The following is a 57,671-nucleotide window of genomic DNA, read 5'->3' on the forward strand; positions in this document are numbered from 1 at the left end:
GAGCAGATCCTGCGCCTCGTCCGCGAGCACGCCGGACTCGGTCTCGACGCCGGCCGCGCGCAGGCGCTCGGCGCCGCCGGAGGCGGTCGGGGTGGGATCGCTCATCGCGTAGACGACCCGGGCGACTCCCGCCTCGATGAGCGCGAGGGCGCACGGGCCGGTGCGGCCGGTGTGATTGCACGGCTCGAGGGTGACGACGGCGGTCGCGCCGCGCACCGCATCCGGATCCGCCTGCGACAGCGCGTCGACCTCGGCGTGGGCCGTTCCGGCGCCGTGGTGCCAGCCCTCGGCGATCACGTCGCCGTCGGGGGAGAGGAGTACGGCGCCCACCTGCGGGTTCACTCCGACGGGGCCTCGCCGGGCAAGCTCCAGCGCTCGCGCCATGGCGCGTTCCTCGGTCTCGCTCACCGGCATGTCTCGGGCCTCCTGATCGGCGGGCTCCGGGTAGCCGTCGCGGCGCTCGCGGACACGCCGCTGAGCGCCCGTGCGCCTCCCATCCGGACTCGCGACCTGCGTCGCATCACCGTCGGTTCCGGAGTTCCACCGGATCGGCGATCCCCTCCTCGCGGAGGATCACGCTCGCGGACTGTCACCGCCGGTTCGGATTCTCACCGACCCCGGAGCACGTTCTGCACTGAGTGTAGTCAACGCCGGATGGTCCGTTTCATTCCCGGACATGCACCGACACGACTCTCACTTCAGCAGGCGCGACAGGCGTCGGTCTGCGAGGACCTTGCCGCCGGTCTGGCAGGTGGCGCAGTACTCGAGCGAGTTGTCGGCGAAGAACACAGATCGCACGACGTCGCCGCACACCGGGCACGCCTCGCCCTGCCGGCCGTGCACCCGCATCCCGCGCCGTTTGGCGTCTTTCAGCTCGGCCGGAGGCCTGCCGGATGCCGCCTCGACCGCGTCGCGCAGGGTGTCGATCGTCGCGGTGTACAGGGTGTCGATCTCGTCGGCGTCGAGCGTGGCTGCCAGCGCGTACGGCGAGAGTCGTGCGACGTGGAGGATCTCGTCGGAGTAGGCGTTGCCGATTCCGGCGACGATGGACTGATCCCGAAGGACCCCCTTGATCTGCGTGCGGCGTCCCGCGAGGAGCGTCGCCAGCGTGTCGCGCGTGAACCCGGGATCCAGCGGGTCGGGGCCGAGTCTGGCGATGCCGGGAACATCGGCCGGCTCACGCACGACAGACACCGCGAGCGACTTCTTCGTGCCCGCCTCGGTGAGATCGAACCCCGAACCGTCGGCGAACCCGACGCGCAGCGCGATGGCGGAGCGGCCCGGTTTGATCACCGTCGTGGGCAGGGTGTCGTACCAGCGCAACCAGCCCGCCTTCGCCAAGTGGAACACGAGGTGCGTGCCCGCATCCGTCGCGATGTCCACGAACTTGCCGCGGCGAGCGACGGTCTCGACGCGAGCCCCGACGAGAGACTCGATGGGCGGGTCGTAGGTCTTCAGTGCGGAGATCGCGGTGATCCGTGCCTGGGTGATCTCGAGGCCGTTCAGGCGCGCGCCGAGGAAGTCGACGAGTCCCTGGACCTCCGGCATCTCGGGCATGGCGCCATCCTGCCACGCATCGCCGACGGCGTCAGAGGGCTATCGGCCACTGCTGTGGCGTGCGATCATCCATCGCCAGCAGGCTCGCGATCCAGCCGTCGCTGCGCTCGCCGTGCCCGTTGCGCAGAGCCTGGCGCAGCGTCCCCTCGAACCGGAAGCCCAGCGCCTGCGCCGCGCGAGCGGACGCCGTGTTCCCGACGGCTGCGCGCCACTCCAGGCGCACGAGCTCGAGCACGTCGGTCGAGAAGCCCCAGTCGATGACGGCTTCCGACGCCTCCCGCACGATGCCGTGTCCGCGCGCCTCGGGCGTCGCCCAGAAGCCGAGCTCCGCTGATCCTGTCTCCTGCAGATGGTGCAGGCCGATCATGCCCGACAGTGTGCCGTCGAGGCGGATCGCCCAGGTCGCGTGCGAGAGGTCGCCCCAGCGCTCGGCCGTCTGCGCCACGAACTCGTCGGCATACGCGCGCAGGTATGGCGAGGGGACGGTCGTGAAGTGTCCGATGGCAGGATCCTGGCACGCGTCATAGATGGCCTGAGCATCGGATGCGGTCGGCTCCGACAGCTCGAGCCGTGCGGTGCGAAGGACGACGGGCAGCATCCGGTCACGCTACCGTGCGCGTCAGACGCGTATGTCGCTCGTAGCCCGCGGCGCGAGGCGCTGCAGCTGGGTCACGTGAGCAGGGGTCAGCTCGGCGAGCTCGCTCACCTGGAGCAGCTTCATGGTGCGCTCGACCTGCTCGGCGAGGATGGCGATCGCCCGGTCGACGCCGGCGCGGCCCCCGGCCATGAGGCCGTAGAGATACGCGCGGCCGATGAGGGTGAACGTCGCGCCCATCGCGATCGAGGCGACGATGTCGGCGCCGTCCATGATGCCGGTGTCGATCGCGATCTCGGTGTCGCGTCCGACCTCGCGCACCACCTCCGGCAGCAGATGGAACGGGATGGGGGCTCGGTCGAGCTGGCGTCCGCCGTGGTTCGACAGCACGAGACCGTCGACGCCGAGATCGACGAGCTTGCGCGCATCCGGAACGTTCTGCACCCCCTTGACGACGATCTTCCCGGGCCAGAGAGAGCGGATGATGTCGAGGTCTTCGAAGGAGATCGACGGGTCCATCGCGTTGTTGAGCAGTTCGCCGACGGTGCCGCCGGTCGTGGTGAGCGACGCGAACTCGAGCTTCGGCGTGGTGAGGAAATCGAACCACCACCAGGGGCGGGGGATGGCGTTGACGATGGTGCCGACGCTCAGCTGCGGCGGGATGGAGAACCCGTTGCGCTTGTCGCGCAGGCGCGCACCGGCGACGGGGGTGTCGACGGTGAAGAAGAGGGTGTCGAAGCCCGCCTTGGCGGCCCGTTCGACGAGGCCGTAGGAGATGTCGCGGTCGCGCATGACGTACAGCTGGAACCAGTTGCGGCCGGTCGGGTTGGTCGCCTTCACGTTCTCGATCGAGGTCGTCCCGAGCGTCGAGAGAGTGAAGGGGATGCCGGCGGCTCCGGCGGCAGCGGCGCCGGCGTACTCGCCCTCCGTCTGCATGAGGCGCGTGAAGCCGGTCGGTGCGATGCCGAAGGGGAGGGCGGAGGGGCCGCCGAAGACCGTCGTGCTGGTGTCGACCCGCGACACGTCGCGCAGGATCGAGGGATGGAACTCGATGTCGCGGAACGCCTGGCGGGCCCGCTGCAGCGAGATCTCCCCATCCGCCGCGCCGTCGGTGTAGTCGAAGGCGGCCTTCGGGGTGCGGCGCTTCGCGATGCGCCGGAGGTCGTCGATCGTGAGTGCCGCGGCGAGGCGGCGACGCTTGGCGTTCAGATCCGGCGTCTTGAACTGCATGAGTTCGAGCAGTTCGCGCGGATCGGGGAGCTGTCGGCTGAGGGGACTCATCATCGTCCTTCGAGGTGGGAGCGCGCGGCGCAGAGGGCGTATCGATTGGTCTGACCTCTGCGGTACAGTAGACCCCGGCCTCGGCGACGTCAACCCGCCGGTTGCGTTCGGCTCGAAGGCGAGAGGATACCCCGGTGACAGATCAGCGCACCCCGGAATGGGCACCCGTTCAGCGCAGCCGCGCGCACGAACTCGTGATCCAGGCGATCGAGGATCAGATCATGTCGGGCTCGCTGCAGGTCGACGACCCGCTCCCCTCGGAGCGCGATCTCGCCGCGCGACTGGGCGTGAGCCGCGCGGGCGTTCGGGAGGCCGTGCGTGTGCTCGAGGGGCAGGGCGTGCTGCGCGCCCAGGTCGGTGCGGGTGCAGACGCAGGCACGTTCGTGGCCGCGCTGCCGGATGCCGCGCTCACCCGCTTCCTGCGGCTGCACGCCGCCCTCGCGAACTACCCCTACCCCGACGTCATCGAGGCGCGCATCGTGCTCGAGCGCTCGAGCGCCGAACTCGCCGCGCGGAACGCAGATGCCGAGGCGATCGCCGCGATCCGCACCGCGCTCGACGCGGGCGCCGTCGCCGGGCTCGGTCCCGCGGAGTACAACGACACCGACACGGCCTTCCACGTCGCGATCGCTCAGGCCGGGGGTAACCGGCTCGTCGCCTCGATGACCGTGGCCATTCGGGAGTCGCTGAGCAGCCGCATCCTCGAGGCCCTCCGCGACTACGGGGACTGGGAGGGGCTGGCCGCGATCCTGCACACGCAACACGTCGAGCTGCTCGAGGCGATCGAGCGGCACGACGGTACGGCCGCCGCCGACCTCGCGGAGCGCCACATCCGCTTCGCCGTCGACGCCCTCGCCGGCGGCTGATCCGGCGGGCATGCGGGCACGGCCCTGGCCAGGCGGGGCCATCCTGTGCATGTCCGGGGGTACGGACCGGGCGGCTCACATCCCCCTGATCGCGACCCGAACTCCTGCACATCCGGCGTCGGCTGAGGGCCGGGGCCATGGCGGCGTCGTTCTGCAGGAGTTCGGGCCGGTTCAGCTCCCGTCGGCGCGCGTTCGGTGCCGCCGTCCGCTCTGCTCCACGGCACCGACCGAACTCCTGCACATCCGGCGTCGGCCGCTCCCGCTGACCCCGAGCGGCGGGCTCTGCAGGAGTTCGAGCCCGCGGCGCTGCCACCGAGACCGCTCCGCGCTCGGAGAGTCCTCCACCGGCCGCGCCTCACGGCGAGTTACTCGCACGAAGGGCTCTCGTCGACGCCCGGTCGGCGCGTACCCTGAGGCTGTCGACATGCTGCTGTCGTCGCCCTCGTACCTGCGCACGACCGAGCTGCGACTGCGCGGTTACACCCGTGCGACCATTCGGCACGCGGTCGACTGTGGCGACCTCATCCGGGTGCGACGAGGCCGTTACGTCTGGGGCGGCATCGATGAGCGACACCTGGTCGCTGCCCGGTCGGGCGGACGACTCGACTGCGTGTCGCTGCTCGGTGCGCTCGGCGTCTTCGTCCTGTCGGACGGCGAAATCCACCTGCAGTTCGATCGCGCGGACTCGCGCTTGCCGCGTCGTCACCGCGGCATCAGGGCGCACTGGCGTCACTCCGCGTGCCCTCGCGCGGATCTCCAGGCCGATCTGGTGGAGGCGCTCGCCCAGGCATGTCGCTGTCAGCCGCCGAGAGTCGCCGTCGCGAGCCTCGACAGCGCCTTGCGCCTGAGCCTGATCGATGCCGACGATCTCGACGCGGTCTTCGACCGACTTCCCCGCCGCTACAGGCCGCTGCGCAAGCTCATCGATGCGCGAGCCGAAGCGGGCTCGGAGACGCTCGTCCGGTTGATGCTGCGGAGTCTGGGGTACCGCCCGGCGCTGCAGGTCCGTCTTCGCGGAGTGGGGAGGGTGGATCTTCTCGTCGACGGCTGGCTCATCGTGGAGTGCGACAGTCGCGCGTTCCACGGCGACGTCTCACATCAGATCCGCGACCGGCGCCGAGACCTCGCCGCGGCCGAGTTGGGCTACGTGACGATCCGGATCCTTGCAGAGGACGTCTTTCACCGCCCGGATGCGGTGCGCGCCGCTCTCCGCGCGGTGCTCGCTCGACAACGGCGCGGGGGCCGCAGCAGATCGAGCGGCTGAACGCCGTCACTCGTGATGCGGGTGGCCGCGGGTGACGTGTGTCGTCGCACGCATCCGCCGCGCGAGGGCGTGAGGCGCCCGAACTCCTGCAATCCGTCGCGCTGCATGGTGGGGCCGGGCCCAACCAGCGGGTGTGCAGGAGTTCGGGCCGGATCCGGCCGGCACTGCGCTGCGCAACCGAGTACCGAGCCGCTCGCCGTTCCGGTTGCTCGGGCCGTGCCGCCGCCGGGCCGAACTCCTGCAATCCCTCACTCTCGCCGGTCCCGCCGAGACCGCGGAGCGGTTTTGCAGGAGTTCGGGTCGTCAGGCAGGCCCGCATACCGCCGCCGCGGCAGAACAGGCGGCGCCGGTGTCAGCTGCGGCGGAGGAGGCCGATGCGGTCGTAGACGTCACCGAGGGTCTGCTCAGCCACGGCCGAGGCCTTCTGCGCGTTGACGGCCAGGGCGCGGTCGAGTTCGGCGGGGTCGTCGAGCATGGCGAGGGCGCGCTCGCGTACCGGGCCGAACTCCGACACCACGACTTCGGCCAGCGCCTTCTTGAAGTCGCCGTAACCGCGGCCCGCGAACTCGTCCTCGATCGAGGGGATCTGCCGGCCCGTGAGAGCCGCGAAGATCACGAGCAGGTTCGACACGCCGGGCTTGGTCTCGCGGTCGTAACGCACGACGCCCTCGGAGTCGGTCACCGCGCGCATGATCTTCTTCGCGCTGACCGCAGGGTCATCCAGCAGCCACAGCACGCCCGCGTCGGACTCTGCGGACTTCGACATCTTCGACGTCGGGTTCTGCAGGTCGTAGATGCGGGCCGTGTCCTGCTGGATGACGGGCGTCGGCACCGTGAAGGTCTTGCCGTAACGCGCGTTGAAGCGCTCGGCCAGGTCGCGGGTCAGCTCGACGTGCTGCTTCTGGTCGTCGCCGACGGGCACCACGTTGGTCTGGTACAGCAGGATGTCTGCGGCCATCAGGACCGGATAGGTGAACAGACCCACGTTGGTCGCGTCGCTGCCGTAGCGCTGCGATTTGTCCTTGAACTGCGTCATGCGCCCCGCCTCACCGAAACCGGTGATCGTCGACAGGACCCACGCCAGCTCGGCGTGCGCGGGAACGTGCGACTGCACATACAGCGCCGACTTCGACGGCTCGATACCGGCCGCGATGTACTGGGCGGCCGTGCGCCGGGTCTTCGCGCGGAGCTCCGCCGGGTCGTTCGGCTGCGTGAGCGCGTGCAGGTCGACGACGGAGAAGAACGCGTCGTACGACTCCTGCAGGTCGCGCCACTGCAGCAGAGCCCCGATATAGTTGCCGATCTGGAGGGAGTCGGCCGAAGGCTGCATTCCGGAGTACAGGCGCGCTTTGCTCACCCGTCGATTCTACGGACCCGGATGCGGTGCGCTGTCGCCCCTCAGGCGCCCAGGCGGTAGTCGGCCACGACGGGGGCGTGATCGCTCCACCGTTCGGCGTACGACGCGGCCCGCGCGACCCGGTAGTCGGCCACACGCGTCGCGAGGGCGGGGGTGGCCATGTGGTAGTCGATGCGCCAGCCCGTGTCGTTGTCGAACGCCTGGCCGCGGTTGGACCACCACGTGTACGGGCCGTCGACCTCGCCGGCGAAGCGGCGCCCCACGTCGACCCACCCGAGCCCGATGCCCTCGACCCCGTCGACGCCGGTCACCAGGGAGCCGGCATCGCCGAAGAAACGGTCGAAGTACGAGCGCTCACGGGGGAGGAACCCGGCCTTCTTCTGGTTGCCGCGCCAGTTCTTGATGTCGAGCGGGCGGTGCCCCACATTGAGGTCGCCCGTGACGAGCGCGAGCGCCTCGTTCTGCGCCAGCTCCACGAGGCGAACGCTCATCGCGTCGAGGAATCCGTACTTCGCGTCCTGGCGGGGGGTTCCGTCTTCGCCGGAGTGCACGTAGGCGCTGACCACCGTCAGCTGCTCGCCGTCGACCTCGACGTCGGCCTCGATCCAGCGGCCGCGCGAGTCGACGCCCTCGTCGCCGAGCTCGATGCGCGATGCGGTGATCGGGATGCGGCTGGCCACCGCCACCCCGGAGCGCCCCTTGGTCAGTGACTCGTCATGAACGAGCTCCCAACCAGGCAGCGCGCTCTCGAGATGGGTGAGCTCGGCGCGCACCTCCTGCAGCGTGAGGATGTCGACCTCGGCACTATCGAGCCAGCCCGCCATGCCGTTTCTCACCGCGGCGCGGATTCCGTTGACGTTGACAGAGGCGATGCGGAGGGTTCGTGACACGCCTTTCAGCGTATCCGGCACCCCCGACACGAATGCTCAGTCGAGGAAGTGCCGAAATCGCGGCCGCGTGGTGAGCGCGGCGGCGGCGGCAGCGGCCGCATCCCGTTCCTCCGCCGCGCGCTGGACGCGGCGCCGGGCGGCAGGACGTTGCCACCACGCCGCGCGACGGGCCCGCTCTCGCGCCTCGCGAAGGCGCACCTGGGCGGCGACCGATAGTGCGTGCACTTCAAGTGCTTCCCGCTCGGCGTCGCTCAGCTCTACCAGCGGCAGGTCGCGGTCGGAGGTGGAGACCGCGATCCACGCCGCAGCCACGAGGATCACGATGCCGGTGATCCGGAACCACAGGAGGAAGCCGATGAAGATGGCGAAGGTCGCGATGAGGGGATTGCTCGGCGTGTAGCGAAGCAGGAGCCCTGCGCCCACCTGCAGGAGCGCGAGAGCCGCGCCGCCGAGGATCGACCCCGGCCAGATGCGCCGCCAGCGCAGCGACGTGCCGGTGAGGAAACGGAAGAGCAGGGCGAGTGCGACGGCGTTCACCAGGAACGCGACCACCAGGCTCAGTGCGCGCGCGAGGATCGTCGACCACGTGGAGTCCGGTTGCCACTGCAGGATGCTCGCCAGCAGATCCAATGCCCAGGTGGTGATCTGCACGAGTACCCAGCCGGCGAGCAGCGCGATGCCGAACAGCGCAGCCGCGAGGAGGTCCCGGGCCTTCAGCATGAGGTAGCTGCGGGAGTCGAAGGGCAGGCCGAACGTGTCGCGCACCGCGCGGCGGGTGTATGTGATGAACCCGATGGCCGTCCAGATGACGACCACGAGTGCGATGGCGCCGGTCGCCGGGAGAAGGCCGCCGCTGCTCTGCGAGGCGACGGCCTCGACCTGGCTCGGCTTGACCAGACCGCTTTCGCTGATGAGTGCGGGGATGTAGCTGTTGACGATGTCGATCAGCTGGTGCACGGCCGCGTCGTCGCCGCCCAACCAGAGCCCGACCGCGGCAGCGGCGAGATAGATGCCCGCGAAGATAGCGAACAACGACTGGTAGCTGACGCCTGCGGCCAGCAGGAAGCCGTTGTGCTGAAGGAAGTGCCGCCAGACCCGGATGGGGAACCAGGAGAGGGTGCGGCGGGTCAGCGCCGTGGCCTTCTCAATCGGCTCATCGAGCCGTTCGCGCAGGTTCGCCTGTGCCGAATCCCACCGATCCCGCAAGGAGCTCTCGTCTTCGGGCAGCACGAACCTCATGTCGGCGTCGTTCTCCCGGGCTCGCCTCACGCCCTCACCCTAGCGAGATCGGGCAGCGAGGCTCTGCATCGCTCAGCCGCGCAGGACCGCCTGCTTGACCTCGGCGATCGCCTTGGTCACCTGGATGCCGCGCGGGCACGCCTCCGTGCAGTTGAAGGTGGTGCGGCAGCGCCACACGCCTTCTTTGTCGTTGAGGATGTCCAGGCGCACGTCGCCGGCGTCGTCGCGCGAGTCGAAGATGAACCGGTGCGCGTTCACGATCGCGGCAGGGCCGAAGTACTGGCCATCGGTCCAGAACACGGGGCACGACGAGGTGCACGCGGCGCAGAGGATGCACTTCGTGGTGTCGTCGAAGCGCTCGCGGTCGACGATCGACTGCACGCGCTCCTTGCCCTTCTCGGGCGTGGAGTTCGCGATGAGGAACGGCTGCACTTCGCGGTAGGACGCGAAGAAGGGCTCCATGTCGACGATGAGGTCCTTCTCCAGCGGCAGGCCCTTGATCGCCTCGACGTAGATCGGCTTCGAGATGTCGAGGTCCTTGATCAGCGTCTTGCAGGCCAGGCGATTGCGGCCGTTGATGCGCATGGCATCCGAGCCGCAGATGCCGTGGGCGCACGACCGGCGGAAGGCGAGCGAACCGTCGACCTCCCACTTGATCTTGTGCAGCGCGTCGAGCACACGGTCGGTGGAGTACACCTCGACGTCGTAGTCGACCCAGCGCGGCTCCTCGTCCAGCTCCGGGTTGAACCGGCGCACGATGAAGGTGACCAGGAACGCCTGGATGCCGGAGTCGTTGGTCTCCTGCACCTCGGGGGCCTCGGTGGTGGTCTCGGCGATGGCGGTGGCGGCCATGCTCAGTACTTCCTCTCCAGCGGCGGGTAGCGCAGTTCCCCGGCCTCGTCCTTGGTGAAGACGACCGGCTTCCAGTCGAGACGGATGTGGTCCTCCGGGTGGGAGGAGTGCGCATCGCCCGACAGGTAGGACATCGTGTGCTTCATGTAGTTCTCGTCGTCACGCGTCGGGTAGTCGTCGCGCATGTGGCCGCCGCGGCTCTCCTTGCGGTTGCGCGCGGCGACGGCGACGACCTCGGCGATGTCGAGGAGGAATCCGAGCTCGACGGCCTCGAGCAGATCGGTGTTGTACCGCTTGCCCTTGTCGTCGACGTGGATGTTCTTGTAGCGCTCGCGCAGCTCGGCGATGACGAGCATGACCTCGCCGAGGGACTGGTCGGTGCGGAACACCTGGGCCTTGCGGTCCATCTCGTCCTGGAGCGTCTTGCGCAACACGGCGATGCGCTCGGTGCCGGGGTTGTTGCGCAGGCCCTCGATCATCTCGCGCACCTCGCGGGCCGGGTCCTCGGGCAGCGGCACGAACTCGGCGCCGCTCTGCACGTACTTCACCGCGTTGCGCCCGGCGCGCTTGCCGAACACGTTGATGTCGAGCAGAGAGTTGGTGCCGAGGCGGTTGGAGCCGTGCACCGAGACGCACGCGCACTCACCCGCGGCGTACAGACCGGGAACGACGGTGTCGTTGTCGCTGAGGACCTCGGCCTCGATGTTGGTGGGGATGCCGCCCATCGCGTAGTGCGCCGTCGGCATCACCGGCACGGGCTCGACCACAGGGTCGACACCGAGGTAGGTGCGGGCGAACTCGGTGATGTCGGGGAGCTTGGTCTCGAGCACCTCGGCGCCCAGGTGGGTGCAGTCCAGGAGCACATAGTCCTTGTGTGGGCCGGCGCCGCGACCCTCCTCGACCTCCTGCACCATGCAGCGGCTGACGATGTCGCGCGGCGCGAGGTCCTTGATGGTCGGTGCGTAGCGCTCCATGAAGCGCTCGCCCGAGGCGTTGCGCAGGATGGCGCCCTCACCTCGTGCCCCCTCGGTCAGCAGGATGCCGAGACCGGCGAGTCCGGTCGGATGGAACTGGAAGAACTCCATGTCCTCCAGCGGGAGCCCCTTGCGCCAGACGATGCCGACACCGTCACCGGTGAGCGTGTGGGCGTTGGAGGTGGTCTTGAAGATCTTGCCGAAGCCGCCGGTGGCGAACACGACGGCCTTCGACTGGAAGACGTGCAGATCGCCGGTGGCCAGTTCGTACGCGACGACGCCGGCGACCTTGGTGGTGCGGTTGTCCTCGACCGTGACGAGATCGAGCACGTAGAACTCATTGAAGAAGTTGATGCCGAGCTTGACGCAGTTCTGGAACAGCGTCTGCAGGATCATGTGGCCGGTACGGTCGGCGGCGTAACACGCGCGGCGGACGGGGCTCTTGCCGTGGTCGGCGGTGTGGCCGCCGAAGCGACGCTGGTCGATCTTGCCGTCGGGGGTGCGGTTGAAGGGCAGGCCCATGTTCTCGAGGTCGATGACCGCGTCGATGGCCTCCTTGGCGAGGATCTCCGCCGCATCCTGGTCGACGAGATAGTCGCCGCCCTTGATCGTGTCGAAGGTGTGCCACTCCCACGAGTCCTCTTCGACGTTGGCGAGGGCCGCGGCCATCCCGCCCTGCGCGGCGCCCGTGTGCGAGCGGGTCGGGTAGAGCTTGGAGATGACGGCGGTCTTCGCGCCGGGGCCGGCCTCGATCGCCGCACGCATCCCGGCGCCGCCGGCGCCGACGATCACGATGTCGAACTGGTGGTAGTAGACACCGTCCTTGACGACGGTGTCCGCGGTGGAGTGAGTGCTCACAGGTGGGATTCCTCTTGTCTGTTCTGATCCGTGGGACGCGGCGTGCCTACTGGCACGCCTCCCACATCACGCTGTCGCTGGTCACGCCGAGGCAGGGGTCGAAGGTGAAGACGACGAGGGTGCCGAGCAGGATCAGGAACGCCGACACGATCCAGATCGCCCAGACGAGGACGCGCCGCGTGGTGGCGTGCGTGACGTAGTCGTTGACGATCGTGCGCATGCCGTTGCCGCCGTGGATGAGGGCGAGCCAGAGCATCGCCACATCCCACCACTGCCAGAACGGCGAGGAGAGCTTGCCGGCGACGAACGCGAAGTCGATCTGGTGGATGCCGTCGCCCGTCAGGAGGTTGACGAAGAGGTGTCCGAAGATCAGCACCACCAGCACAACGCCCGAGGCGCGCATGTACACCCAGCCCCACTTCTCGAGGTTGGGGCCCTTGCGCCGCGGGGCCGAGAAGGGGCTGCGGGGATCGGCGATCGTCGCGCTCATCAGTGGCCGCCTCCCGTCGCGGCGAAGACATTCATGAGGTGGCGGGGGGCGAAGCCCAGCATCGTGACGGCCCACAGGCCCAAGACGATCCACCAGAGCTGCCGCTGGTAGCGCGCGCCCTTCGACCAGAAGTCGACGACGATGATGCGCAGACCGTTGTAGGCGTGATAGGCGATCGCGGCTACCAGAACGACCTCGCCGATGCCCATCACGGGGTTCTTGTACGTGCCGATGACCGCGTCGTACGCCTCGGGGGAGACGCGGATGAGAGCGGTGTCGAGCACGTGCACGAGCAGGAAGAAGAAGATCGACACACCCGTGATGCGGTGCAGCACCCACGACCACATGCCCTCGTTGCCGCGGTACAGCGTTCCGCGCGGCCTCTTGGACGTCGTCTGAGCGAGCGATGGTGTGACGCGTGCCGGTGCAGCCACGGTCGTCCTCCCTGATCGAACACGGTGGGGCAGGCGTTGCCCTTCGGGGTTTTTGCTGGTCCCCTGCGTCACGCGGGCGCTGCCGACAGTGTATTCGCCGCAGCACGACGGCGCCCTTTAGGCGAACCTAACAATCTCGACGTCGAGATAAATGGACCGGTGACGCCGGTCGCTCGAGCGTTCGGCCGCCGACATTCTCGTGACATATGCGACGGATAGGGTGTCCGGTATGGGGAACGAGATCGAGGGTTTCTACGCCGTCATTCCGGCCGGCGGCATCGGCAGCAGGCTCTGGCCGCTCTCGCGCGCCGATGCGCCGAAGTTCCTGCACGATTTGACCGGCTCCGGTCAGACGCTGCTGCGCGACACCTGGGACCGCTTGGAGCCGCTGGCCGGCCACGACCGGATCGCGGTCGTCACCGGGCGCGCGCACCGCGCCGCGGTCGAGAAGCAGCTGCCCGGCATCCCCGACAAGAACGTGTTTCTCGAGTCCGAGCCGCGCGACTCCACGGCCGCGATCGGTCTCGCCGCGGCGATCCTCGTGCGCCGCGAGCCCGACGTCGTGATCGGCTCGTTCGCCGCGGACCACGTGATCCAGGGCGCGCGGATCTTCGACTTCGCCGTGCGCCAGGCGGTCGCGGTGGCACGTGCCGGCTACATCTGCACGATCGGCATCCAGCCGTCCGAGCCGTCCACCGGCTTCGGATACATCAAGAAGGCCGACGAGCTGATCGTGGACGGTGCCCCGGAGGCGGCTCTCGTCGAGCGGTTCGTCGAGAAGCCCGACCTCGCCACGGCACGCGAATACTTCACCGATCGCGCCTACTCCTGGAACGCGGGCATGTTCATCTCGCGTGCCGATGTGCTCCTCGCCGAGATCGAGGCGAACGAGCCCGAGCTGCACGCGGGCCTGACCGAGCTTGCCGAGGCGTGGGACGACCGCGACCGCCGCGGACCCGCGGTGGATCGCATCTGGCCGAATCTCAAGAAGATCGCGATCGACTACGCGGTCGCCGAGCCCGCGGCCGCCAAGGGCAAGCTCGCCGTCATCCCCGGCCACTTCGACTGGGACGACGTGGGCGACTTCGCGAGCCTCACGAAGCTCGTCTCGAACGGTCGGAAGAACGATCTCGCCGTGCTCGGCGAGCACGCCCGCATCCTCTCCGACGCGTCCAGCGGCATCGTGGTGACGCAGACGCAGCGCGTGATCAGCCTCATCGGCGTGCAGGACATCGTCGTGGTCGACACCCCCGATGCCCTCCTCGTCACCACGACCGAGCACGCGCAGCGGGTCAAGCAGGTCGTCGACGCGTTGAAACTCACCGGCCGCGGCGACGTGCTCTGACACCGGATGCGGCCGCCCGCCGCGCCCGCGGAACACGCGCGTCGAGGGCCGTTTGTAACCATTGGGTTGCGGCCTGCCGATCGGCCCGTTGTGGGCGCGTCGCATTAGGTAACGTTGCCGCATCCGTCCCCGGAACAGCCGGGGCATTCCCACGTCTCTTGATGGAGGACTCGTGAAGAAGACGACGACCAAGGCGCTGCTCAGCGGCCTGGCGATCGTGGCCACCGCCGCGCTGCTGGCCGGCTGTGGCTCCGCCCCCACGACCGAAACGACGAGCGGCTCCGCATCCGACGTCGTCGACGGCTTCAAGCCGTGCCTGGTCTCTGACGCGGGCGGCTGGGACGACAAGTCGTTCAACGAGTCGGCCAAGAACGGCATGGACAAGGCCGCCAAGGAGCTCGGCGTCACCCCGCTCGAGTTCGAGTCGACCAACGACAACGACTACGCGCCGAACATGCAGACCGCCATCTCGGAGGGCTGCACCCTCGTGATCGCCGTCGGGTTCAAGCTCGCCGCCGCCACCGTCGAGGCCGCCAACGCGAACCCCGATCTCGACTTCGCGATCATCGACGACTACGCCGACACCGACTTCGACGGCAAGACCGACGCGCCGAACATCAAGCCGCTGGTCTTCAACACGGCTGAGGCCGCGTACCTCGGCGGTTACGCCGCCGCAGCGTGGTCCGCCAAGGACGGCGTCAACAAGGTCGGCACCTTCGGCGGCATGCAGATCCCGTCGGTCGCCGTCTTCATGGACGGTTACGCGATGGGCGTCGAGAAGTACAACGAGGACAAGGGCGCGAACGTCCAGCTCTTCGGCTGGAACGTCGACACGCAGGAGGGTTCGTTCACCGGCGGCTTCGACGCCAACGACACCGCCAAGCAGACTGCTCAGGGCGTGCTCGACCAGGGCGTCGACGTGATCCTGCCCGTTGGTGGACCGATCTACAAGAGCGCCGCCGCGGCCATCGCCGACAGCGGCAAGAACACGCTCATGCTCGGCGTCGACAGCGACCTCGCCGTCGCCGACGACAGCGTCGCCGACATCACGCTGGTCTCGATCATGAAGGCGATCGACGTCGCCGTCTACGACGCGACCGTCGCCGCGTCCAAGGGCGAGTTCGACCCGACCCCCTACGTGGGCACGCTGAAGAACGAAGGCGTCAAGCTCTCGAGCTTCCACGACTTCGAGTCGCAGCTGCCGGAGGGCCTGACCGACGAGCTCACCAAGCTCCAGGACGACATCATCGCGGGAACCATCACGGTGACCTCGAAGAACTCTCCCGCCGGTTCTTGATCTGAACCGCACCACCTCGGGGCGAGTGGCTTTCCAGCCGCTCGCCCCGAGTCCCGTTCCGACGCCTTTCGACAGGCATTTTCTCCCCAGGTAGGGTGCATCTATGAAGCTCGAGCTCCGCGGGATCACCAAGAGATTCGGCAGCCTCGTCGCCAACGACCACATCGATCTGGTGGTCCGGCCCGGGGAGATCCATGCGTTGTTGGGGGAGAACGGCGCAGGCAAGTCGACCCTCATGAACGTGTTGTACGGCCTGTATCGCGCCGATGAGGGCGAGATCCTTCTGGACGACGTCGTCCAGAACTTCCGCGGTCCCGGCGATGCCATGGCCGCGGGTATCGGCATGGTCCACCAGCACTTCATGCTCATCCCCGTTTTCACCGTCGCCGAGAACGTGATGCTCGGGCACGAGAGCACGAAGGCGCTCGGTCGCCTCGACCTGAACGCGGCGCGCAGGCACGTACGCGAGGTGGCACAGCGCTTCGGGTTCGAGATCGATCCCGACGCTCTCGTCGGCGATCTGCCCGTGGGTGTGCAGCAGCGCGTCGAGATCATCAAGGCGCTCTCGCGTGACGCGAAGGTCCTCGTGTTCGACGAGCCCACCGCGGTGCTGACACCGCAGGAGACCGACGAGCTCATGGCGATCATGCGCCAGCTCCGGGACGAGGGCACCTCCATCGTCTTCATCACCCACAAGCTTCGTGAGGTCCGCGAGGTCGCGGACCGCATCACCGTCATCCGGCTCGGCAAGGTCGTCGGCGAAGCATCGCCGACCGCGACCAACACCGAGCTTGCCTCCCTCATGGTCGGGCGCGCCGTCGAGCTCACCGTGCAGAAGGAGCCGCCGAAGCTCGGCGAGGGTGGCCTGAAGGTCAGCGGGCTGCGTGTTCTCACCTCGACCGGTGCGATCGTCGTCGACGGCGTCGACTTCGACGTGCGCCCCGGAGAGGTGCTCGCGGTCGCCGGCGTCCAGGGCAACGGCCAGACCGAGCTCGTCGAGGCGATCGTCGGACTCGCGGCGCGTGTCGAGGGCTCCATCAGCCTCGACGGCACCGAACTGGTCGGCAAGAGCGTGCGGGCGATCCTCGACGAAGGCGTCGGGTTCGTCCCGGAGGACCGCAAGGAAGACGGCCTGGTCGGCGGTTTCTCCGTCGCCGAGAACCTCGTGCTCGATCGTTCCTCCGACCCCGCCTTCGCCCGCGGCGGCACGCTGCGCCGCCGCGCACTGGACGCGTTCGCGCGCGACCGCATCCAGGAGTACGACATCCGTACCCGTGGCCCGGAGACTCCCGCCGGCACGTTGTCGGGGGGCAACCAGCAGAAAGTGGTCATCGCGCGCGAGATGAGCCGCGACTTGCGCCTGCTGGTCGTCGCGCAGCCCACCCGGGGTGTCGACGTCGGGTCCATCGAGTTCATCCACAAGCGCATCATCGAGACGCGGGACGCCGGTATTCCGATCGTCGTGGTCTCCACCGAGCTCGACGAGGTCAGCGCCCTCGCCGACCGCATCGCCGTCATGTACCGCGGCACCATCGTCGGCATCGTGCCCGGCGACACGTCTCGCGACACCCTCGGCCTCATGATGGCCGGCGCAACCGACCCGGAGGTGGCCGCATGAGCGGTTCGACGCCCACGAGCGACGGAGGCGCCCGCAAGGGCGACGGCGACGCCGAGCTCCCACGCGCAACAGGGCCGCTGGCCGGCGAGGAGATCCCCCCGACGCGCTCCGGCATCTTCCTGCGCGAGCTGATGCGCGGAAGCGCCGTGACCACGCTGCTCGCGATCGTGCTCGCGATGATCGTGGGCGGCATCCTGATCGCCGTCACCAACGAGAATGTGCAGGCCGCATCCGGCTACTTCTTCGCGCGTCCCGGTGACACCTTCGTCGCCATCTGGCAGGCCGTCTACAACGGCTACGAGGCTCTCTTCCGCGGAGCGATCTTCAATTCGCGGGGTGCGGACTTCGCGGCGCAGATCCGGCCATTGACGAATGCTCTCGGCTTCGCCACTCCGCTCATCGCCGCCGGTCTCGGTGTCGCGCTCGCCTTCCGCGCGGGACTGTTCAACATCGGTGCGCGTGGCCAGATGCTCATCGCGGCCATGTTCGCGGGGCTGTTCGCCTTCAACCTCGACCTGCCGCTGTGGCTGCATCTGCCCATCACCCTGATCGCCGGCATCGTCGGCGGTGCGCTGTGGGGCGGCCTCGTGGGTCTGCTGAAGGCGCGCACGGGTGCCCATGAGGTGATCCTCACGATCATGCTCAACTACGTGGCGTACTACCTGCTGCTGTGGATGCTGCGCACGCCAGGGCTGCTCCAGATGGAGGGCACCAACCAGCCCATCACGAAGCCGACGCCGGAGTCGGCACAGTTCCCCGACCTGCTGGGGCCGCAGTTCCCGCAGCTCAACTGGGGCTTCGTCGTCGTGATCGCGGCGACCGTGTTCGTGTGGTGGCTCATCGAGCGCTCCAGCCTCGGGCTGCGTCTGCGCGCGGTGGGAGAGAACCCGCACGCCGCGCGTGCTGCGGGAATGAGCGTGGAACGCCTCTACATCTACGCGATGCTCTTCGCGGGCGGCCTCGCCGGCCTCGCGGCGATGAATCAGATTCAGGGGACCGTGACGACCGGATTCGGCGCCACGATCGACGCCGGCATCGGCTTCGACGCCATCACGGTCGCCCTGCTCGGGCGCAGCCGCGCGTGGGGAACGTTCGCCGCAGGCATCCTGTTCGGTGCGCTGAAGGCGGGATCCTTCTCGATGCAGGCGCAGGGGATCCCGGTCGACATCGTGCTGGTCGTCCAGTCGCTCATCGTGCTCTTCATCGCGGCGCCGCCGCTGCTGCGCGCAGTGTTCTTCCTGCCCAAGTCCGATGCCGAGAAGGCAGCCAAGGCGCGAGCCAAGGCCGCGAAGAAGGCGGTGGCCGCGTGAGCGCTCCGATCCACGACAACGCCGCCGCGCAGCTCGAGCAGAGCGACGGCACCATCCATCTCGCCGTCGTCAAGCAGCGTCATTTCAAGGGCCCCATCGTGCTGGCCGCGGTCGTCGCCCTGCTGGCGGCGCTGTTCGGCCTCTCTCCGCGCGACGGAACATCGTCGTTCCGCCTCGGCGACCCCTCGCAGGCGCTGGCGCTCGGGGATGTGGGCGTGCCCACGGCCCTGACCTCGTGGCTGGTATGGGCCGTCCTGGTGGTCCTGACCATCTTCGCGTTCTGGCTCGCGTGGTCGTATCGCCGTCAGCCGCTCTGGCTGACCATCGCCTTCAGCATCCTCGGCGTCTTCGCGTTCCTCGTGTGGGCCGGTGCCGACGGGCTCGTCCCGGTTCCGAGCTTGCTCTTCGGCGCCGTGTCGCTGTCGGTTCCGCTCGTCTTCGGTGCCCTCGGCGGCGTGATCGGAGAGCGAGTCGGTGTCGTCAACGTGGCCATCGAGGGGCAGCTGCTGCTCGGAGCGTTCTCCGCGGCGCTCCTGTCCAGCATCACCGGCAACCCGTTCATCGGCCTCATCGGCGCGATGATCGGCGGCGTCCTCGTCTCCTTCGTGCTGGCCGCGTTCGCGATCAAGTACCTCGTGGACCAGGTGATCGTCGGTGTCGTGCTCAACGTGCTCGTCACGGGCCTGACCGGATTCCTCTACGGTGCGTTGCTGGCGCCGAACGAGGATGCACTGAACCGTCCCGAGCGCTTCACGCGTCTGCAGATCCCCGGTCTCAGCGAGATCCCCATCATCGGACCGGTGCTGTTCAACCAGACCTTCATCGTGTACCTGATGTTCGTCACGGTCGCCCTCGTCGCGTGGGGCCTCTACCGCACGCGCTGGGGTCTGCGTCTGCGGGCCGTCGGTGAGCACCCGCAGGCGGCCGACACCGTGGGCATCAAGGTCAACGCCTCGCGGTTCTGGAACGTCTCGCTGGCGGGCGCGATCGCCGGCATCGGCGGCGCGTACTTCACGCTCGTGTCCGTGCCGCAGTTCGGCAAGGACATGACCGCCGGCCTCGGCTTCATCGCTCTCGCCGCCGTCATCTTCGGCCGGTGGGATCCGATCCGCGCCACGCTTGCGGCGCTGCTGTTCGGGTTCGCGACGAACCTGCAGAACCTGCTGACGGTGCTGAAGACGCCGATCCCCAGCGAGTTCATGCTCATGCTGCCCTACGTCGTGACGATCCTCGCCGTCGCTGGGTTCGCCGGGCAGATCCGGGGGCCCGCCGCCGCCGGAAAACCGTACATCAAGGGCTGACGCCCGCATCCGCTTCTTCGAAAGGACACCGTGACCGACATCGACTGGGACGAGCTGCGCACCGCCGCCACCGAGGCCATGCAGCGCGCCTACGCCCCCTACTCCCGCTACAAGGTGGGAGCCGCCGCCCTCGTCACAGACGGGCGGATCGTCTCGGGGTGCAACGTCGAGAACGCCTCTTACGGGGTCGGACTGTGCGCGGAATGCGGCCTGGTCTCGGAGCTGAACATGACCGGCGGCGGACAGCTCGTGGCATTCGTGTGCGTGAACGGCGACGGACAGACGATCATGCCGTGCGGGCGCTGCCGTCAGCTGCTGAACGAGTTCGCCCTACCCGGGATGCTGCTCGAGACCGTGTCGGGCATCCGCACGATCGACGAGGTGCTGCCCGACGCGTTCGGTCCCCGCGATCTCGAGGAGTACCGCCGATGAGCGCCGTCGAGCCCTTCGACGCCGTCGATGTGATCCGGGCCAAGCGCGACGGCCGTCCCGTCGATGAGCCGGCGCTGCGGTGGATGATCGATGCGTACACGCGCGAGTACGTGACGGATGCGCAGATGTCGGCGTTCGCGATGGCCGTGCTGCTGAACGGCATGAGCCGTGATGAGATCCGCGTGATGACCGACGCCATGATCGCGTCGGGTGAACGGATGAGCTTCACCGCGCTGTCCAGGACCACGGTCGACAAGCACTCCACCGGCGGCGTCGGAGACAAGATCACCCTTCCGCTGGCGCCGCTCGTGGCGGCGTTCGGTGTCGCCGTGCCCCAGCTCTCGGGTCGCGGCCTTGGCCACACGGGAGGCACGCTCGACAAGCTCGAGTCGATCCCGGGGTGGCGGGCCGCCCTGTCCAACGACGAGATGTTCGCGCAGCTGGACGACGTCGGCGCGGTGATCTGCGCCGCGGGCTCGGGGCTCGCACCGGCCGACAAGCGTCTATATGCACTGCGCGATGTCACCGGAACGGTCGAGGCCATCCCCTTGATCGCCTCGAGCATCATGTCCAAGAAGATCGCCGAGGGCACCGCATCCCTCGTGCTCGACGTGAAGTTCGGCTCGGGCGCCTTCATGCAGGACATCGACAAGGCTCGCGAACTCGCGCGCACGATGGTCGCGCTCGGTAATGACTCGGGCGTCGCGACGACCGCCCTGCTCACCGACATGAACAGCCCGCTGGGCCGGGCGATCGGCAACGCGAACGAGGTTCGCGAGTCCGTCGAGGTGCTCGCCGGTGGCGGCCCCGCCGACGTCGTGGAGCTGACGGTCGCCCTCGCCCGCGAGATGCTGGCGCTGGCCGGTCAGCCCGACGCGGACGTCGAGGCGGCGCTGCAGGACGGGCGCGCCATGGATGTCTGGCGCCGCATGATCGTCGCGCAGGACGGCGACCCGGATGCGGCGTTGCCGGTGGCGAGGGAGACGCACACGGTGCTCGCGCCCCGCTCCGGCGTCGTGACGCGCCTCGAGGCGCTGCCGTTCGGCATCGCCGCGTGGCGGCTGGGAGCCGGACGTGCACGTCCGCAGGACGCCGTCGTGCACGCCGCGGGCATCGACCTGCATGCGCAGCTCGGGGAGCGCGTGGAGGCTGGTCACCCGCTGTTCACCCTGTCGGCGGAGGATGCTGCCCGCTTCCCGCGCGCCCTGGAGGCGCTCGAGGGGGCATGGGAGATCGGCGATGCGGCACCGGCCGCATCCGCCCGCGTCGCCGAACGCATCACCGCCTGAGTCCACCGCGAACCGCGAGGAGCACCCCTTATGCCCATCGACCAGCACGGCGACGCCACCCTCGACGGAGTTTCGCTGCGAAGCCTGCCGAAGATCTCCCTGCACGACCACCTCGACGGTGCCGTGCGCCCCGACACGATCGTCGAGCTCGCCGACGCCGCGGGCCTGCCCGTGCCCGAGAGCGACGGTGACGACCTCGCCGACTGGTTCGCGGAGACGAGCGACTCGGGCTCGCTCGTCGAATACCTCAAGACCTTCGACCTCACGACGTCGGTGATGCAGACGCGGGAGAACCTGACGCGGATCTCCCGGGAGTTCGTCGAGGACCTGGCCGCCGACGGCGTCATCTACGGCGAGGTGCGCTGGGCGCCCGAGCAGCACCTGTCCGGCGGGCTCTCCCTCGAGGAGGTCGTCGAAGCGGTGCAGGAGGGCATCGAGGAGGGCGAGGACGCGGCGGCGGATGCCGGGCACGACATCCGCGTCGGCCAGCTCATCACCGCGATGCGCCATACGGACCGTTCGCTGGAGATCGCCAAGCTGGCCGTCGCCTTCCGTGATCGCGGGGCCGTCGGTTTCGACATCGCTGGTCCTGAAGACGGCTTCCTGCCGTCGCGTCACCGTGCCGCCTTCGACTACCTCGCTGCGCAGTTCTTCCCGGTCACCGTCCACGCCGGCGAGGCGGCAGGGCTCGACTCGATCCGTTCGGCCCTGCTCGACGGCCGCGCGCTGCGTCTCGGCCACGGCGTGCGCATCGCGCAGGACCTCGAGGTCGTCTCGCGCGAGGGCGACGTCGTCGAGGTCGTCTTCGGCGATCTGGCGCGCTGGGTGCGCGACCGGGAGATCCCGCTGGAACTCTCGCCGAGCTCCAACCTGCAGACCGGCGCGATCGCGGCATGGGGCAACGAGATGGCGGATCACCCCTTCGACCTGCTGTACCAGCTGGGTTTCGCGGTGACCGTGAACGTCGACAACCGTACGCAGAGCCGCACCTCGCTCACGCGCGAGCTGGCACTGCTCGCGGAGGCCTTCGACTACGGCCTCGATGATCTCGAGACGTTCCAGATCAACGCCGCCGCGGGCGTCTTCCTGCCGGTCGAGGAGCGCGAGGAGTTGATCGACCTCATCAGCGACGGCTTCGCGTGAGGCGCCGCCGTCGCGCCGGCTTCGATCGCTGAGCCTCGATGCCCGGGAGACCGCCCTGGTGCTCGTCGGTCGAACGCTCGTCCGCTCCGTGTCTCAGTGGTTCACGTTTTGGGGGCGTGGGGCGTGAATGTGTGAGACACGGATGCGGGGGGCTGGGATGCGTGTCTCACTGATTCACCCTCAGCGCCTCTCGATCGTGAACGACTGAGACACGTCGCGTGGCCGGCCGCAAAGATCGGCCCTCCCCAACTCCGTCTGAGCGGCGGGTCGCCGACAATGCGAGTGAGCGAGCGGGGACGCGGCGCCTTGCCGTGATGGCATCTTTGGGATGACCGACGCGGCGTTCCCGGCATCCGCCTTCTCGTATCGATCCGCACGTGAGGCGGGGATCGGGCGCGGTGTTCTCCGCGGGAACCGCTTCATCGCCCCGTTCCACGGGATACGGGCGGAGCCGCCGGACCCGCATCTGGAGATGGACGAGCTGGTGCGCCTGTGCCACTGGTACCTGCCGCGCTTGTGCAAGGGGCAGTTCTTCAGCCATTCCACCGCGCTGGCGCTGTACGGAGCCGCGGTGCCGCCGCAAGATGCGCTGGCTGTGCACGTCTCGGTGCATCGGCCGTCCTCTCCGCCACGCACGCGCGGGGTGTCCGGCCATCGACTGCAGCAGCGTGATCCCGACGTTCACCTGCTCGGCGAGCTCCCTGTGGAGGCGCCGGAGAGAGCGTGGGTGCAAGCATCCCGAACCTGGATGACGGACGACCTCGTCGTCGCCGCCGATCACCTCGTACGTCGTGACCGTCCCCTCACCACCATCCACGCGCTGACGACCGAAGCGCTGCGGATGCGGGGAGACGTCCTCGGTGAGCCGCTGTCGCTCATCCGGGAGGGTTCGGAGTCGGCGCGCGAGACCCTGCTGCGCCTGGTGTTGATGCGAGCAGGGTTGCCGGAACCGGAGCTCAACGCGCCGCTTCGGGATGCGCAGGGACGCACCATTGCGCGTCTGGATGAGTCGTTTCCCGTATACCGCGTGGCGGTGGAGTACGACGGGCGCCAGCATGCCTTCAGCGTCACGCAGTTCCGCCGTGATGCCGATCGCTGGGATGCCATTCGGGATACCGGTTGGCATCTCGTCCGCATCCTCGATCACCACCTCTCGCCGGATCCGGGGGTTGCTGTCGCCAAGGTGCGTGCAGCGCTCGTCGCGCGGGGCTGGAAAGACCGTGGGCCGCGGTCCGCGCTCTGACCGCGACGGTTGCGGCGTGTGTCTCAGGTACGCACATCGTTGTGGCGCGGAGCGTGAAGGAGTGAGACACGCAGGCGATCGGGTGTGCTGCGTGTCTCAGGTGTGCACCCCTTCGCGGCGCGGAGCGTGAAACATTGAGACACGGCGGTGTTCGGGTGCGCTGCGCGTCTCAACCGTGCATGGTCTTGGGGTGTGCTACGTGATCCGGTGAGACACGCAAGCGAGCAGGTGCGCTGTGTGTCTCAACCATGCACGCGCTCATGGCACACGACGTGAAGGAGTGGGACACGGGAGGCTGGATGCGGCGCCCGACGCGGTGCCGGCACGGGGCAGTGCCGGCACCGCGCTCGGCCGTCAGCGTGGCAGCGACGCGGCGAACTCGGTGACGAGCTCCGTCACGCGCTCGGTCATATCCGCCTCGTCGATCGTGGGCGTGCCGTCGCCCGCCTGAGGGCCGTAGGCGCCGAAGGATGCGTGCGAGGCGCCGTCGATCTCGACGAACTGTGCGTCAGACGGAAGCAGGGGCGCCGCGTCCCGGATCTTCGCCGGAGTCGACAGGCCGTCCTCGCTCCCGCCGATGCTGAGCACGGGAAGACCCGTGGCCGACAGATCGTTCGCGCAGTAGGAGGCGAAGAGCACGAGCGCGTCCGCATCCGTCGCGAGCTGGCAGGCGCGGACTCCGCCGAGCGAGTGACCACCCACCATCCACGTCTGGACCTCCGGCGCGAGGGAGGTGAACGCGTCCAGCGGGCGCGGGTCCAGGAAGGCGAGGTTGTACCAGGGCCGGGTGATCACGATGGTGATGCCGTCGTGCACGAGACCCGAGAGTACGGCGGCGTACGCGATCGGCTCGACCTTGGCGCCGGGGATGAGTACGAGCCCCACCTCGGATGAACCGGATGCGGGGGAGAGCACGATCGCGCCGGCCTGTTCGTCGACCGTGACGGCAGCGTCGGTGCGGACCGCCTCAAGGGGCCCGGGCTCGGCGGACATGACGCCCACCTGCCCCCAGATGAGCACGCCCAGAATGGCGGCCACGACGAGCGCGCCCAGGCCGCCGAACGACCACGCCAGAACCCGACGGATGCGGCGAGGACGAGAGAGGGCGCGATCGGTCACCCGTCCAGGGTAGAGGGCGCCGACGGCGAGAACGCCGCGAGCCCCGCGCCCGTCGTGGCCGACGGAGGCGGGGCTCGCGGGAGCGGATGCTCAGGCGGACTGGTGTGCGGCGACGACGTCGCGCACGGCGGCGAACAGTGGATGCTGCGGCTCGAGGCCCGTGACCTCGGTCGTGAATGCCGACGCGCTCCTGGTTCCGAGCAGGCGCTGGAGTTCGACGGCCTCCGGATCCTCGGCGGAGGAGAAGGACAGCGCGGCGCCCATCGTGGCGACCAGCGCCTCGGTGGACAGGCCACGCTCGGCCGCCTCCGCGGCGGGTCCGACGAAGCGTTCGTGACGCGAGAGCTTGCGCAGGGGCTGCCGGCCGACACGCCACACGGTGTCGGGGAGGGCAGGGTTGCGGAAGCGGGACAGGATCGTCTCCCGGTAGCGGGCGAGCTCGTCGGGGGCGAACTCGTGCTTCGCGATCAGCACGGCCGACGTCTCGGCGAGCGTCGCCGACACCGCCGCCGCGATCTCCGGTTCGGCCAGCGCATCCGAGATCCGCTCGATGCCCGCCCGTGCCCCGTAGTAGGCGGTCGCAGCGTGACCGGTGTTCACCGTGAAGAGCTTGCGCTCGATGTACGGTGCGAGATCGTGCACGAAATGGGCGCCCGGGATGCGGGGCAGCGCGCCCCCGAAGGGCGCCTGCTCGATCGCCCACTCGAAGAACGGCTCCACGACGACGTCGACGCCCGCATCCGCCGGCTGACCCGGCACGATGCGGTCGACGGCGGTGTTGGCGAACACGGCGCGCGCGGACAGCGCCGTCCAGTCATCACCGGCCTGCTCCTGGACGTGAGCGCGCAGCTGGTCGGTCGCGCCGATCGCGTTCTCGCACGCCATGACCTGCAGGGGTGCGAGGGTCTCGTCACGCTGTGCGAGCCCGGCGCGGATGAGGGGCGCGACGAACTTCAGGATCGTGGGGCCGACCGCGGTCGTGACCACGTCTGCCGACGCGATCTCGTCGACGACCGCCTGCGGGTCCTCGGCGCTGTTGAGGGCGCGGAACCCGGTGACCACGACGTCCGTGCCGCCGTCGCCGACCTCGTGAACGGTGTAGCTGTCGACCGCGTTGATCGCATCGACGAGTCCGGCCGACACGTCGGAGAACACCACCTCGTAGCCGCCCTCGTGTAGGAGGAGGCCGACGAAGCCGCGCCCGATGTTGCCCGCGCCGAAGTGGACGGCCTTCATGCGTTCACCGACGCGAGCAGTTCGTAGAGCTCCTCGGGCGTCGACGCGGCCTTGAGGCGCGCGACATCGTCCTCGTCGGAGAAGAGGAGTGCGATCTGCGACAGGATGTCGAGGTGCTCGTCGCCCTTGCCGGCGATGCCGATCACGAACGAGACGGGGTTGCCGTCCCAGTCGACGCCGCCGTCGTAGCGGACGACCGAGAGGCCCGAGGCGAGGATCTCGTCCTTGGTCTCGTTGGTGCCGTGCGGGATCGCGAGCTCGTTGCCCATGTAGGTCGACACCGCCTGCTCGCGCTGCTGCATGGCGTCGAAGTATCTGCCGGTGACGGCGCCGGCGGACTCCAGGATGCCGGCCGCTTCGCGCATGGCCTCATCGCGGGTCGCGCCGCCCGAGTGGATGCGCACCTGTCCGATACCGAGAACTGCCATGATTCTTCCTTTCCCGTTCCTGCCGCGCGCTGCCTGCTCGCGGCGCCGCGGACACCTCGTGCCCGCCGGACACGGATGCGGGCCGCACGGCGTGTGCGACCCGCATCCTGTGGGGTCAGCCCTGCTGACCATCCTTCTGCTGATCGACGACCAGGTCCACGACCTCTTCGTACTTCGGAGAGTTCATGAAGTTGTCGACCGAGACGTGCACCGCGCCGGGCGTCTGCTTGCGCGCGCGGTCGGTGAGCTGGTTCTGGGTAATGACTAGGTCTTCGCTGCCGTCGAGGTTCGCGATCGCCTTGTTGGTGACCGTGACGCCTTCGACGCCGGCCTTCTTGATCTTGTTGCGGAGCACGCTCGCGCCCATGGCGGAGGAGCCCATACCGGCGTCGCACGCGAAGACGATGTTGGTGACCTTCGTCGTGGTCAGCAGCCCGCCGTCGGCCTGGCCGCCGGTCTCCATGGCGGTCTCGAGCTTGTCGAGCACCTCGTTCGCGGCGTCCGCGTCCGAAGAGTTCGAGGCGCGCAGAGCGTCCATCGCGGCGGACGACTTGCCCTTGTTCGCCTCGGTCTGGGCGATCGCGGCACCGAAGGTGTCGGCCTCGGCCGCGAGATCCCGCTTGCGCGAGGCGCGGAGGATGATGGCGGTCAGGATGAAGGTGACCGCTGCGGCGACGAGCACCGAGAGGAGCACGATCAGCAGATTGCCGACACCTGGTCCGATCGCCGCGGCTCCCACGGCGATGATGCTGCCGGGGGCGGCCGGGAAGGCGAGACCGCCGCCGAGCACCATGTTGGTCGTGACGCCGGCCGCACCGCCCGCGATGAGCGCGAGGATCGTGATCGGCTTGCTCAGCGCGTACGGGAAGTAGATCTCGTGGATGCCGCCGAAGAACTGGATGATCGCAGCGCCCGGAGCCGAGGCCTTGGCCATGCCTACTCCGAAGAACGAGAAGGCGAGCAGCAGTCCGATGCCGGGGCCGGGGTTGGCCTCGATGAGGAACAGGATGCTCTTGCCGACCTCATCCGCCTGCTGGATGCCGAGCGGGGTGAACACGCCGTGGTTGATGGCGTTGTTGAGGAACAGCACCTTGGCCGGCTCGACGATGATCGACACGAGCGGCAGCAGGTTCAGCGACACCAGCCAGTTCACCGCCTCGCCGAGGCCGTCGCTGATGGCCAGGAAGACCGGGCCGAAGGCGAAGAAGCCGATGATCGCGAGGATCATGCCCAGGATGCCGGCCGAGAAGTTGTTGACCAGCATCTCGAAGCCGGGCTTGATCTTGCCGTCCCAGATCTTGTCCATCTGCTTGGTGATCCAGGCCGCGATCGGTCCCATGATCATCGCGCCGAGGAACATCGGGATGTTGGTGCCGAGGATGACACCCATCGTGGCGATGGTGGCCACCACGCCGCCGCGCTCGCCGTAGACCATGCGGCCACCGGTGTTCGCGATCAGCAGCGGGAGCAGGTAGGTGACCATGGCGCCCACGAGGCCGGCGTAGGCCTGGAAGGTGCCGCCGTCGCCCTGGGCGAGCGCGGTCATAGCGCCGTTCCAGCCGATGATGGCGGAGTCGCCGCCGCCGCCGATGATCTCGGAGACGGGGTACCAGTGCCAGCCGAAGGGGCTGTCCGCGCCGAAGAAGCCGGCGGGGATGAACAGCATCGTGATGAAGCCCCACGCGATGAAGGCCGCGATGTTGGGCATGATCATGCCGGAGAGGAACGTGCCGAATCGCTGGACCGCGACCCGGGCTCCTCCCGGCTGCTTGACGGGAGCTGACGTCGTCGTCATGAGACTGTCTCTTTCTACTCTTTGTGGGAAGGGGTGTTACAGGGCGGGGGTGGAAGCTGCGCGGGCGGCGTCGCGTGCGGATGCGGCGTCGTCGGCGGCCAGGGCGGCCTCGGCGATGCGGCGGGCATCCTCGAGGCTGTACTTCAGGAGGGTGGCCCGCACGTCGGCCAGGGCCGTCGGAGCCATCGAGAGGCTCGTCGCGCCGAGGCCGACCAGGACCACTGCCAGCAGCGGATCGGCCGCCGCCTCGCCGCAGATGCCGACGGGCTTTCCGAGCTCGCGTCCGGCGCGACCGGTCGTGCCGATGAGCCCCAGCACGGCGGGGTGCCACGGGTCCTGGAAACCGGCGACGGAGCCGAGTAGGCGGTCGGCGGCCAGGGTGTACTGGGTCAGGTCGTTCGTCCCGATGGACGCGAAGTCGGCGTGCTTCAGCACCCGATCGGCGAGAAGCGCGGACGAGGGCACCTCGACCATGACGCCGGCGGTCTTGATGCCGAACTCGCGGGCGAGTTCCACGAAGTAGATCGTCTCCTCGACGGTGGCGACCATCGGTGCCATGACCCACAGGTCGGCGGGCTCACCGGATGCGGCGACGGCCGCATCCGCTTCGCTCAGCGCCGTCAGCTGCTCGCGCAGGATGTCCTCGTTCGCACGGAGGGCGCGCAGGCCCCGGAGCCCCAGCGCCGGGTTCTCCTCGTGGGCGTCGTTGAGGAACGCGAGCGGCTTGTCGGCGCCCGCGTCCAGCGCCCGGACGACGACCTTCCTGCCGCGGAACGCGGAGAGCAGGCGCGTGTACGACTCACGCTGCTGCGCGACCGTGGGCGCGTTGGCGGAGCTGAGGAACAGGAACTCGGTGCGGAACAGGCCGACGCCCTCGGCGCCGAGCGCGACGGCCTCGGCGGCGCCCTCGGGGTTGCCGAGGTTGGCCAGGAGCGGCACCGCGGTGCCGTCGGAGAGAGCACCGGGCGTGATCGGCGCGGAGGCCGCCGCGGCGCGCGCATCGGCGCGGTTCTGCGCGCGACGTCGTTCCTCCTCGCTCGGGTCCGTGGTCACGATGCCTGCGGCGGCGTCGACGATGACGACCTGGTCGTCGACGAGGTCTGCGGCACCGGCGGCGCCCACGATCGCCACGATGCCCTTCTCGCGGGCCAGGATCGCGGTGTGCGAGGTGGGGCCGCCTTCGCTCGTGACGAGCGCGAGCACCTGGTCGAGATCCAGCAGCGCGGTGTCTGCGGGAGCGAGGTCGGTGGCCACCAGCACGTAGGGATGCCCGGGCTCGGGGAGGCCGGGAGCCGCGACACCCTGCAGTCGGGCGATCACACGCTGGGCGACGTCGTCGAGGTCCGCGGCGCGCTCGCCGAGATAGCCCCCGACGGCGACGAGGGTGTCGCGGAAGCTGGCGAAGGCGTCGTACACCGCACGCTCGGCGGTGGCGCCGGCGGCGAGACGCGTGTCGACCTCGGACTCCAGCGCCGGGTCCTCGGCCATCATCGCCTGGGCCTCCAGGACGTCCTGCGCGGCGCCGCCGGCGGTGGCACCGCGCTGCTCGAGCTCGCGCGCGACGGCCGCGACGGCTTCGCGCACTCGGGCGGTTTCGGCCGTGACGTCGAGCGTCGACGGCTCATCGGCGGGGGCGGGAAGCGGTGCGGCCATGCGGGCGACGGGGCCCTGCGCGACGCCGAGTCCGATGCCGACTCCGGGAATGGTGGTGCTCATGGTGTATCTCCTCAGGCGGCGTCGTGGTCGGTGGTCAGCAGGTCGGCGAGACGATCGAGGATGGTCTCGGCGTCGCCGCCGTCCACGGTCAGGGTGACGTAGTCGCCGTAGTCCAGCCCGAGCGAGATGACGCCGAGGATGCTGGCGGCGTTCGTCGCCGCACCCGAGTCCTTCGCGATCGTGACCGGGACTCCCGCATCCTTGGCCGCCTGGGCGAAGAGCTTCGCGGGGCGGGCGTGCAGGCCGTGCGACGAGCCGATGCGCACAGTACGGGTTGCGAGGGACATGTGGGTGCCTTTCCTTCTCAGGCCGTGGGGCCGGGCAGCGACGCGGTCGCGTTCGTGATCAGGTCGAGCGTTCGACGACCGTCTCGGTCCGTGAAGATGTCCTCGGGCAGGACGATCACGGAAACTCCGTGGCGCGCCGCATCCTCTCGGATACTGTCCGCCACCTCGGTCAGGTGCGGTCCGATGAGCACGAGCTCCGCCTCGCCGATGCGCGCCGCCAGCGCGACGTGCGGTACGGCTTCGGCCTGGAGATCGAGCCCGGCGGACACCGCCGCTCGCTGCAGCCGCTGTGCCACGAATGTGCTCGACGCACCAGCGCCGCACACCACCAGGATCCTCATCGACCCGCCTCCTTCCTCTCCATCCTGTGAACCGCCCGAGAGCGCGGCAACCAGAGGTTCTTCCGCCCCGAGCGGAAATCGCCGCAGCAGGGCGGGCCCGGCCCGCCGCCCGCGTGGTGGAATGGAGTGCCGGTGCCAGCCGGGATCTCGGAGGGTGACGTGACGCGAGCGCGACAGGACAGGGTGCTGGGCATTCTGGTCCGCGAGCGCGATTGGATCACCGCCTCAACACTCGCCGACCTTCTCGGGGTGACCCCGCGCAGCATCCGCAGCTATGTCACCGCGTTGAACGCGCGTGCCGCGGGGGCCGTCGAGTCGGGGCCGCTGGGCTACCGCGCCGGCGCAGAGGCGGCCGCCACGCTGCGCGATCACCCGACGGATGCAGGAACCCCGCGTGACCGGCTGCACACGATCGTGCGGGCGCTGCTGGCCGGCGACGCGGGCATCGACGTCTTCGACACGGCCGACCGGTTGTTCGTCAGCCCCGCCACCCTCGAGTCCGACCTTGCCCGGGTACGCGGCCTGCTCGGGGGTACGGACCTCGTGCTGGAGCGTTCGGCGTCCAGAGCGCGGCTCGTCGGTTCCGAAGCCGCGCAGCGCAGGCTCCTCAGCCGTCTCGTGCACGACGAGATGGATGAGGGAGCGTTCGACCTCTCGGCGCTGCGGCGCACCCTGGGCGAGGAGTCCGTCGCGCCGCGCGCGTTCGGCCAGTTCAAGGCGGAGCTGGTCGCGCAGCTGAGCGAGCTGGGCTACTACGTGAACGAGTTCGGCATCGCGGACGTGCTGATGCACATCGCGATCTCCGCCGACCGGGTGTCGCTGGGTCGCGCGCTGGATGAGGCCGCGACGACGCCGACCGATGCCCAGGCGGCGATCGCCCGGGTCATCGACGAGCTCGCGCAGGAGCACCTGGGTGTGCGCCTGGGGACGGGAGACACCATCCACCTCGCCACGATCGTGCTGACGCGCATCGTCGCCCCCGGTGCCGCCGACTCGGCGCGGACGCCCCTGGACGCCGAGGTGGAGCAGGTGGTGAGCGAGGTGGTGACGGAGGCCGCATCCGAGTTCCTCGTCGACATCCTCGCGCCCGAGTTCGTGCAGCGTCTGAGCCTGCACGTGCAGAACCTGCGGCTTCGCGCTCGGGAGAACGCATGGTCGCGCAATCCCCTGACCCGCTCGCTGAAGTCGACGTACCCGATGATCTTCGACGTCGCCGTCTATATCGCGAGTCGCTTGCAGGAACGCCTCGACATCCCTCTGCTGGACGACGAGATCGCCTACATCGCGATGCACGTCGGCGGGCAGCTCGAGCGCAGCCGGCGCTCCGACAACCTGTTGACAGCCACGATCGTGTGCCCCGGATACTACGAGCTGCACGAGCTGCTGCGCTCGAGCGTCGACCGCTCGCTCGGCCAGGCGATCGAGGTCGTGGACGTCGAGACGCGGGTCGATCCCGATTGGTCCTCGATCGACACCGACCTCGTCCTGACCACCATCGATGCGCCCGTGTCGGGGGAGCGCTTCGTGCGGATCCAGCCGTTCCTGACCCCCGGTGACATCGAGCGCGTGCAGGCTGTGGCGGGCCGCATCCGCCGGGGTCGTCGCCTCGCGCGCCTGCGCGCCGAGCTGGAGCGCTACTTCGACGCGTCGTCGTTCGTGCGCGGGCTCGATGCGTCCGAGGGCGAGGAGGGCGTCATCCGTCAGCTCGGCGGTCTGCTGGTGGAGCGCGGCGTCATCGACGCGGACTACGTCGAGCGCGCCATCGAGCGCGAGCGCCTGTCGTCGACGGCGTTCACCGACGCGCTCGCCGTGCCGCACGCGATCGGCATGACGGCGGTGCGCACGGCCATCGCGATCGGCATCGCCGACCCGCCGATGCCGTGGGGTGATTCACGCGTGCAGGTCGTCGCGCTCGCGGCGTTCTCCGAGACCGACCGCGAAGCGTTCCAGACCGTGTTCGAGCAGTTCGTGGAGGTGTTCAGCGAACGCGATTCCGTGCAGCGCATCGTGCGTCGCGGTGCGGATTTCTCCGCCTTCCTCGACGAGCTCGTCGCCGTCATCGACGGCTGAGCCCGGTCCCGCGGGCGAGGATCCGCAGACGCTCGCCACCCGCGAATCTTGCGTGTCTCACTTGTTCACGTTTCGGCGTCCGCCCCCGTGAGCGTTCGAGACACGGGCGGGCGCGGGAGTGGTGCGTGTCTCATGGGTGCCCGCTCTTGTGCGCCGCGGCGTGAACGGTTGAGACACGGGCGGGGTGCGGCTGGCGCGGGGACGCCCGCGGTGGGTTCGTGTCTCACTCATGCAGGGTTCGGGCGCGATTGGCGTGAACGATTGAGACACGGAGATGCCGGGCCCCCACAATGCCGCGCCTCGACGCGGGAACGGGCCGGATGCGGCCGGTCAGCGGTGGCGGAGACGGGCGGTCAGCGCGGCCCGGACCGTCGGCCACTCACCGTCGATGATCGAGAAGACGACGGTGTCGCGCATCGTGCCGTCCGACCACACCGTGTGGTTGCGCAGCACGCCGTCCTGCTTGGCGCCGAGGCGGGCGATCGCAGCGCGCGACTGATGGTTGTGCCAGTGGGTGCGGAACTCGACGGCGCCGCATCCGAGCTGATCGAACGCACGCTCCAGAAGCAGGAGCTTCGCGGCCGGGTTGATGCCGACGCCCTGAGCGGCGCGCCCGATCCAGGTCGAACCGATCTCGAGCCGCCGGTTGGTCTCGTCGAGATGGAGGTACGTCGTCATGCCGACGGCGTGGCCGTCGCGCACCGACACGATGGCCCACGGGGCGATGAGGCCCGCCCGCTGCCGTTCGAGGCGGCTCTCGATGTCGTCCCGCATGCCTTCCGGCGAGGGGATGCGGGTGTACCAGGTGCGCCACAGTTCGTCGACTGCGACGGCCGCCGCGAGGTCGTCGGCGTGCTCGGGTGTCAGCTGCTCGAGACGCACGTGGGCGTTCTCGAGCAGCGGGGCGTCCGACCAGCCGCTCACGAACGGGCGTCCAGCAGCGCCCGTACTCCCTCGCTCAAAGCGGCGAGTCGCCCGGCCGCGTCTGTCGCCGATTCTGCGCGGACGTCGAGGTATGCCTTGAGCTTGGGCTCGGTGCCGGAGGGGCGCACGATCACGCGCGAGCCGCCCTTGAGGGTGTAGCGCAGCACGTCGCTCGCCGGGAGCGTCTCCGACCCCTCGCTCAGGTCCTCGACCATCTTGACCTTCACCTCGCCGATGCGCGCCGGGGGATCCGCCCGCAGGCTCGACATGATCGAGCCGATGATCGAGAGGTCCTGGACTCGCACCGAGATCTGGTCGCTCGCGAAGAAGCCGAACGTCCGGTCGAACTCATCGAGCAGATCCTGCAGCGTCTTTCCGGCGCCACGCGCCTCGCTCGCGAGTTCGAGCGCCGCGACGGCCGCGGAGATGCCGTCCTTGTCGCGCACGGTCTCGGGGTTCACGAGGTAGCCGAGCGCCTCCTCGAAGCCGAAGATCAGTTCGGGCGCGCGCGAGATCCACTTGAAGCCGGTGAGGGTCGCGGTGAAGCCCAGGCCGTAGTGCTCGGCGACGGTCTGCAACCCGGGGGAGGAGACGAGCGAGCAGGCGAGCATCCCGGATGCGCCGGCCTCGGCAGCCTTGCGCGCCGCGCGCCAGCCGAGCAGCAGCCCGATCTGATTGCCCGTCAGTCGGCGCCAGCCGCTCTCCGCATCCGCATCGGGCACGGCCACCGCGAGCCGGTCGGCGTCGGGGTCGTTGGCGATGATGAGTTCCGCATCCGCCTCCCGCGCCGTCTGGAAGGCGAGGTCCATCGCACCGGGTTCTTCCGGGTTCGGGAAGGCGACGGTCGGGAATCGTCCGTCGGGTTCGGCCTGCGCCGCCACCTGAACGGGCTCGGGGTATCCCGCCTGGGCGACGATGCGCCCCAGCGTCTCCCCGCCCACGCCGTGCATCGCGGTGTAGACCCAGCGCAGTCCCTCGGCGCCCGCAGGCGCGGGCCCGACAGCGGCGGTGGCCGAGACGTACGCCTCCACGACCTCCTCGGATGCGGTGCGGTACCCCAGCGATCGGGGGATCTCGCTCGCCGAGACCTCGGTCGCGATGCGTGAGATCTGCGCGGCGATCTCGCCGTCGGCGGGAGGAACGATCTGCGATCCGTCGTCGGCGCCGCCGAGGTACACCTTGTAGCCGTTGTCGTTCGGCGGGTTGTGGCTCGCGGTGACCATCACGCCCGCGTCCGCATCCAGGTGCCGGACGGCGAAGGCGAGAACCGGGGTGGGCAGGAGCCTCGGCAGCAGCACGGCGTCCAGTCCCGCCCCCGCGAAGATCTCCGCCGAGTCGCGTGCGAAGACGTCCGAGTTGCGGCGTCCGTCGTAGCCCACCACGACGCGAGGCGTGTGACCTTCGGCCGCGGTCGCCGCCAGATAGGCGGCCAGTCCTGCGGCCGCCTGCGCGACGAGCACGCGGTTCATCCGGTTGCTGCCTGCACCGAGCTCGCCGCGGAGCCCGGCGGTACCGAACGCGAGGCGGGCGCCGAAGCGGTCCTCGAGTTCGGCGAGAGCGGCTGCGTCGCCCGCATCCGCCGCGGCGAGGAGCTCCGTGAGCTCCTCGCGCGTCTCGGGATCGGGGTCCTGCGCGAGCCACGCGCGGGCGGCCTCCACGGCGTCGCTCACAGCTGGCCGATCACGCGGGCGAGGAGGTCGGAGATCACGGGCTCCGCCTCGCGGCCGGCCTCGATCACCTCGGCGTGGCTGAGCGGGGTGGGGGAGATACCCGCGGCGAGGTTGGTGATGAGTGAGAAGCCCAGCACCTCCATCCCGGCCTGGCGTGCCGCGATCGCCTCGAGAGCGGTGGACATGCCGACGATGTGTCCGCCCATGATCTTGGCCATCTGCACTTCGGCGGGCGTCTCGTACTGCGGTCCGCGGAACTGGCAGTAGACGCCCTCATCCAGGCTCGGGTCGACGGTGCGCGCGAGTTCGCGCAGACGCGAGGAGTAGAGGTCGGTGAGGTCGATGAACGTCGCGCCCTCGAGCGGCGAGTCAGAGGTGAGGTTGATGTGGTCGCTGATCAGCACGGGCGTCCCGGGCTTCCAGTGCTCCTTGATGCCGCCGGCGCCGTTGGTGAGCACCATGGTGCGCGCACCGGTCGCGGCGGCCGTGCGCACGCTGTGCACGACGCGGCGGGTGCCGTGGCCCTCGTAGTAGTGCGTGCGCGCGCCGATGACCAGCACGTGCGTACCCGCGGGCGTGCGGACGCTGCGAAGGGTGCCGACGTGACCCTCCAGTGCGGGCTTGCTGAAGCCGGTGACCTCCGGCGCATCGATCGTCGCGACGGTCTCACCGATGAGTTCCGCTGCCTTGCCCCAGCCACTGCCGAGCGTGAGGGCGATGTCGTGCTGGGCGACGCCGGTCAGGCGCGCGATGTCGTCGGCGGCGCGGCGGGCGATCTCGAACGGATCGGCTGCCGGGTCGTCGAGCGGGTTGAGGGGGGTCGTTGCCATGTCCCCACCTTATGAACCCGAGGCCCCGCGGGCCACTTCGACGCTCGCCGCATCCGCCGATTCGTCGGCGCGCGCCGTCGGGGGAGAGAATGAGCACCATGTCTGCGAGCTTCGAGAGTGCCCAGCGCGTCGCGATCATCGGTGGTGGCCCGGGCGGCTACGAAGCGGCGCTGGCGGCGGCCCAGCTGGGAGCCGAGGTGACGCTCGTCGAACGCGCCGGCGTCGGCGGGTCGGCGGTCATCACGGATGTCGTTCCCTCGAAATCCCTCATCGCGACGGCGGATGCGGCTGTCGCCATCGCTGGAGCGAGCGATCTGGGCGTTCAGCTGTTTGCGAAGGACGGCGCAGGCAAGCCGCTGCAGCCGCAGGTTGCGATCAATCTCGCCGCCGTGAACAAGCGGCTCCTCTCCCTCGCCCGTCAGCAGTCCGACGACATGCGCGCGTCGCTCGTGTCGGCGGGGGTGCGCATCATCTCGGGCCACGGCCGCCTCGACGGCCCTGGTGCGGTGGTCGCCTCGACCGGCCCCGGCGGCACGGACTTCGACCGGGTGGAGGCCGACACGCTCGTCGTCTCCGTCGGCGCCTCCCCGCGTCAGCTCGCCAGCGCGAAGCCCGACGGTGAGCGCATCCTCACGTGGACCCAGCTCTACGACATGAAGACTATCCCCGAGCACCTGATCGTCGTGGGCTCGGGCGTGACGGGCGCGGAGTTCGCGTCCGCTTACATGAACCTCGGCGCGAAGGTGACACTCGTCTCCAGCCGTGACCAGGTGCTTCCGGGTGAGGATGCGGATGCGGCCGCGGTGCTCGAGAAGGTCTTCGCGCGCGGTGGCATGACGCTGCTGGCCAAGGCGCGTGCCGAGCGTGCCGAGAACACCGGCGACGGCGTCCGCGTGACCCTCGCCGACGGCCGCACGATCGAGGGCAGCCACTGCCTCATGGCCGTGGGATCGATCCCGAACACGGCGGGCATCGGCCTCGAGGAGGCCGGTGTCGAGACGACGGAGTCCGGCCACATCCGGGTCAACCGCGTCGCGCGGACCTCGGTGCCCAACATCTACGCGGCGGGGGACTGCACGACCTTCGTCCCGCTCGCCTCCGTCGCCGCGATGCAGGGGCGAACGGGCATCTTCCACGCCCTCGGCGACGTCGTCATCCCGCTCGAGCAGCGACGCATCGCCGCCAACATCTTCACCGCTCCCGAGATCGCGACGGTCGGCTGGCAGGAGAAGGACATCCGCGACGGCGCCATCAACGGCGTCGTGTGCAAGATGCCGCTCGCGGCCAACCCGCGCGCCAAGATGATGGGCATCAAAGACGGCTTCGTCAAGATCATCGCGCGCGAGGGCAGCGGAACCGTCATCGGCGGCACGATCGTCGGCCCGCGCGCATCCGATCTCATCTACCCGATCGCGATCGCCGTGGAGCGCCGCCTGACGGTCGACCAGGTGTCGCGGGTGTTCACGGTGTACCCGTCGCTGTCGGGCTCCGTGACCGACGCGATGCGCGCGATGCACGTGATCGAGCCGGCCACCGAAGACGAGGACTGATCCGGATGCGGCGACGCGCCGCATCCGCCGATGTCACTGCGCGGCGCTCACGCGTCCTAGCCGCCACATTAGTGGCGCATTCGCGCACCGCGAGGCAACTCGGGCACCCGGGCGGGTCAGTTGATGGTCAGGAGCTGGTGCCCCGCGGACACGGTGGTGCCGGCGGCGGCGTTGATCGCGCCGACCACGCCGTCCTTGTGCGCCTGGATCGGCTGCTCCATCTTCATCGCCTCGAGGACGACGACGAGGTCGCCCTTGACGACCTGCTGGCCCTCCGACACCGCGATCTTGACGATCGTCGCCTGCATCGGCGCCTTCACGGCATCGCCCGAGGCGCCTGCATTGGCGGTCGTCTGGTGCGAGCGACGCGACGGCGGCACGGCCGCAGGGCGACCGGTCTGCGCCGGGGCTGCAGCGATCCGGTCGGGCAGGCTCACCTCGAGGCGCTTTCCACCGACCTCGACGACGACCGTGTGCCGCTGCTCGGGCTGCGCGATGTCGCCGAGCTCGCCGTCCCACGCGGGGATCTCGTTCACGTACTCGGTCTCGATCCAGCGCGTGTAGACGCCGAAGACGCCGTCCTCGGCGGTGAACGCCGGCTGACGCACGACGTCACGGTGGAACGGGATGACGGTGGGCAGGCCCGCAACCTCGAACTCGTCGAGGGCGCGACGGGCCCGGGCGAGCGCCTCCGCGCGGTCACGGCCCGTGACGATCAGCTTCGCCAGCAGCGAGTCGAACGCACCCGAGACGACATCGCCCGCGGTGACACCCGAATCGAGACGGATGCCGGGGCCGCCGAAGGTCTTGAAGACCTTCACCGGGCCGGGCTGGGGCAGGAAGCCGCGTCCGGGGTCTTCGCCGTTGATGCGGAACTCGATCGAGTGGCCGATGGGAGCAGGGTCGTCGTAGCCGATCAGCTCGCCCTCGGCGATGCGGAACTGCTCGCGGACGAGGTCGATGCCGGTGACCTCCTCGGAAACGGTGTGCTCCACCTGGAGGCGGGTGTTGACCTCGAGGAAGGAGATCGTCCCGTCCGCGCCGATGAGGAACTCGCAGGTCCCGGCACCGAGGTAGCCGACCTCGCGCAGGATGGCCTTGGAAGACTCGTAGAGGATGCGGTTCTGCTCCTCGGTGAGGAACGGCGCCGGGGCCTCTTCGACGAGCTTCTGATGGCGGCGCTGCAGCGAGCAGTCGCGCGTGGAGATCACGACGACGTTGCCGGCCGCATCCGCGAGACACTGCGTCTCGACGTGGCGCGGCTTGTCGAGGTACTTCTCGACGAAGCACTCACCGCGTCCGAACGAGGTGATCGCCTCGCGGGTCGCGGACTCGAAGAGCTCCGCGACCTCGTCGAGCTCACGCGCGACCTTGAGGCCTCGGCCGCCGCCGCCGTAGGCGGCCTTGATGGCGATGGGCAGTCCGTACTGCTCGGCGAAGGCGATGACCTCGTCGGCGCCCGAGACGGGTCCTGGGGTTCCAGGAGCGAGCGGAGCGCCGACCTTCTCGGCGACGTGGCGGGCGGTGACCTTGTCGCCGAGCGCCTCGATCGCGTCGGGGGACGGACCGATCCAGGTCGCGCCCGCGCCGATCACCGCGCGGGCGAAGTCCGCGTTCTCGGCGAGGAAGCCGTACCCGGGGTGCACCGCGTCGGCACCGGCGCGCCGGAGGACGGAGAGGATCTTCTCGATCGAGAGGTAGGTCTCTGCTCCGGTCGTGCCCTCGAGGGCGTACGCCTCGTCGGCGAGACGCACATGCAGCGCATCCCGGTCCTGGTCGGAGTAGACCGCGACGGAGGCGATCCCGGCGTCACGGGCGGCGCGGATGATGCGTACGGCGATCTCGCCGCGGTTCGCGATGAGGACCTTGGCGATGCGAGGCATGAGTGCCAGCCTAGCGAGAGGTCGCCGTGTCTTTTTGACCGAACTCCACAAGAACAAATAGATCTGTTCGGGAGAACCTACAACCGTCCCGACGCGGGTTCAGTCGGTGGAGGGTGTCCACAGATCGGTCCACGTCACCCCCAGCTCGCGGCACAGGCTCCGCAGCGTGGACAGCGACATTCCGACCACGGTGGACGGATCGCCCTCGACGCGAGTGATGAAGGGCCCGCCGAGACTGTCGACGGTGAAAGCGCCCGCCACGAGCAGCGGCTCGCCCGTGGCGACGTAGGCCGCGATCTCCGCATCCGTGACATCCGTGGCGAAGCTCACGGACGCCGCGGCGACGGCGTGCGCCTCGACGGGAGCTGCGCCGGGTGCGAGCCGGATCACGCTGTGTCCCGAATGCAGGACTCCCGTGCGGCCGCGCATGTCGTGCCACCGGGCCGTCGCGGCTTCCGGCGTGTACGGCTTGCCGAGGATCTCGCCGTCGAGCTCGAACATCGAGTCGCCGCCGATCACGACGCCGTCGAAGTCCTCTCCGTCCTCCTCGAGCGCGGCGACGACGGCTGCGGCCTTGCGCCGCGCGAGCAGCAGCACGTGCTCGGTGGGAGTGAGTACGCGACCCTCTGCGGCTTCGACGGCGGCGACCACCGCGTCCTCGTCGACATCGGGGGCAGCGGTGCGCGGTTCGATCCCCGCCTGGCGCAGCAGCATGAGGCGGGCGGGTGATGTCGAGGCGAGGAGCACGCGCATCCCTCCACGCTAGCCCGTCGTCCGTGCGCGCCCGCCGGGCGGACGTCGCCGCTGGGCGCCGGTGGGCGGGCGTGTGCGAAGCTCGAAGGATGGATGCCGGAACGCACCTCGAGCTCGAGATCACCGATGTCGCCCACGGCGGCGTCTTCGTCGCGCGGCACGGTGATGAGCGACGCGTCGTCTTCGTGCCGGATACGGTGCCTGGCGAGCGGGTGCGGGTGCGTCTGACTGACACGTCCAAGAAGTCCTTCTGGCGGGCGGAGGTCGTCGAGATCCTCGACGCATCGCCGCACCGGCAGCCGCACGTCTGGGCGCAGGCCGACCTGGCGGTACCTGCCGAGGACCGCCCCGGTGGTGCCGACTTCGGCCACATCGTCCTGTCCGAGCAGCGGGCGCTCAAGCTCCGCGTGATCGAGGACGCTCTGGCGCGCATCGGACGGCTGTCGCTTCCGGCGACGATGGAGGCGGCGCACACGAGTGCGACCGGTGAGACCGAGAGCGTGGACGGCACCGGATGGCGCACACGGGTGAGCCTGCACGTCGACGCGCAGGGGAACATCGGTCCCTTCGGCGCACGCAGTCACCGCGTCGTGCCGGTTCGCGAGCTGCCGCTCGCGACCTCAGCGATCGGCGATGCGGCGGCAGGGCTCTCCCGCGCGAAGCCGGGCCGTGTCGAGCTGGTGCAGCCCGCCGACGGCCGGGTACGGGTGCTCGCGCGACCGGATGCGCGTGAGCGCGCCACGCGGCCCGAGGTCGTCACCGAGCGGGTGGGGGAGCGCGCCTTCCGGGTAGATGCGGGCGGGTTCTGGCAGGTGCACCGCCTGGCGGCGGGCACCCTCACCACTCTTGTGGGCGACGCGCTCAACGATGTCGGTGTCGATCCGGAGGGCTGGCACCTCGACCTGTACGGCGGCGTGGGGCTGCTCGCGGCCGCGATCGGGGATGCCGCGGGGCCCGGCGCCCGCATCACGAGCGTGGAGTCCAATGCCCGCGCCACCGAGCACGCGGGACACAACCTGGCGCAGTGGGTGGGCGCACGGGCCGAGACGGCGCGCGTCGAGCGCTGGGTGGCCGACCTCGCGAACAATGCCAGCAGCGATCAGCGCGCCAGACTCGCTCGCGGCGTCGTGGTGCTCGACCCGCCCCGTTCGGGCGCAGGCAAGGACACCGCACGCGCGATCGCCGGGCTCGAGCCGGAAAGCATCGTCTACGTCGCGTGCGACCCCGTGGCGCTCGCGCGCGACCTCGCCGAGTTCCGCCTGCACGGTTATGAAGCCGAAGCGGTACGCGGGGTCGACCTGTTCCCGCACTCCCACCACGTCGAAGCCATCGCCACTCTTCGGCGGACGGGCGCACGGCTAGCATGAGCGCATGACGCGCGTCGCCTTCATCGACGACCACGAGTCGGTGCGGCTCGGGGTCGAGGCCGCCTGCGCGCGGACCGGCACGACCGACGTCGTCTACTCCGGGGCATCCGTCACCTCCTACCTCGCGTGGCGTACGGACGGAGGCGAGCAGGCCGACGTCGTGGTGCTGGATCTCACGCTCGGCGACGGCACCACCGTCACCGAGAACGTCAGCCGATTGACGGGCGACGGATCGGCGGTGATCATCTACAGCGTCGCCGATCGGCCCGCATCCGTGCGCGAGGCCCTGCTCGCGGGAGCTGCCGGCGTCATCAGCAAAGCCTCGCCCATCTCGGATGTCGTCGGAGCGATCGCGACGGTGGCCAGGGGAGACGTGCTGAACACCGTCGAGTGGGCCAGCGCGATCGAAGGAGACCGTGCTTTCGCCGATGCCCAGCTCTCGACGCGTGAACGCGAGGTGCTGAAGCTGTATGCCGCGGGACTCCCGCTGAAGATCGTGGCCGATCGCCTGGGCATCGCCTTCTCGACGGCAAAGGAGAACATCACGCGCATCCGCGTGAAGTACGTCGAGGTGGGCAGACCCGCTCCCACCAAGGTCGACCTGCTGCGGCGCGCGCTGGAGGACGGACTGCTCACAGAGCAGTCGGTGGGAGCCCATGACCGATAGCCGACCGTTACGGGTCCTGCGCGAAGAGCTCGAGAGCACCGGTATCCCCGGCATCGCCTCGTTCACACGTGAGCGGGTCGAGCGCGTCATGGCGGTGTCGGTCGCCCTCGCCTTCGGCGCGCTCGGTGCGCAGGCCTTCTTCGCGGCACTGGGCGCGCGGGACGTACGGGCGGGGTGGGAGCTCGCCCTCATGCTCGTGGTCTTCGTTCCGTTCGTGGTCATGGAGGTCACGTTCTTCAGCGGCCGCTTCACGCTTTTCGGCGGACGTTTCTTCGTCGTCGCCTACACGGCGTCGCTCGCGGTCTGGCCGTGGGCCACGGCCGGGTCGGAGACAGCGATCACGTATCAGCCGTGGATCTACTTCCTGGTGACCGTCGCCACCGTCGCGAGCGTCATCGTCTTCCCGCGGCCCGTTCACGTCGCGATCACCGTGCTCCTGCCGCTCGCGTACGGACTCGTCCGGATGATCGAGCTGCGCTTCGTGGCCGATGCGTGGATCGCGGTGTCGTTGGACACCTCCTTCTCCCTCATCCTGGGGAGCGTCCTGATGATGCTGGCGTGGACGTTTCGCACCGCCTCCTCCACGATCGACGAACGGCGCCTGCGCGCCGTGAGCTCATACGCGCAGGCCGCCGCGGTCAACGCCACGGAGCGCGAACGCGTCGCGGTGGCGGCGCTCATGCACGACAGCGTGCTGGCGGCGCTGCTGGCCGCGGAACGTGCCGAGACGCCGCGTGAGAGCGATCTGGCGGTCTCGATGGCCCGCGAGGCGCTGACCCGGCTGGCCAACACCGATCGGGATGTCGGTGAAGGCAGCGACGCGCCCGTGCCGGTGGAGGCGATCGTTGCCGACATCCGGCGGACGATCGATGACGCGCGGTGCCCGGCCGAGTTCGTCGTCGAGGTCGACCCCGATACCCCCGAGGTGCCCGGTCGGGTGGCGCGGGCGCTGGCGCTGGCGGCAGCCCAAGCCATCTCCAACGCGGTGGAGCACGCCGCGGGGGCGGGGCTCGTGGTGCGCGTGAGCGGCAGCGTGGAGCCTGGCCGTGTGGTGATCGTCGTCGCAGACAGTGGCCCCGGCTTCGACATCGACGACGTCCCCGCTGATCGGCTCGGGATCCGCGCCTCCATCCTGGCGCGCGTGAGCGCGTTCGGCGGGAGTGCCGAGGTGGTCTCGTCCAAGGACGGAACCCGGGTGACGATGACATGGCGGGCGGTCGACTCGTGATCAGCATCCGCTTCGTCGTCATGATGCTCGGTGTCGCCTTCACCGGCTTCCTCGTCGCCCGCGCCTCGTGGGTCACCGGTCCCGTCCGCGAGCCTCTGCTGCTGTGGGCCGCGCTGATCCTCTTCCTCGTCGTCGCGTGGCTCTGCATCTTCTGGGGGATGACCTCGGGACTGCGCACGCGCAGCCAGGAGATCACCGTCGCACGGGGCACCGACCGGCTGCCCATGTGGCTGTGCGTGGCGGCGCTGCTGGTTTCGATGGTGCTGCCGCCGCTGATCTCCGTGGCGATCCCGCCCGCGGCTCGCACCGAGCAGTACGCCACGTGGTACATCGGAGGCCTGGGCGCGCTGATGACGATCCTCGTCATCCGCCGCAGGCCGTGGGCGGCGTGGAGCGGCACCGCGGTGCTCGCCGGGTGGTCGATGGTTCTCCTGGGGCCGATTCCCGCGCTCGGTCTCGGATTGGTCGGCTCGGTGGTCTGGGTCACCGGAGCCCACTTCTTCACGTTCGCCCTGGACCGCGCCGCGCGCGACACCGAAAGGCTCGGCGAGCTGCAGCGCACCGCATTGGCCGTGCAGGCGGCGCAGGGGTCCCAGCAGCGGGAGCGGCGCATCCAGGTGCAGCGCGCACTCGCGGTGGCCGGTCCGGTACTGGCGCGCACGATCGCGACGGGTGGACGCCTCTCGGAGGACGAGCGCACAGACGCGCGTATCGCCGAGGGCCGCCTCCGCGATGAACTGCGTGGACCGCGTCTTCTGGACGCGGACGTGCGCGAAGCACTGGACGCGGCGCGCCGACGCGGTGCCATGGTCACGATGTTCGACGAGGGCGGTCTCGACGGGCTCGCCGAAGAGCAGCTGCACGTCATCCGTGCCGAACTCGCCCAGACACTGCGCGCGGCGCGATCCGAACGCCTCTACATCCGAACGTCACCCGACGAGCGGGTCGCCGTCACCGTGGTCGGGCGCGCCTCGTCGACACTCGGTCTGTCCGACGAGGACAGTGTCGATCTCTGGCGCGAGATCGAGCACCCGGTCGGCTGAGTCCTGCGCTCCTGTGACCGGCGGTGCATCTGCACCGTCAGAAGGACCTGCACCGTCAGAAGGACCTGCACCGTCAGAAGGACCTGCACCGTCAAAAGGAAAGGAGACGAGGGGCGGCGAATCGCTCGCCCCTCGTCTCCGGGCGAGTGGTTACCCGAAAACCACCCGCAAGATCGAACCCGGTTGGTGCACCCTGACGGTCAACGGGCCGATCGAACGCGAAGATGCGTTCCAGCTCCTCCAGTATGCGAACGGGGTGTGGGCAGTGTCTGTAGGTACTTTGGGGGACACCTGCGTCGGCGCCCTCCGGCGCGCTTCAGCCGCTGTATCCGCCCCATCCGGCCTCACGCCGGAGCGGCTGTCGGAGCCCGCGCTGCGACAGCGACCACGCGGAGCGTCGCACGGGCTCCGCGGCCACTGCGCTCTCCTCCTCCTGCCGGTAGGCGGAGGCGACCACCGCGATCGCCGCGGCGAGTTCCACGTCGTCCGGATTCCCCCTGCGCACGTCGATCCGCAGCGCTTCGCCGGCTTCCTCGAGGGTCATAGCGGGATGTTCCCGTGCTTCTTCGGCGGCAGGCTGGCGCGCTTGCCGCGCAGAGAGCGCAGCGCCTTCGCGATGGCGACGCGGGTCTGCGCGGGTTCGATGATCCCGTCCAGCTCGCCGCGCTCGGCCGCGAGGAAGGGGGATGCCACGTTGTAGGTGTACTCGTTCGCAAGCCGCGCGCGCACCGCAGCGACGTCCTCGCCGGCCTCCTCGGCGCGCTTGATCTCGCCGCGGTAGAGGATGTTCACGGCTCCCTGCCCGCCCATGACGGCGATCTCCGCAGTCGGCCAGGCCAGGTTGATGTCGGCGCCCAGTTGCTTGGAGCCCATCACGATGTAGGCGCCTCCGTAGGCCTTGCGCAGGATCACGGTGACGAGCGGGACCGTCGCCTCGGCGTAGGCGTAGAGCAGCTTCGCCCCGCGGCGGATGACGCCCGTCCACTCCTGGTCGGTACCGGGCAGGTATCCCGGCACGTCGACGAGCGTCACGATCGGGATGGAGAACGCGTCGCAGAACCGGACGAAGCGGCTGGCCTTCTCTCCCGCGTCGATGTTGAGCGTGCCCGCCATCTGCGAGGGCTGGTTGGCGATGACGCCGACCGTGCGGCCCTCGACGCGACCGAAGCCGATCACGATGTTCGGGGCGAAGAGGGGCTGGACCTCGAGGAACTCCCCGTCGTCCACCACGTGCTCGATGACCTGGTGGATGTCGTAGGGCTGATTCGGCGAGTCGGGGATCACCGCGTTGAGTGCGCGGTCCGCATCCGTCGTCTCGAACTCGAAGACGCCCTCGTAACCCGGGATCTCCGACATGTTGTTGTCGGGGAGGAAGCCGATCAGGGTGCGGGCGTAGTCGATCGCGTCGTCCTCGTCCTCGGCGAGGTAATGCGCGACGCCGGAGCGGGTGTTGTGCGTGAGGGCGCCGCCGAGCTCCTCCATCCCGACGTCCTCACCCGTGACGGTCTTGATGACATCGGGGCCGGTGACGAACATCTGGCTCGTCTTGTCCACCATGATGACGAAGTCGGTGAGCGCGGGGGAGTACACCGCCCCACCGGCCGCAGGGCCCATGATGAGCGAGATCTGGGGGATCACACCGGACGCCGCGGTGTTCAGGCGGAAGATCTCGCCGTACTTGCCGAGCGCCACCACGCCCTCCTGGATGCGGGCGCCGCCCGAGTCGAGGATGCCGATGCAGGGGCAGCCCGCGCGGAGCGCGAACTCCATGATCTTGATGATCTTGTCGCCGGCGACCTCGCCGAGCGAGCCGCCGAAGGTGGAGAAGTCCTGCGCGTACACGGCGACCGTGCGGCCGTGGATGGTGCCGGTGCCGATGACGACCGAGTCGCCGTACGGGCGCGAGCGCTCCATGCCGAAGGCCGTCGTGCGGTGACGCACGTACTCGTCCATCTCCACGAAACTGCCGTGATCGACCAGCAGCTCGATGCGCTCGCGCGCCGTGAGCTTGTCCTTCGCGTGCTGTTTCGTCTGGGCGTTCCTCTCGGCGTCGACGACCGCTTCCTGGTAGCGCTGGCGCAGGTCGGCGATCTTGCCTGCGGTGGTCGAGAGGTCGAGGCTGTCCGTCACGCGTTCCACCCTATCGGCGCCGCCTCCCGTGGCGTTGGAGGGTGTCGACAGGTGTGTGCGGCATCCGCTGTCGTCTGTCTCAGATGCTGTTGTCAGGAACACCGAGCTCCGACTGTCAACGGGGGAGCGCGACCGGCGGCCGCGAGTAGGGTGTGGCCCATGCCGATCCCCGCCGATGGATATCCGCTCGCCGCCGCCGTCAGTCCTCGGGTGCAGGTCGTGGAGACGACGGACTCGACGAACGAGGATGCGGTCGCCGCCGTCCTTGCGGACGACGCCGGGTGGCCGCATCTGTCCGTACTGGTGACGACCGATCAGCGCAGAGGTCGCGGCAGGTTGGACCGGAGCTGGGTGACGCCTGCCGGCACGGCGCTCGCCTCCTCCGTCGTGGTGCGCGTGGGCGCTCTGCCCGCCCATGCGCGGGGGTGGATCCCGCTCATCGCGGGTGTTGCGATGTCGCGCGCGATCGCCGCGCAGCTGCGCGGCATCCCCCAGGCGGTGGGACTCAAGTGGCCGAACGATGTGCTCGTGGAGGGGCAGAAGATCTGCGGCATCCTGGCAGAGGCGGTGCCCGGCGAGTTCGACGCGGTCGTGGTGGGCGCGGGGGTCAACACGCGGATGCCGCGAGTAGACCTGCCCGTGGCGACGGCGGTCTCCTTCGCTGCTCTCGGGCAGGAGGCGGACGAGGACAGGTTGCTCGCCGACTACCTGAGCGGTCTCGACGACCTGCTCACTGCGCTCATCGATGCCGACGGCGACGCGATCGCAGCGGGGGTCCAGTCCGCTGTCGAGAGCGTGTGCACGACGCTCGGTAGCGACGTCGCGGTGTCGCTGCCCGACGGCACGGTGTTGGAAGGTCGCGCCGAGCGCATCGACGCGGAGGGGCGACTGGTGGTGTCCACCGGCGGTGCGGAGGTGTCGGTGGCGGCAGGAGACGTCACGCACGTCCGGTAGGCGCCGCGCCCGTCGCAGGGTGGCGGGCGTGTGAGCGGCGCGTGCGCGACGCCGCAGGGCACAATGGGAGAGTGACGCAGCCGACCGGATTCGGGGTCCGCCCGCCGACACCCGCACCCGGTGTCGCGGCGCCGGAACGCCGTATCGTGCGCACCCGCAGGCACGCCCGCAGGCTCTTCTGGTGCGCGCTCGTGCTCATCGGCGTCGCCGGAGCGGTCGGTTACTTCCTCGGGAACCTCCCGGCGCCGTTCGAGGACTGGATGCTGCTGCTCGCCGCAGGGCTCGTCGTCATGATGCTCGTGGTGGTGCCGTTTCTCGCCTGGCTCTCGCACACCTACACGGTCACGACGCGTCGTGTCATCGAGCGTTCTGGAGCATTCGGGCGCCGCTCCCGCGAACTCAGCCATGTCCGCGGCTATCGCATCACGGTGCGCAGAGGCCCGCTGCAGCGGCTCTGGCGCACCGGGACCTTGATCCTCGACGACGGCGTGGAGCAGCCGCTCGTCATCCGCCGCATCCCGCAGGTGCAGTTGGTGCACGAGGTACTGGTCGACCAGGTCGAAGTCAATCAGATCCTCGCTCATCGCGACGCGCAGCCGCTTCCTGCGCAGCCTGGCGCCCCCGCCTGATCCGCCGCCGTCCTCGCAACGCCCGCGGCGGGCGCCGGCGTGAGGAAGAATAGTCAGCGTCCGGAAGGGGAATCATGGCGGTGCGCGTGGGAGTCGTGGGCGGCGGACAGCTTGCCCGGATGATGATCGCTCCGGCGGCGGAGCTCGGGCTCGAGATCCGCGTGCTGGCCGAGTCCGAGGGGATGAGCGCGGCGCTCGCCGCGACGGCGGTGGGCGACTACCGCGACCTCGAGACGGTGCGCGCCTTCGCCCGCGACGTGGATGTACTGACCTTCGATCACGAGCACGTGCCGCAGGACGTGTTGCGCGCGCTCGTCGCCGACGGTATCGCCGTGCACCCCGGCCCCGACGCGTTGCGGTTCGCGCAGGACAAGCTCGACATGCGCGAGCGACTGACCCAGCTCGGCATGCCCCAGCCCGATTGGGCGCGCGTGGAGAACATCGACCAGTTGCAGGAGTTCCTCGACGACCACGGTCGTCGCGCCGTGGTGAAGACGCCCCGCGGCGGTTACGACGGCAAGGGGGTGCGTGTCGTTTCGGCGGCGACCGAGGCGCAGGACTGGTTCACGGCGCTCGCGGAGGATGCCAGAGGGGGAGCTCTGCTGGTCGAGGAGCTCGTCGACTTCCGCCGCGAGCTGGCGCAGCAGGTTGCGCGGCGTCCCTCCGGCGACATCGTCGCGTACCCGGTGGTCGAGACGGTCCAGCGCGACGGTGTGTGCGCCGAGGTCGTGGCCCCCGCGCCCGGAGCGCAGGGCCGGCTGGCTGCGGAGGCCGAGCGCATCGGCGTCGCGATCGCGGACGGCCTCGGAGTCACGGGAATGCTGGCGGTGGAGCTGTTCGAGACCACCGATGAGCGACTGCTCGTCAACGAGCTCGCCATGCGGCCGCACAACAGCGGTCACTGGAGCCAGGACGGCGCGGTCACGAGCCAGTTCGAGCAGCACCTGCGCGCCGTGCTCGATCTCCCTTTGGGCGCCGCGGGTGCGCGCGCGCCGTGGTCGGTCATGATCAACATCCTGGGCGGACCCGCCGAGGGGACGCTGGAGAACCGCTTCGGCGCGGCGATGTCCGCGCATCCGGCCGCGAAGGTGCACACCTACGGCAAGGCCCCGCGTCCCGGTCGCAAGGTCGGGCACGTGAACGTCGCCGGCGACGACCTCGACGACGTGGTCTACGAGGCGCGGGCCGCCGCCGCGCACTTCCTGGACTGACGACTCCGACCTCGCGCGCCGTTGCGGTGATCTTCCAGTGATGCCGCCTAGCCTTGACGGGTGACCCGGCCGCTGCATTCCTCCGAGGCGCCCTTGGTCGGCGTCGTCATGGGCTCCGACTCCGACTGGCGCGTGATGAACGAGGCTTCGGCCGCTCTCACCGAGTTCGGCATCCCGCACGAGGTCGAGGTCGTCTCGGCGCACCGTACTCCCGAGAAGCTGCACCGCTACGGCGTCGAGGCGAGATCCCGCGGCCTGCGGGTGATCATCGCCGGCGCGGGCGGAGCGGCGCATCTGCCGGGAATGCTCGCTTCCGTCACGCCTCTCCCGGTCATCGGGGTCCCTGTCCCGCTCGCGACGTTGGACGGGCTGGATTCGCTGCTCAGCATCGTGCAGATGCCCGCCGGCATCCCGGTCGCGACCGTCTCGATCGGCGGGGCACGCAACGCCGGAATCCTCGCGGCGCGGATCCTCGGTGCATCGGATCCCGGTATCGCCGATCGGCTCGAGGCGTACGCACGCGAGCTGGAGCAGATCGTCGAGCAGAAGAATCAGCGGCTGAAGGATTCGTTGTGAGCGCAGTGAGCCCCCCGCGCCCCGGCCAGCGACAGGTGGCCGCGCCGGTGGTGAACCCCTACCCGCTGCGATATCCCGACAGCTCGTCACGGACCGTGATGACGCGACGCGCGTGGTGGCTCGTCGTGCTGAACTTCCTGGTGCCGGGCTCCGCTCAGGCGCTGGCGGGCAACCGTCGTCTGGGGCGGTTCGGCCTCGGCGCCACCCTGCTGCTGTGGGCGCTCGCGCTCGTCTGCGCGGTGATCGCGCTGGTCGATCTCGGTACCTTCGTCGACCTCGCCACGGGGGCCTGGGTTCCGGGCTGGCTCGCTCTGTTGCGGCCGGTGCCGATGCTCATCGTGCAGGGCGCCCTGTTCCTCTACGCCGGCCTGTGGATCGTGCTGACGATCGACACGCTCCGTCTCGTCCGCCTCGTCAAGGTCAAGCCGTGGGCGCGGTTGGCCACTTCCATCGTCGCCATCGGCGCACTCGTGCTGTCCAGTGCGGGGGCGGTGTGGGCATCGAACTCGGTCGGTGCCGCACGTGACGCCCTCGGCGCGGTCTTCACGCAGACCGGGCCGGCCGTGGAGCCCGTCGACGGTTACTACAACATCCTCCTGCTCGGCGCAGACAGCGGCGAGGGCCGCGACTCCATGCGTTTCGACAGCATCTCGGTCGTCTCGATCAATGCGGAGACCGGCGCGACCACGATCTTCGGAATCCCGCGCGATATGCCGAACTTCCCGTTCGCCCCGGGGCCGATGCAGGACAAGTACCCCAACGGCCACGAGTCGCACCCCAGCCCCACCTGCGGGTGGGGCAGCGGCATCAACCAGCTGCGCACCGAGGTCGAGGTCTGCCAGGACGGCAACTCGATCTATCCGGATGCGGTCGCCAACGGCTCCGAGCCCGGGGTCGAGGCGACGAAGGATGCCGCGGAAGGAATCCTCGGCATCCAGATCCCGTTCTACGCGTTCATCGATATGGATGGTTTCGCCGCTCTGATCGATGCGCTGGGCGGAGTCGACATCAACGTGACCGAGCGCCTGCCGAAGGGTGGCGGACCCGCCTACGAGGGTCAGAGCGCAGAGGAGTGGGCGATCGGGTGGATCGAGCCCGGTGAGCAGCACATGGACGGCGACACCGCCCAGTGGTACGCCCGGTCGCGCTACACGACGAACGACTGGGACCGCATGCTGCGTCAGCGTCAGCTGCAGGAGGCGATTCTCGCGCAGTTCACGCCGGGCAACGTTCTCAGTCGATTCCAGGACGTCGCGGCGGCGGGCACGCACCTGGTCAAGACAGATGTCCCGCAGACCATGCTCGGTTACTTCGTCGAGCTCGCCATCAAGGCCAAGGAGCAGACGGTCACCTCGATCGAGCTGACCCCTCAGGGCGGTATCGACGATCGCCATCCCGATTACGACAAGGTGCATCAGATCGTGCAGGAGGCGCTCTACCCGCCGACGCCCTCCCCGACCCCGGAAGGCTGAGAGCATACCGGCGCGGCGACCTCCCAGAAGCGGGCACGAATGGATGGGTAGTCTCGAAGGATGACCGTCACGCTCCGTCTCGTGCTCGACCAGTTGGTCGATGTCGTGGACCCGGATGCTGCCGAAGCCGCGCGGGAGATCGCCGCAGCTCTCGTGAAGACCGCGCCGCGCGGGTGCGCCGTGGGTGCGATCGTACCGGCCGGCGCCGAGAGCGCCGCGGCCGATATCGCCGGCCTGGCAGATGTCTGGCGCGCGCCTCTCGCGCGGCCCGCTTTGACCGCTTCCTGGCAACTCGGGATCGCACCCGGGATCGGCGGAGGGCTCATCCATGCGCCGGGACCTCTCGCGCCGCTGGTGCGTCACGATCGCGTCAACGACAACGATCAGACCGTCGTGACGCTGTGGGAGCTGTGCGCGTGGGAGGTGCCGGGCGACCTGCCACGAACGACGGTCGCCGCGCAGCGCGCATTCATGCGACGCGCTGAGAAGTTCGCCGACGCGGTCGTCGTCCCCACGCACGCGCTCGCAGCCAAGCTTGCGCAGGTCGCGCCGCGCCTCGCCGGGCGCGTCCGTGTCATCCCCGGGGCCGCGCCGCAGGGGTTCGCCGTCCCTTCGGATGCGGTGGGCCGGCGCCGTGAACTCGGCCTCGCGGATGACGTCATCGTCGTCGCGGGCTCGCGGTGCGACGACGCCGCCTTCGCCGCAGCCTTCTCGGCGATCGGCTCCCGGGGATGCGACCGCAGCGTCGTGGTGCTCGACGCAGCGGCTGAGGACAAGGATCGCGTCCGGGATCTCGCCTCGGCAGCGGGACTTCCGCCCGAGCGGGTCAGCGTCCATGCCCATCTGAGCGCTCCCGACCGGGCGGCCGTGCTGGACGCTGCGAGCGCACTGGTCTCTCCGTCTGCGCTCAGCGCCTTCCCGTGGCGCGCGGTGGAGGCGCTGACATTGGGCGTACCGGTCGTGGCGATGGCCTCCGCAGTGCATGAAGAGGTGCTCCTCGACGGTGCGCTGATCGCACCCGTGGAGTCGCTCTCAGATGCTCTCGGGCAGGTCCTCGCTTCAGAGGAGAGCCGGAAGCGCTACGCGGTTCGCGCCGCGGACCGCGGCCGTGCTTTCTCCTGGCGTGATCACGCCGAGCGAGTCTGGGCCCTTCACTCGGAGCTGTAGCGGCGCTGGATAGGCTGAGGACGTGAATCCGCGCGTCGCCGTCATCGTCCGCACGAAGGACCGTCCGGAGTTCCTCGCCCGTGCGCTCGCCGATATCGCGTCGCAGACGTATCGCGAGGCTGAGATCGTGGTCGTGAACGACCAGGGAGATGCTCGCCCTGTCGCCGACACCGTGGCTGCCTCGGCGGTGGCTGAGCGCGTCCGCGTGGTGGAGACCGTGGCCCCCGGTGGGAGGTGCGCCGCGGCGAATCTCGGTCTTCGCAGCACGGACGCGGAGTTCGTCGTCCTCCATGACGACGACGATCGGTGGGCGTCGACGTTCCTCGAGCGCACGGTCGCGCACCTCGACGTGCACCCGTCGGATGCGGGAGTGATGACCGCGACGGAGATCGTCTACGAGCGCCGGGAGGGCACGCGCTGGGTCGAGTGCGGACGCGAGCCGTTCTGGCGGGGGATGACCGCAGTCACCTTCTCCAGCCTCCTGGAGGTGAATCGGGCCGTGCCGATCTCCTTCCTCTACCGCCGCGCGCTGCACGACGAAGTGGGCTACTACGACGAGTCTCTCGAGACGGTCGAGGACTGGGAGTTCTATCTGCGGGTCACGGCGGCGCATCCCGTCGGATTCCTGGCCGGGGAGCCGCTCGCGTTCTGGACCCAGCGACCGGGCACCGTGGGCGCCGATGCCAACAGCATGTTCGAGCTGTCCGGCGCGCATGCGCGCGACGACGCGGCCGTGCGCGATGCCGCATTGCGGGAGTGGGTGGCGCGCAACGGTGCCGGGCTGCCGCTGTACCTCGCAGCGATGGAGCGGCGTCTTCGCGAGGAGTTCGCGCGCGAGCTCGAAGCTCAGCTTGCGCGTCAACGGGAAGAGATCGTCGCGGCGGTCTACGATCGGCACCCGTTGTGGCGACGGCTGCGCCGGCTGCGCCGCGGGCCTGCGGGACGTTGAGGATGCCCGTGCAAGGGCTGCGTCGCATCGTGCGGGCGCTTCGGGAGGTGCCCGTGCTCGGTCCCATCGTCCGGGCCGGTGACAGGTTGTGGTGGTGGCGCGTCATACGGCGTTCGCACCTCGTCGATCCCGCCTTCTACGCCGCTCAGCTCGGTGTGCACGCTCTCCCACGGGATGCGGCGATCGTGCATTACGTCAGCGTGGGTTTTCGTCGGGGTCTGAGCCTGAATCCGCTGTTCGACGAGATCCACGCCGGCGGGACGCTGCCGGAGGTCTTCCGCGTGCCGGCGCTGTATGCGTACCTGCTGAGCGAGCGCCCGACCGTGCAGGTGCATCCTCTGTGGGATGCGGTGGCGTTCGCCCGCGACGGAACGGGCGATCAGCCGGCCGCCCTCGAGGATGTCTGGCTGCGGCAGGATGCTCGCATCCTGCTCGCGGCGCCGGGAGCTTCTCGGCAACTCACCGTCGTCGAGCTGCGCGCCGAGGCGATCGATGCCGCACGTCAGTGGCGCCGGGGTCGTCCTTTCGTGAATCCGACCGCCCGCGCGCTGAGTGAGCTCGATCTGGTCCGCGTCGTGCAACGCCGGGATCGCGGATATGCGCGCAAGCTGCAACAGGTGTCGTCTCTCGTCGCCGACGCGCGTGTGACTGCCACCATCGCGCTCGTCGACGTCGATGCCTCCCAGTGGCTGACAGCGGTTCTGCTGGCTCGTATGCAGCCCGGCATCCGGTTGTGTTCCTACCCGGCTGACGCGATCTGGTCACGGGTCGTCGCCGACGCGGTAGACGCGGGTGCGGCGCCCCTCGTGGCGGCTCTCGACGCACGTGCAGCGGTGAGCGACCAGGAGTTGGACGAGCTCATCGGCCGCGCGGGCGCAGGAGTGTGTGTCGTCCCCGCGCATCGCGAAGAGAACGGCACATCGTGCGGCGTGGGCATCGGATGGGTGGGCGCCGTCGGCGGCGATTGCATCGTGCTCGGAGACCATCCCCACGAGGACGTGATGCGTCTCGGTGACCAGGTCGAGGTCCCTCGACCCTTGGGGCGTTCGTTCATCATGCCGCGACCGGCCGCGCGAGCAGCCTTCGACGCCGCGCGAGCGGATGACCTCTCTGACATCGTCTGGGACGGTATGCCACGGTGCATCGCGCTGCCGACCGTCGCTCCCGTGTTGGATGAGCCCGAACATGCTTTCCGGCGCCGTCGTGCCGATCGGGCGCGGCGGGTTGTGCACCGCGATGAACGCGATCGGATCGAGCGAATCCTGTCGGAGGCGGGTTTCTCGGTGCGCACATGGAGACTCGATCAGGGCGCGGCCGTGCCCACGCTGGCGGTGCGCCGCCGTGGCGCTTCACAGCAACGGTGGGCGATCAAGATCTGCTCTCCAGCAGGCCGACGTGGCGAGGTGTGGGGCGACACCCACTTCGCGCAGGGGCTCGCCGCCGCCCTGCGCCGGGCCGGTCACGTCGTCGTGGTCGACGCGTTCGGCGCCGCCAGGAGGAAGACCGCCTACCTGGACGACGTCAACGTCGTCGTGCGCGGCCCTTACCGTATTAAGCCGCCGGAGACAGGGGTCAACCTGGAGTGGATCATCAGCCACCCGGATGAGATCACCCGGGCGGAGCTGGAGCAGTTCGACCGTGTCTTCGCCGCTTCGGAGCCGTGGGCAGAACGAGCCAGCCGCCGGTGGAACATCGCGGTGGATCCCCTCCTCGAATGTACGGACACCGACAAGTTCACCCCCCGCGGTCTCACCCGCGGGACGGATATCGTCTTCGTCGGCACAGCACGAGGCATCGCACGGCCCAGTGTCGTGGCGCCCGTGCGCGCCGGCATCGACGTCAAGGTGTATGGCCCCGACTGGCGTCCCTTCGTGCCCGCATCAGTCATCACTGCCGAGTCCATCGACAACGAGGACCTTCCGGCGCTGTACGAGCGGGCATCCATCGTCCTCAATGACCAATGGCCAGCTATGCGCCGCGAGGGGTTCATCGCGATGCGGCCGTTCGATGTGGTCGCCGTCGGCGGGCGCGTGATCTCCGAGCAGGTCTACGGGATCGAAGAGCTCTTCCAGGGTGCGGTGGTGACCTATCGCGACGCCGATCACCTTGTCGAGCTTCTGCGAGCCGATCCGGACACGATTTTCCCTGAGCCCCATCGACTAGAGGAGATCAGTGAGACCATCCGGCGGGAGCATTCGTTCGACGCTCGTGCCGCTGTGCTCGCTGCCGCGGCCGGGGCGGTGAGCTCTGGGCTCGATACACTCGATCGGTGAGGCCACATAACCTGCTCCGACGGATCGTATGGACGGCGAACGCCATTCGCCACCGTGACCCGCTGTCGCCGCGTCTGTTCCTGCGTCTGTTCGGGTCCTTGCGGAGGCGTCCCTGGGATTCGTCGAAGACGCCGCGCCGCGTCGCCATCCTGCGCAGCGATGAGATCGGTGACACCGCCACCACCCTCGCACTGCTGGCTGCGATGCGTCTGCAGTGGCCGAAAGCCGTGATCCACCTCGTGGTCAAGCCTGGGCCGGCGACAATGTTCCACGCGGCATCGACGGTGGACAGAGTCATCGAGTGGACACCGATCACCGAAGGATCGGCGCCCAAGCGACAGATCCTCACCGCGCGACAGGCGCTGAGACGATTCCGCCTGCGCGGCTACGACCTCGCGGTGCTGCCGCGCTGGGACTTCGACGACACACCTGTGCGTTACCTCGCGGCCGCCTCGCGCGCACGCTCGGTCGTGGGATTTGCGCCCGTTCCCGATCGTGAGCCCGTGTGGTTCGGCGACCAGTCACAGCTGTTGACGGACGAGATCGAGCGAGGAGAGGTGCCCTTGTTGACCGTCGACCAGCTGCGCCGCGTTGCAGCGCACCTGGGGCTCGCGTGGCCGGAGCACCACGAGCAGGCGATCGGTTACGAGCTCTTCGACGACGCCGACGCGAGACGCGTCACGGAGATGGCGCCATTGCCCGCGAATCCGGGCCTCGTCATCGCCGTCGGGATCGGTGCGCGCGACGCCAAGCGTCAATGGCCCGTGGAGGACGTCGCCGAGGCTGTGTCCTCGCTCGCTGAGCACGGTCCGACCACGGTGCAGATTCTCGGGGGTGCGGTGGACGCGCAGCGCGCGGCTCGCCTGTCGGAGCTCTTGCGCGAGCGCGACATCCCCTTCGTCGAGCTCGCGGGCGGACTGACGCTCAGCGAGAGCGCGGCAGCGATCGCCCGGTCGGACCTGTTCCTCGGAAACGACTCAGGTCTGCAGCACATCGCGAGTGCGATCGACCTTCCGGTCATCGTCGTCACCTGTCATCCCGCGAGCGGTTCGCCGTGGAGCGACAACGCGCCCGAACGCTTCGGACCGTGGTCGGCCCGAAGCGTCGTGCTCCAGCCGGCCACTCCGATATCCGACTGTACCGAGGAATGTGTCGCGGGCGAGGCGCACTGCATCCGACAGGTGCGGCCCGCCGAGGTCGTCGCGGCAATCACGGGATTGCTTCAGAGCGCCGCGAGCTGAGTCGGATAGTCTCGTTCGGTCCTCCTCGAATCCAGATCTGGAACCATCCATGCTCTCTTCGTCATCGATCACCCCGCGCCATCTCCTGGAATTCGAGACCACGCAGGTCATCGTGATCGGCGACGCCATGCTGGATCGCTATGTGGAAGGCGTGGTCGACCGAATCTCGCCGGAGGCGCCGATTCCTGTCCTCCAGGTGCGTAGGGACCGCAGCGTCGCGGGCGGTGCGGCCAACGCGGCGATGAACATCGCGGCGCTAGGCGCGCGCACGAAGCTGATCGCGTCCTGGGGGCTCGACGCATCCGGTCGCGAGCTCGATCGCATCCTCGCGGAGGCAGGCGTGGTATCTGCGCGTGTTCGCAGAGGAGACGCGCCGACCATCGAGAAGCTCCGCGTCGTCGCGGGCCAGCAGCAGATCGTCCGACTCGACCGCGAGGACACGACCGCCCTCGACGGCGGTGGTGCGGACGACGTCATCGCGGCGCTCGCATCCGCCCTCGATGAGAACTCGCGAGCCACCGCTGTCG

52 protein-coding genes and 1 riboswitch (2 of these 53 only partly in view) are annotated in these 57,671 nt (G+C 69.4%); of the genes, 27 read left to right on the top strand and 25 right to left on the bottom strand.

Going from position 1 to position 57,671, the window contains the following annotated elements; genetic code table 11:
* The 4 genes from ribD to SK224_RS14280 all read right to left on the bottom strand — a co-directional run.
* A protein-coding gene (gene ribD / locus SK224_RS14265) for a bifunctional diaminohydroxyphosphoribosylaminopyrimidine deaminase/5-amino-6-(5-phosphoribosylamino)uracil reductase RibD (protein WP_320435324.1) crosses the window boundary here: on the bottom strand, positions 1-414 show its start. Its footprint begins 642 nt before the window's first position; 414 of the gene's 1,056 nt are visible here — the first part of the coding sequence; it begins with the start codon at positions 412-414; the stop codon falls past the left edge of the window.
* A 67-nt stretch (positions 415-481) separates the two neighbouring features.
* A riboswitch (FMN riboswitch) is annotated at positions 482-629 on the bottom strand.
* Between the two features lie 64 nt (positions 630-693).
* On the bottom strand, positions 694-1,557 hold the full coding sequence (locus SK224_RS14270) for an Fpg/Nei family DNA glycosylase (RefSeq protein WP_320435325.1): 864 nt from the start codon (positions 1,555-1,557) through the stop codon (positions 694-696).
* A 31-nt stretch (positions 1,558-1,588) separates the two neighbouring features.
* Positions 1,589-2,155: a GNAT family N-acetyltransferase gene (locus SK224_RS14275; protein WP_320435326.1), complete on the bottom strand. Its 567-nt coding sequence runs from the start codon at positions 2,153-2,155 to the stop codon at positions 1,589-1,591.
* Positions 2,156-2,176: 21 nt separating this feature from the next.
* Positions 2,177-3,433 (bottom strand): alpha-hydroxy acid oxidase, encoded by a 1,257-nt coding sequence (locus SK224_RS14280; protein WP_320435327.1) that lies wholly within the window; start codon positions 3,431-3,433, stop codon positions 2,177-2,179.
* A 134-nt stretch (positions 3,434-3,567) separates the two neighbouring features.
* Between SK224_RS14280 and SK224_RS14285 the strand changes: the two genes are divergently transcribed.
* A complete protein-coding gene (locus tag SK224_RS14285; RefSeq protein ID WP_320435328.1) occupies positions 3,568-4,299 on the top strand; it encodes a FadR/GntR family transcriptional regulator in 732 nt (243 codons plus the stop codon).
* A 424-nt stretch (positions 4,300-4,723) separates the two neighbouring features.
* Positions 4,724-5,563: a hypothetical protein gene (locus SK224_RS14290; RefSeq protein ID WP_320435329.1), complete on the top strand. Its 840-nt coding sequence runs from the start codon at positions 4,724-4,726 to the stop codon at positions 5,561-5,563.
* A 352-nt stretch (positions 5,564-5,915) separates the two neighbouring features.
* Here SK224_RS14290 and trpS read toward each other — a convergent pair whose 3' ends face one another.
* From trpS to sdhC, 7 genes are read right to left on the bottom strand one after another with little or no spacing between them, the layout of a single operon-like run.
* Positions 5,916-6,920, bottom strand: a complete 1,005-nt coding sequence (gene trpS, locus SK224_RS14295; RefSeq protein WP_307319673.1) for a tryptophan--tRNA ligase — start codon at positions 6,918-6,920, stop codon at positions 5,916-5,918.
* 41 nt (positions 6,921-6,961) lie between these two features.
* A complete protein-coding gene (locus tag SK224_RS14300; protein WP_320435330.1) occupies positions 6,962-7,810 on the bottom strand; it encodes an exodeoxyribonuclease III in 849 nt (282 codons plus the stop codon).
* A 36-nt stretch (positions 7,811-7,846) separates the two neighbouring features.
* A complete protein-coding gene (locus SK224_RS14305) occupies positions 7,847-9,079 on the bottom strand; it encodes a YihY/virulence factor BrkB family protein (protein WP_320435331.1) in 1,233 nt (410 codons plus the stop codon).
* Positions 9,080-9,121: 42 nt separating this feature from the next.
* Positions 9,122-9,901 (bottom strand): succinate dehydrogenase iron-sulfur subunit, encoded by a 780-nt coding sequence (locus tag SK224_RS14310; protein WP_137416317.1) that lies wholly within the window; start codon positions 9,899-9,901, stop codon positions 9,122-9,124.
* 2 nt (positions 9,902-9,903) lie between these two features.
* A complete protein-coding gene (gene sdhA / locus SK224_RS14315; protein WP_320435332.1) occupies positions 9,904-11,733 on the bottom strand; it encodes a succinate dehydrogenase flavoprotein subunit in 1,830 nt (609 codons plus the stop codon).
* 46 nt (positions 11,734-11,779) lie between these two features.
* Positions 11,780-12,223: a succinate dehydrogenase hydrophobic membrane anchor subunit gene (locus SK224_RS14320; RefSeq protein WP_320435333.1), complete on the bottom strand. Its 444-nt coding sequence runs from the start codon at positions 12,221-12,223 to the stop codon at positions 11,780-11,782.
* Positions 12,223-12,657, bottom strand: a complete 435-nt coding sequence (gene sdhC, locus SK224_RS14325) for a succinate dehydrogenase, cytochrome b556 subunit (protein ID WP_320435334.1) — start codon at positions 12,655-12,657, stop codon at positions 12,223-12,225. Before sdhC ends, SK224_RS14320 begins: the two co-directional genes overlap by 1 nt.
* A 229-nt stretch (positions 12,658-12,886) precedes the next feature.
* On the opposite strand from sdhC, the gene SK224_RS14330 reads away from it, so the two are divergent.
* From SK224_RS14330 to SK224_RS14370, 9 genes are all read left to right on the top strand, one after another.
* Complete coding sequence (locus tag SK224_RS14330; protein ID WP_320435335.1) at positions 12,887-14,002, top strand: mannose-1-phosphate guanylyltransferase; 1,116 nt, start codon at positions 12,887-12,889, stop codon at positions 14,000-14,002.
* A 172-nt stretch (positions 14,003-14,174) separates the two neighbouring features.
* Positions 14,175-15,299, top strand: coding sequence for a BMP family lipoprotein (locus tag SK224_RS14335; RefSeq protein ID WP_413816792.1), 1,125 nt, complete (start codon positions 14,175-14,177; stop codon positions 15,297-15,299).
* A 103-nt stretch (positions 15,300-15,402) separates the two neighbouring features.
* Positions 15,403-16,917 (top strand): ABC transporter ATP-binding protein, encoded by a 1,515-nt coding sequence (locus SK224_RS14340; RefSeq protein ID WP_320435336.1) that lies wholly within the window; start codon positions 15,403-15,405, stop codon positions 16,915-16,917.
* Positions 16,914-18,227, top strand: a complete 1,314-nt coding sequence (locus SK224_RS14345; RefSeq protein ID WP_320435337.1) for an ABC transporter permease — start codon at positions 16,914-16,916, stop codon at positions 18,225-18,227. The genes SK224_RS14340 and SK224_RS14345 overlap by 4 nt, the downstream gene beginning before the upstream one ends.
* Positions 18,224-19,528 carry an ABC transporter permease gene (locus SK224_RS14350; protein WP_320435338.1) on the top strand — a complete coding sequence of 435 codons (1,305 nt, stop codon included), beginning with the start codon at positions 18,224-18,226 and terminating at the stop codon, positions 19,526-19,528. Before SK224_RS14345 ends, SK224_RS14350 begins: the two co-directional genes overlap by 4 nt.
* Before the next feature lie 30 nt (positions 19,529-19,558).
* Complete coding sequence (locus SK224_RS14355; RefSeq protein ID WP_137416324.1) at positions 19,559-19,960, top strand: cytidine deaminase; 402 nt, start codon at positions 19,559-19,561, stop codon at positions 19,958-19,960.
* Positions 19,957-21,249 (top strand): thymidine phosphorylase, encoded by a 1,293-nt coding sequence (locus SK224_RS14360; protein ID WP_320435339.1) that lies wholly within the window; start codon positions 19,957-19,959, stop codon positions 21,247-21,249. Before SK224_RS14355 ends, SK224_RS14360 begins: the two co-directional genes overlap by 4 nt.
* Before the next feature lie 30 nt (positions 21,250-21,279).
* Positions 21,280-22,392, top strand: coding sequence for an adenosine deaminase (locus tag SK224_RS14365; RefSeq protein ID WP_234073435.1), 1,113 nt, complete (start codon positions 21,280-21,282; stop codon positions 22,390-22,392).
* A 328-nt stretch (positions 22,393-22,720) separates the two neighbouring features.
* On the top strand, positions 22,721-23,635 hold the full coding sequence (locus SK224_RS14370; protein WP_320435340.1) for a hypothetical protein: 915 nt from the start codon (positions 22,721-22,723) through the stop codon (positions 23,633-23,635).
* A gap of 354 nt (positions 23,636-23,989) precedes the next feature.
* Here SK224_RS14370 and SK224_RS14375 read toward each other — a convergent pair whose 3' ends face one another.
* The 7 genes from SK224_RS14375 to SK224_RS14405 all read right to left on the bottom strand — a co-directional run bounded on the left by SK224_RS14375 (position 23,990) and on the right by SK224_RS14405 (position 30,557).
* On the bottom strand, positions 23,990-24,754 hold the full coding sequence (locus SK224_RS14375) for an alpha/beta hydrolase (protein ID WP_320435341.1): 765 nt from the start codon (positions 24,752-24,754) through the stop codon (positions 23,990-23,992).
* A 90-nt stretch (positions 24,755-24,844) separates the two neighbouring features.
* On the bottom strand, positions 24,845-25,990 hold the full coding sequence (locus tag SK224_RS14380) for a mannitol-1-phosphate 5-dehydrogenase (RefSeq protein ID WP_320435342.1): 1,146 nt from the start codon (positions 25,988-25,990) through the stop codon (positions 24,845-24,847).
* Positions 25,987-26,418, bottom strand: coding sequence for a PTS sugar transporter subunit IIA (locus tag SK224_RS14385; RefSeq protein WP_307319651.1), 432 nt, complete (start codon positions 26,416-26,418; stop codon positions 25,987-25,989). The genes SK224_RS14380 and SK224_RS14385 overlap by 4 nt, the downstream gene beginning before the upstream one ends.
* 115 nt (positions 26,419-26,533) lie before the next feature.
* On the bottom strand, positions 26,534-28,213 hold the full coding sequence (locus SK224_RS14390) for a PTS mannitol transporter subunit IICB (protein ID WP_320435343.1): 1,680 nt from the start codon (positions 28,211-28,213) through the stop codon (positions 26,534-26,536).
* A gap of 36 nt (positions 28,214-28,249) precedes the next feature.
* Positions 28,250-29,929 carry a phosphoenolpyruvate--protein phosphotransferase gene (gene ptsP, locus SK224_RS14395; RefSeq protein ID WP_320435344.1) on the bottom strand — a complete coding sequence of 560 codons (1,680 nt, stop codon included), beginning with the start codon at positions 29,927-29,929 and terminating at the stop codon, positions 28,250-28,252.
* Positions 29,930-29,940: 11 nt separating this feature from the next.
* Positions 29,941-30,216: an HPr family phosphocarrier protein gene (locus SK224_RS14400; protein ID WP_320435345.1), complete on the bottom strand. Its 276-nt coding sequence runs from the start codon at positions 30,214-30,216 to the stop codon at positions 29,941-29,943.
* 17 nt (positions 30,217-30,233) lie between these two features.
* Complete coding sequence (locus SK224_RS14405) at positions 30,234-30,557, bottom strand: PTS sugar transporter (protein WP_320435346.1); 324 nt, start codon at positions 30,555-30,557, stop codon at positions 30,234-30,236.
* A gap of 159 nt (positions 30,558-30,716) precedes the next feature.
* On the opposite strand from SK224_RS14405, the gene SK224_RS14410 reads away from it, so the two are divergent.
* Positions 30,717-32,627, top strand: coding sequence for a BglG family transcription antiterminator (locus SK224_RS14410; protein ID WP_320435347.1), 1,911 nt, complete (start codon positions 30,717-30,719; stop codon positions 32,625-32,627).
* 330 nt (positions 32,628-32,957) lie between these two features.
* Here SK224_RS14410 and SK224_RS14415 read toward each other — a convergent pair whose 3' ends face one another.
* Genes SK224_RS14415 through SK224_RS14425 form a run of 3 tightly spaced genes read right to left on the bottom strand, consistent with a single transcriptional unit; the run spans position 32,958 to position 36,051 of the window.
* Positions 32,958-33,551 carry a GNAT family protein gene (locus SK224_RS14415; protein WP_320435348.1) on the bottom strand — a complete coding sequence of 198 codons (594 nt, stop codon included), beginning with the start codon at positions 33,549-33,551 and terminating at the stop codon, positions 32,958-32,960.
* Positions 33,548-35,221 carry a phospho-sugar mutase gene (locus SK224_RS14420; RefSeq protein ID WP_320435349.1) on the bottom strand — a complete coding sequence of 558 codons (1,674 nt, stop codon included), beginning with the start codon at positions 35,219-35,221 and terminating at the stop codon, positions 33,548-33,550. The genes SK224_RS14415 and SK224_RS14420 overlap by 4 nt, the downstream gene beginning before the upstream one ends.
* Positions 35,218-36,051, bottom strand: coding sequence for a purine-nucleoside phosphorylase (locus tag SK224_RS14425; RefSeq protein ID WP_320435350.1), 834 nt, complete (start codon positions 36,049-36,051; stop codon positions 35,218-35,220). Before SK224_RS14425 ends, SK224_RS14420 begins: the two co-directional genes overlap by 4 nt.
* An 89-nt stretch (positions 36,052-36,140) precedes the next feature.
* Between SK224_RS14425 and SK224_RS14430 the strand changes: the two genes are divergently transcribed.
* On the top strand, positions 36,141-37,601 hold the full coding sequence (locus tag SK224_RS14430; RefSeq protein ID WP_413816793.1) for an NAD(P)H-quinone dehydrogenase: 1,461 nt from the start codon (positions 36,141-36,143) through the stop codon (positions 37,599-37,601).
* Between the two features lie 116 nt (positions 37,602-37,717).
* On the opposite strand, the gene SK224_RS14435 is transcribed toward SK224_RS14430, so the two are convergent.
* Together SK224_RS14435 and SK224_RS14440 are read right to left on the bottom strand one after the other, a co-directional pair.
* On the bottom strand, positions 37,718-39,484 hold the full coding sequence (locus SK224_RS14435; protein WP_320435352.1) for an acetyl/propionyl/methylcrotonyl-CoA carboxylase subunit alpha: 1,767 nt from the start codon (positions 39,482-39,484) through the stop codon (positions 37,718-37,720).
* A 99-nt stretch (positions 39,485-39,583) separates the two neighbouring features.
* A complete protein-coding gene (locus tag SK224_RS14440; protein WP_320435353.1) occupies positions 39,584-40,237 on the bottom strand; it encodes a Maf family protein in 654 nt (217 codons plus the stop codon).
* A gap of 89 nt (positions 40,238-40,326) precedes the next feature.
* Here SK224_RS14440 and SK224_RS14445 point away from each other — a divergent pair, with 89 nt between their 5' ends.
* The 4 genes from SK224_RS14445 to SK224_RS14460 are packed head-to-tail and all read left to right on the top strand — an operon-like array spanning position 40,327 to position 44,542.
* Positions 40,327-41,604 carry a class I SAM-dependent RNA methyltransferase gene (locus tag SK224_RS14445; RefSeq protein WP_320435354.1) on the top strand — a complete coding sequence of 426 codons (1,278 nt, stop codon included), beginning with the start codon at positions 40,327-40,329 and terminating at the stop codon, positions 41,602-41,604.
* A gap of 4 nt (positions 41,605-41,608) precedes the next feature.
* Positions 41,609-42,271: a response regulator transcription factor gene (locus tag SK224_RS14450; protein WP_320435355.1), complete on the top strand. Its 663-nt coding sequence runs from the start codon at positions 41,609-41,611 to the stop codon at positions 42,269-42,271.
* Positions 42,261-43,499 carry a sensor histidine kinase gene (locus tag SK224_RS14455; protein WP_320435356.1) on the top strand — a complete coding sequence of 413 codons (1,239 nt, stop codon included), beginning with the start codon at positions 42,261-42,263 and terminating at the stop codon, positions 43,497-43,499. Before SK224_RS14450 ends, SK224_RS14455 begins: the two co-directional genes overlap by 11 nt.
* Positions 43,478-44,542, top strand: coding sequence for a hypothetical protein (locus SK224_RS14460; RefSeq protein ID WP_320435357.1), 1,065 nt, complete (start codon positions 43,478-43,480; stop codon positions 44,540-44,542). Before SK224_RS14455 ends, SK224_RS14460 begins: the two co-directional genes overlap by 22 nt.
* A 316-nt stretch (positions 44,543-44,858) precedes the next feature.
* On the opposite strand, the gene SK224_RS14465 is transcribed toward SK224_RS14460, so the two are convergent.
* Both SK224_RS14465 and SK224_RS14470 read right to left on the bottom strand, forming a co-directional pair.
* Positions 44,859-45,086 (bottom strand): acyl-CoA carboxylase epsilon subunit, encoded by a 228-nt coding sequence (locus SK224_RS14465; protein ID WP_320435358.1) that lies wholly within the window; start codon positions 45,084-45,086, stop codon positions 44,859-44,861.
* Positions 45,083-46,672, bottom strand: coding sequence for an acyl-CoA carboxylase subunit beta (locus SK224_RS14470; protein ID WP_413816794.1), 1,590 nt, complete (start codon positions 46,670-46,672; stop codon positions 45,083-45,085). Before SK224_RS14470 ends, SK224_RS14465 begins: the two co-directional genes overlap by 4 nt.
* A gap of 159 nt (positions 46,673-46,831) precedes the next feature.
* Here SK224_RS14470 and SK224_RS14475 point away from each other — a divergent pair, with 159 nt between their 5' ends.
* The 10 genes from SK224_RS14475 to rfaE2 form a co-directional block, all read left to right on the top strand.
* A complete protein-coding gene (locus SK224_RS14475) occupies positions 46,832-47,626 on the top strand; it encodes a biotin--[acetyl-CoA-carboxylase] ligase (protein WP_320435360.1) in 795 nt (264 codons plus the stop codon).
* Positions 47,627-47,697: 71 nt separating this feature from the next.
* A complete protein-coding gene (locus tag SK224_RS14480) occupies positions 47,698-48,255 on the top strand; it encodes a PH domain-containing protein (RefSeq protein ID WP_320435361.1) in 558 nt (185 codons plus the stop codon).
* 74 nt (positions 48,256-48,329) lie between these two features.
* Positions 48,330-49,466 (top strand): 5-(carboxyamino)imidazole ribonucleotide synthase, encoded by a 1,137-nt coding sequence (locus tag SK224_RS14485; RefSeq protein WP_320435362.1) that lies wholly within the window; start codon positions 48,330-48,332, stop codon positions 49,464-49,466.
* A gap of 108 nt (positions 49,467-49,574) precedes the next feature.
* Complete coding sequence (gene purE / locus SK224_RS14490; protein ID WP_320435648.1) at positions 49,575-50,042, top strand: 5-(carboxyamino)imidazole ribonucleotide mutase; 468 nt, start codon at positions 49,575-49,577, stop codon at positions 50,040-50,042.
* Positions 50,039-51,514, top strand: a complete 1,476-nt coding sequence (locus tag SK224_RS14495) for an LCP family protein (RefSeq protein ID WP_320435363.1) — start codon at positions 50,039-50,041, stop codon at positions 51,512-51,514. The genes purE and SK224_RS14495 overlap by 4 nt, the downstream gene beginning before the upstream one ends.
* 60 nt (positions 51,515-51,574) lie before the next feature.
* Positions 51,575-52,681 (top strand): glycosyltransferase, encoded by a 1,107-nt coding sequence (locus tag SK224_RS14500; RefSeq protein ID WP_320435364.1) that lies wholly within the window; start codon positions 51,575-51,577, stop codon positions 52,679-52,681.
* A 22-nt stretch (positions 52,682-52,703) separates the two neighbouring features.
* A complete protein-coding gene (locus SK224_RS14505; protein ID WP_320435365.1) occupies positions 52,704-53,630 on the top strand; it encodes a glycosyltransferase family A protein in 927 nt (308 codons plus the stop codon).
* Positions 53,631-53,683: 53 nt separating this feature from the next.
* Positions 53,684-55,903, top strand: coding sequence for a glycosyltransferase (locus SK224_RS14510; RefSeq protein WP_320435366.1), 2,220 nt, complete (start codon positions 53,684-53,686; stop codon positions 55,901-55,903).
* Positions 55,900-57,144, top strand: coding sequence for a glycosyltransferase family 9 protein (locus SK224_RS14515; RefSeq protein ID WP_320435367.1), 1,245 nt, complete (start codon positions 55,900-55,902; stop codon positions 57,142-57,144). Before SK224_RS14510 ends, SK224_RS14515 begins: the two co-directional genes overlap by 4 nt.
* 49 nt (positions 57,145-57,193) lie before the next feature.
* Positions 57,194-57,671: the 5' end (the start) of a D-glycero-beta-D-manno-heptose 1-phosphate adenylyltransferase gene (rfaE2, locus tag SK224_RS14520; protein ID WP_320435368.1), read on the top strand. It continues 1,007 nt past the right edge of the window; only the first 478 of its 1,485 coding nucleotides appear in the window; the start codon lies at positions 57,194-57,196; its stop codon lies beyond the right edge, outside the window.

The organism is Microbacterium sp. BG28 (assembly GCF_034044005.1).
Taxonomy (GTDB): Bacteria; Actinomycetota; Actinomycetes; order Actinomycetales; family Microbacteriaceae; genus Microbacterium.

Coding starts and splice junctions, on each gene's coding strand:
- SK224_RS14485 (WP_320435362.1), top strand. CDS start 48,330: ATGGCGGTGCGCGTGGGAGTCGTGGGCGGCGGACAGCTTGCCCGGATG.
- SK224_RS14425 (WP_320435350.1), bottom strand. CDS start 36,051: ATGGCAACGACCCCCCTCAACCCGCTCGACGACCCGGCAGCCGATCCG.
- SK224_RS14460 (WP_320435357.1), top strand. CDS start 43,478: ATGGCGGGCGGTCGACTCGTGATCAGCATCCGCTTCGTCGTCATGATG.
- SK224_RS14270 (WP_320435325.1), bottom strand. CDS start 1,557: ATGCCCGAGATGCCGGAGGTCCAGGGACTCGTCGACTTCCTCGGCGCG.
- SK224_RS14405 (WP_320435346.1), bottom strand. CDS start 30,557: ATGAGGATCCTGGTGGTGTGCGGCGCTGGTGCGTCGAGCACATTCGTG.
- SK224_RS14435 (WP_320435352.1), bottom strand. CDS start 39,484: ATGCCTCGCATCGCCAAGGTCCTCATCGCGAACCGCGGCGAGATCGCC.
- purE (WP_320435648.1), top strand. CDS start 49,575: ATGGGCTCCGACTCCGACTGGCGCGTGATGAACGAGGCTTCGGCCGCT.
- SK224_RS14330 (WP_320435335.1), top strand. CDS start 12,887: ATGGGGAACGAGATCGAGGGTTTCTACGCCGTCATTCCGGCCGGCGGC.
- SK224_RS14360 (WP_320435339.1), top strand. CDS start 19,957: ATGAGCGCCGTCGAGCCCTTCGACGCCGTCGATGTGATCCGGGCCAAG.
- SK224_RS14475 (WP_320435360.1), top strand. CDS start 46,832: ATGCCGATCCCCGCCGATGGATATCCGCTCGCCGCCGCCGTCAGTCCT.
- SK224_RS14430 (WP_413816793.1), top strand. CDS start 36,141: ATGAGCACCATGTCTGCGAGCTTCGAGAGTGCCCAGCGCGTCGCGATC.
- SK224_RS14310 (WP_137416317.1), bottom strand. CDS start 9,901: ATGGCCGCCACCGCCATCGCCGAGACCACCACCGAGGCCCCCGAGGTG.
- SK224_RS14370 (WP_320435340.1), top strand. CDS start 22,721: ATGACCGACGCGGCGTTCCCGGCATCCGCCTTCTCGTATCGATCCGCA.
- SK224_RS14365 (WP_234073435.1), top strand. CDS start 21,280: ATGCCCATCGACCAGCACGGCGACGCCACCCTCGACGGAGTTTCGCTG.
- SK224_RS14385 (WP_307319651.1), bottom strand. CDS start 26,418: ATGGCAGTTCTCGGTATCGGACAGGTGCGCATCCACTCGGGCGGCGCG.
- SK224_RS14400 (WP_320435345.1), bottom strand. CDS start 30,216: ATGTCCCTCGCAACCCGTACTGTGCGCATCGGCTCGTCGCACGGCCTG.
- SK224_RS14275 (WP_320435326.1), bottom strand. CDS start 2,155: ATGCTGCCCGTCGTCCTTCGCACCGCACGGCTCGAGCTGTCGGAGCCG.
- SK224_RS14440 (WP_320435353.1), bottom strand. CDS start 40,237: ATGCGCGTGCTCCTCGCCTCGACATCACCCGCCCGCCTCATGCTGCTG.
- SK224_RS14455 (WP_320435356.1), top strand. CDS start 42,261: ATGACCGATAGCCGACCGTTACGGGTCCTGCGCGAAGAGCTCGAGAGC.
- SK224_RS14340 (WP_320435336.1), top strand. CDS start 15,403: ATGAAGCTCGAGCTCCGCGGGATCACCAAGAGATTCGGCAGCCTCGTC.
- SK224_RS14320 (WP_320435333.1), bottom strand. CDS start 12,223: ATGAGCGCGACGATCGCCGATCCCCGCAGCCCCTTCTCGGCCCCGCGG.
- SK224_RS14450 (WP_320435355.1), top strand. CDS start 41,609: ATGACGCGCGTCGCCTTCATCGACGACCACGAGTCGGTGCGGCTCGGG.
- SK224_RS14465 (WP_320435358.1), bottom strand. CDS start 45,086: ATGACCCTCGAGGAAGCCGGCGAAGCGCTGCGGATCGACGTGCGCAGG.
- SK224_RS14280 (WP_320435327.1), bottom strand. CDS start 3,433: ATGAGTCCCCTCAGCCGACAGCTCCCCGATCCGCGCGAACTGCTCGAA.
- SK224_RS14290 (WP_320435329.1), top strand. CDS start 4,724: ATGCTGCTGTCGTCGCCCTCGTACCTGCGCACGACCGAGCTGCGACTG.
- ptsP (WP_320435344.1), bottom strand. CDS start 29,929: ATGAGCACCACCATTCCCGGAGTCGGCATCGGACTCGGCGTCGCGCAG.
- SK224_RS14345 (WP_320435337.1), top strand. CDS start 16,914: ATGAGCGGTTCGACGCCCACGAGCGACGGAGGCGCCCGCAAGGGCGAC.
- SK224_RS14380 (WP_320435342.1), bottom strand. CDS start 25,990: ATGAAGGCCGTCCACTTCGGCGCGGGCAACATCGGGCGCGGCTTCGTC.
- SK224_RS14445 (WP_320435354.1), top strand. CDS start 40,327: ATGGATGCCGGAACGCACCTCGAGCTCGAGATCACCGATGTCGCCCAC.
- SK224_RS14390 (WP_320435343.1), bottom strand. CDS start 28,213: ATGACGACGACGTCAGCTCCCGTCAAGCAGCCGGGAGGAGCCCGGGTC.
- SK224_RS14500 (WP_320435364.1), top strand. CDS start 51,575: ATGACCGTCACGCTCCGTCTCGTGCTCGACCAGTTGGTCGATGTCGTG.